Source organism: Cyclobacterium sp. L-R (assembly GCF_056859355.1).
The window spans coordinates 57,672-104,297 of the sequence record NZ_JBSXOH010000050.1 but is presented as its reverse complement, the minus strand read 5'-3'; the positions used below and the strand labels follow the sequence as shown (position 1 = coordinate 104,297).

Genomic DNA, 46,626 nt, shown 5'->3' with positions numbered 1-46,626 from the left:
CGTTGATAATAATCTCTTCTGGAAGGAAATTTAGGCCTTAATTAAAATTAATGCGTTTTCTCAAGATTCATAGCACCATATATTGGTAATCTTGCAAGTTTTATTGCGCAATAAGAGAAGGAGTTTATTGTAAAAACTATTCCTAGAAATTTTATTTAATTAGAAAAATTTACCCCTCAGTTAATAAAACCAAATATGCAACAGCCAATCAACTACACCCTGAAATCCCCTTAAAATCAGTCACTTCGTTGCTACTTTCAATTTCAATAGAGCGGTGCTATGTTAAAATATGCAAAGAGCCTGATTTTCTTGGGATTGCAACACTCCCCGTAAACACGGGACAGGCTTCACCCGTGACTATTGTCAGGACGGAGAAATTCTATTACATAATCTGGGTTAAATTTTGTCTAGGAATGGGGGCTTCTTACTTTTACAAACATTTCTTAACACTTTCCGATGCATTGGAAAGCTTTGTCATACAATTCCATTTTCTTCTTTATGGCTCAAATTAGCTTTCAGTTAGGACGCATGGGAAAACAATAATGACGAAATACCGATCTGAATTAGCTACTTAACCTTAGGATGTACCGATTTTTTTAGCATTCGGCTTAAACTAGAAAAAGACAGCCATATAGGCTGTCTTTTTCTTATTAAAACATTTTTTAATTTGGTATTTAGATGCCAAATTCTTTCTTTATGGCTGTTACCTGATCGAGTTTTTCCCAAGTAAACAATTCCACGTCCAAAGTAATGGAAGCTTTGTCTGGAGCAATGAAGGTTTTGGTTACAACTTCATTTTCTCTACCCATATGACCATAAGCAGCAGTCTCTTCATAGATAGGGTTTCTCAGTTTAAGCCTGTTTTCAATTGCAAAAGGTCGCATGTCAAATAATTGCTCTATTTTACGAGCTATTTCCCCATCCGACAAAGCAACATTGGCTGTGCCGTAAGTATTGACATACAATCCCATAGGTTTTGCAACGCCAATTGCGTAAGACACCTGTACCAATACTTCATCTGCAACACCTGCGGCGACCATGTTTTTGGCAATATGCCGTGTAGCATAGGCTGCAGACCTATCCACTTTGGAAGGATCTTTACCTGAGAAAGCACCGCCACCATGAGCCCCTTTGCCACCGTAGGTATCTACTATAATTTTTCGCCCAGTAAGGCCAGTGTCCCCATGAGGGCCACCAATCACAAATTTACCGGTAGGGTTGATATGGTACTGAATTTTGTCAGTGAAAAGCTTTTGTATGGCTTCCGGGAGTTGGGCTTTAACCCTTGGAATTAGAATTTTTATAATGTCATTCTGAATTTTTTCCAACATGGGTTTTTCCATGTCAAATTCATCATGTTGGGTTGATACTACAATGGAGTCAATTTTTTCGGGAGTATTGTCATCACTGTATTGTATAGTGACTTGTGCTTTTGAATCAGGTCGCAGGTATTTTATCTCATTGTTCTCTCTTCGCAAAGCCGCAAGTTCTTTCAATAGGCGGTGAGACAAATCAAGTCCTAGAGGAATAAAATTACTGGTTTCTTTGGTAGCATATCCAAACATCATCCCTTGGTCTCCTGCTCCTTGTTCTTCAGGATTGCCTCGGTCTACTCCTTGATTTATATCAGGAGACTGTTCATGTATGGCTGAAAGAACCCCGCATGAACTACCATCAAACATGTACTCACTTTTGGTGTAGCCCACCCTGTTGATAACATCCCGAGCAATTTTTTGAACATCCAAGTAGGTAGATGAATTGACCTCTCCAGCTAGAATTACTTGGCCTGTAGTAACTAGGGTTTCACAGGCCACTTTTGCATTGGGATCAAAAGCCAAAAAGTTATCAATAATTGCATCTGAAATTTGATCAGATATTTTATCTGGGTGACCTTCGGAGACAGATTCCGAAGTGAATAAATAGGACATACACTGCGTTTTTTGATTAAAGTGTAAATTTACATCTAAAGCCTAAAATTAAAAACTATATTTTCAAAACGCATGCTTTATTAAGTATAGTATCTATTAAAAAACCTTGGAGCGAAAAAAGACAGGCCCAATGAAAGGTACATTATTCCGGCAAGAAACTGCACCCAAAGAAAAACGTGCCCTACACCATAATTACCTATAGAGGGGTAATAATAGGTTAAAATGAAGAATATATAGCGTTCGCCATAAGAGAAAAGAATAAGCGAGGCCATCCAAAAATAGGGTAAAGACAAAAGGTTGACGTCTCTAAATTTACTTTGTTTTAATATGTCTTTAAAAAAGATCACACTGTAGGACAAAACCAAACCATGCCCAAGAAGATAGGTATAGGATTGTAGGGACTCATTTATGGGCTGTAAATATAAACTATTCAATAAACCAATAATTAAAAATCCGCTAATGGCGGGTAATACTGTTTTTTGGAGCTGACAACTAAAAGGCAGTTGGCTGAAAAGCAATAGCATAGCTGTAGGTCTGATATAGACATATAGCAAATTAAATAAGTATGAATCTTGGACTAAGTTTGCTTCTGATTTGGTCCAAATAAATACAGAAAGAAGTTCTGTAAATAGGATGAACAATACTAGGAAATTTATTTTTCTGTATTCTTTTGGGTGAAAGCCCAATAAAAGATACAGTGTGGCAAACAAAATCCCAAGTAAAAGCGCTATGGAATAGAATGACAATTGCATAAGACTACATTAGATGTCTGCAAGTTATCAAGAACTAAAATTTCCCACAATACCCTGAACAGGGTATTTTATTTGCATAAAAATGAAAAAAGAGTCATTCTGTTTAGGAATGACTCTTCTTAAATAAACAAATTATGGTTTTAACCCGGATTATGTAATAGAATGTCTATTGCATATTTCGGGTTTAATCTTATTTTACAGGAACTTCGCTTTCGCTGTCAATTTCTCTTTTCATTAAATCTACAACTACCGGAGTAGCAATATAGATAGAAGAATAGGTACCCACCAATACACCAATTAATAAGGCAAAGGAAAAGCCTCTTAATACTTCACCGCCAAATATAAGCAACACCAAAACAACGATCAGAGTAGTTGCGGAAGTAATAAGTGTTCTGGCCATGGTTTGATTGATAGCATCATTGAACATTTGTACCATTTTACTAGTACCTCGGTTAGAAATATTCTCTCTGATCCTATCAAATACGATAACGGTATCATTTATTGAATAACCAATTACTGTCAACACGGCAGCAATAAATACTTGATCAATTTCAAATGTGGCACCAAAAGCACTTGCTATTGCAAAGGCTGCGATAACAAAGAAGGTATCATGAATAAGGGCAATGATAGATGCCAATGAGAATTGCCATTTTCTAAATCTTAATAAGATGTAAAGGAAGATGGCCACAAGGGAGAAAAACATAGCTTCCAAAGAAGAGTTTTTGATGTCATCGGCCACTGTAGCACCAACTTTATTAGAGCCTGTAATAGAGAAATCATTTCCGGAAAGTTTGGTAGCGTCCTCCAGATAACTAAATCCTGTGACTGCAGCAATACCATTTCTTACTCTGTCTTCTACTTCCCTGTTGGCAGCGTCATTGTCTTCATTTACCAAATAAGAGGTGGTTACCTTTAATACATTGTTGGCACCATAGGTTTTAACTTCCACGGCTCCATCAAATTCACTGTCAAGACCTACTTTTAATTCTGAAGCAGGAACTGATTCGCTGAATTCAACAATGTAATAACGTCCACCTGTAAAATCAACTCCGAATTTGATGCCGGAAGTCAATGCAAGTATCATTCCGACAACAATTATACCGGTAGAGATTAAATAAGCAACTTTACGTTTGCCCAAGAAATCAATGTTCAAGTCACTGAATAAGTTTTTTGCAAATGGAGTAGCAAAAGAAATATTACTTTTATCACCTTTTTTACTCATCCAGTAAACGATCACTCTTGTGATAAATACGGAAGAGAAGAAAGAAGATGCAATACCTATCATAAGTACGATAGCAAATCCTTTAACAGGACCTTGACCCAATGCATACAAGATTGCTCCTGTAAGGAAAGTAGTAACGTTTGAATCGAGAATGGCACTGAAAGCCTTGTCATACCCACTGCTAATCGCTTGTAGAATACCCGATCCATTTTTAAGTTCCTCTTTAATCCTTTCGAAGATCAGAACGTTTGCATCAATGGACATACCAATCGTAAGTACGATACCAGCAATACCTGGTAGTGTAAGTGCAGCTCCTAGTTGAGCAAGAATACCTAAAATAAAGAAGATATTAAACAATAAAGCTGCAATGGCTACAAATCCACCTTTTGAGTAGTAGGCTATCATAAACAATACAACCAAAAGTAGACCGGCAATCATAGAGTTGATACCTTGACTTCTAGCTTCAACACCCAAAGTTGGACCAACGATGGCTTCCTCCACGATATTGGTAGGTGCAGGAAGTGTACCTGATTTTAAGATATTGGCCAAATCCTTGGCTTCTTCCATTGTGAAATTCCCTGTGATCTCGGATTGTCCGGAAGGAATTTCTCCTTGTACTGTAGGAGCTGTGTATACATAATTGTCCAATACAACAGCTATTCTTTTACCGATGTTTTCTGAAGTAAGTTTTCTCCAGTTTCTAGCACCTTCAGCATTCATTTGCATGCTTACTGCCGGCCTTGAAGCCTGATCTAGAGATTGTCTGGCATCTGTGATTACATCACCTTCTAAAGGAGCCTGATCTGTACCACGAGGGGCTTTGATAGCGTGTAACTCCAATAACTCAACTCCATCCTGCACCTGAGGCTTGACAGACCACATGAATTTTATATCTCTTGGAAGTAAAGATTTCACATCATCTCTTTTCAATACCCTGTTGATGGCAATGGTGTCTCTTAATTCATAGACTAAGCCGTAATTGGCTTTTAGTAATGCGAATAAAGGAGAAGCTTCAGTTCCTAATGAATCAGCATCTGTTCCGCCTTCAGCAAGTTGTTTTGCTAAATCACTTTCCAATCCTGTTGTATCAGCAGCTGCAGATGTTTCAGTAGAACCATTTGCTTGCTTTTGACTTCTTGCTTCTTCAACCAGGTAAGTATTCACCTGCTGTAAAGCATCACCAAACTCGTTTATTTCTGCTACTTGCCAAAACTGTAATTTGGCAACTCCCTGAAGGAGGTTTCTTACTCTCTCTGCATTGTCAACACCAGGAAGCTCAATTTGAATCCTACCCGTGTTTTGAATCCTTTGGATATTTGGCTGTGAAGTACCGAATCGGTCAATTCTGGTTCTAAGAATATTAAAAGACCTGTCGATAGCATTTTCTACTTCACTGTCAATGATACTTAGTATATCAGCATCAGATGTCTCCAAGGAGATTCTTCCTCTATTTGCAGCAGTAGCAAATATTGTATTCAATGACTTGTTACCGGCTTTTTCTTGCCAAGCTTGGTAAAAGATGTTTACAAATTTATCATTTACTGTTTTTGCACGTTCTCTAGCAACATCAACTGCTTCATTGAAAACAGCATCCTTGCTGCCTCCAGCTAGGCCTTTAACTATTTCTACTGGAGAAACTTCCAGTGTTACATGCATACCTCCCTGAAGATCTAGCCCTAATCCTAGTTCTGTATTTTTAACTTCTTGATAGGTAAATGGTAGACCTAAGAAATTATAAACCGGCTCTCTCCATATAGAATCCAAGTAGGTTTGTCTTTTGTCAAAATCGACATTACCCGACTCGTCGGTTGCATAGGTAGTGGCTTTCTCATGTACATTGTTTGATACCAATGTAAAAGACAAGTAATACAGGCATAGGGCTGTAATGACCACCGTAAAAAAAACGATTATCCCTTTGTTTTTCATGTTTGTTGATTGATTATTAAATGTTGTGTTTGATTTTATATAGAATTTCCATTTGAATCAAAGATTCAATGAAGCTATTAAAAAAAGTAGGAGTGTATTACTCAGGGTGCGTTGACAGAAATAATCTGTTCAAAAAGTATTTTGAATAATTGATTGTATTCAAGGTCAGTACCTAAATTGAAATTGGTTTGGGGTCGGTCGGCAATAACAATTTCATAGATAAAGTGGTAGGCATAATCTAAAGCATACATGACAAAAGGTACTACGGCATCTATACTCGTATGGATAAAAGTACGGGTGTCGTCAGATTGTCCATCTTCATTGTCCGAAGATAAATCCAATTGTACTGCCAAAGAATTTTCCTTGGAATCTATGCTTAACATTAATTCTGAACTGGAAACGAATACGCAAAAAAGCATTACTATAAGTAATGTGAGCCTTTGGCGCATTAATCCTTTATTTTTTCTGTTCAGTTTCATGGGTTGCAAATATAAAAAAGTTTTTCCAATTAAGGCATGGCTGTCCTTTTTAATTTTTATTAGTAAACCTTCTGTAAAACAGTTGTTTATGTCTATTCTTGCTGTGAAGTATGGAAAATAAGGGCATTGGTATGGACAGTAGAGGTAGAGGAAATGAATAATATCAAGTCTGTTCCTTACCTATTTTGAAACGCAAAAATGTTTTTATTACCTCTAAAGCCTTTTCAAAATCGCTGTTATTGGGCACGATCAGGTCTGCATCATGTTTAAATGGAGCAATGTACTTTTCGTAAGTAGGCATAACGTGCCTTTCATAGCGGTAAAGCACGTCGTCAAGATCATAACCACGCTCTACTTTGTCTCTTACTATTCTTCTTTTTAACTTAATGTGTTCCTTGGCATCTATATAAACCTTTAAGTCCAATAGATTGGCAAGTTCTGGGTAGTACAATACAAAAATTCCTTCAACCACCACTACAGGAGCAGGGGTGAAAGTTAACATTTTTGGTTTTTTGTTGGGGTTATTAAAGGTGTACTCTTGTCTGGCAATGGTCTGACCATCTTGTATCTTCCGAATATCTTCCGCATACTGTTCGAAGTCTATGGAATCCGGTGTGTCAAAATTATGTATACCGCGCTCATCCGTAGGCTGCTGATGCCTGGGTTTGTAATAGTTGTCCTGAGAAATCAAACATACCTGTCCAGGCTCAAAAGAATGTAAAAGCTTGTCTAGGAAGTGTGTTTTACCCGAAGCGCTTCCTCCAGTAATTCCTATGATAAATGGTTTGGTCATAAAATGATGATTACAGATTTCATGTGTAGTAAAGCAAGTCCTAAGCTCTTTCTTTTAAAAAGTTGGCCAGTAACCTGACGGCCTTCCCTCTATGGCTAATGGTGTTTTTTTCTTCCAAAGACAATTCAGCAAAGGTCTTGTCAAAACCCAAAGGCTTGAAAATAGGGTCGTAACCAAAACCACCTTCTCCGGACCTTACTTCCAATAGTTCTCCTTCTGCCTTGCCTTCAAAAGCCCACTCATCCTTCCCGATTATCAAAGCGATGATGGTTCTGAATGCAGCTTTTCGGTCCTTTTTCCCATCCATATTTTTCAAAAGTAAATCGACATTTCTGTCATCACTCCTTGGGTCTCCAGCATACCTGCCAGAATAAACACCCGGAGCACCGTCCAAAGCAGCTACTTCTAATCCTGTGTCATCGGCAAAACAATCCACACCGTAATGGGTTTTGACGTAACGGGCTTTCTGGAAAGCATTGTCTTCTAGCTTGTCGCCTGTTTCAGGTAATTCCTCCTTACATCCGATTTCCTCCAGGGAGACAATTTCAAATTCCTCGCCCAAAGCAGCCCTTACCTCTTTTAGTTTCTTTAAATTATTTGTCGCAAAACAGATTTTCATAACGTGAAATTACTTTAGCTTTTTCAAAATCCTTCTCTAAAACTTACTTTTTTGATTGAAAAGAAACAATTTGGCTTTAATCCTTATCTTTGGATTCATTTTTCATGGAACCAATCGTTCCTAAAATTTACAGGTTTTATTTATTTCTTTTTAGCTTTGAACCTCAAATAAGGGAGAGAACAACAATATCTTGGATTTTGACTCATGCCCTTCAAATGAAGAGTAGTAAGAAGCTTTCTGCTTTTTCAAATGACCATATTCACCCTGACTTAGGGTATCAAAATAATATTATATTATGTTTCCACTAAAAAACATTACCGTCTACTGCGGATCAAGTACTGGAATTCTACCAGATTACAGCAACCAGGCCAAGGCTTTGGCTAAAGAAATGATCAATAGAAAGCTGGGGCTGGTATATGGGGCAGGCAATGTAGGACTCATGGGCGTGATTGCCGATGAGATGTTAGCCTCAAAAAGCCAAGTCTATGGAATAATCCCTCAAAAACTAGTAGACATAGAAGTGGCGCATCAGGGCTGCACGGACTTGATTGTGGTAGAAACCATGCGGGACAGGAAATGGCTAATGGCCGAAAAGGGGGATGGCTTTATCGCCATGCCTGGGGGAATAGGAACATTGGAAGAGTTATTTGAAATCATGACCCTCAACCAATTGATGTACATACAGAAACCATTGGCGTTGTACAATGTGTCGGGTTATTACGACAAGTTATTGGACTTTTTAACTCATGTTGGTGACCAGGGCTTTTTAAAGCCGGACCAATTGAGCAATTTGATTGTTGCTGCTGATCCTGTGGAGTTACTGGATAAAATGGAAGCTTACCAACCTTCCGGCACTCCTGATTGGCTTCGTAAGAAAAAACAATAGCTAATGCAAATTGCGATTTAGGGGGTACTGTTGCAGGGAAAAGTAGCATTACCCCCTAAATTCTGTGGTACGAATTGTTTTTGTTAAGCATTCATGCCTCTACCTACAAAAAAAATATTCCACGTCAGTTTTTTTTAGCTTTGATTTCACAAGCCTCGCCATCTAGAATATCCTATGCGTCGCATTGGCATATTATTGTGGTGTGTTTTTCATTTCTTTTTTTACCCTCTCCCAATAAGCTTTCCTCATCCAATACCAGACTCGGTTATTTACTTTGTACCAAAATTTAAAAAATCGATTTGTTCGTTTCTTGTAGGTCTTTTGACATTTGGAAAATAGCCAGTCCCTGTCAAAGCCCTCCCATTCACCTGCTACACTGAAGAGGTTCATTTGGAGTACAGGAAAGACTTCATAGCGATCAATATCCATGATTTCCTCAAGGCTGTAAGGGGCCTTATGAAAAACCCTACAAATTTCTGCAAAGTCTTCGTCTTGTAGTTGCGTGTCCAGGTAAAATTTGGAAAGTGCTTCCCAAATTGGTTTTCTGTTCGCTATGTCCGTTTCGGTCTGATTCAAGGTTGATTTTCCAACTAGCTATCTAATGTGATAATAAGTTGTTCTTTATCCAAGTTAAGCTTTCGAGCAAAGGGGCAGTGAATAGATCTCAATATTAATGCATAGAACTAAAATAGGACCATGTTGTTAGGCCTGTCTTTGAAATAGGGTAAGATGGGTTGCTTCGCCCATTTCAGCTTCAGTACTGCTTGAATGAAAAATTTGCTTTAAACCACTGCTTTCAAATGATTTAATGTACTCATTATTTAAAAGCCATGGAGGTCCATTTTCAAAAGCTCTTTTACCTTGTTGTGTTTCAGTGATAACCAATAATTTGCCCTTATCTGCTACAAAGTCTGAAATATGCTTTATCAAAGTTTTTTCATACTTAGGTGGAAGGGCTTGAATAGTGTAGATTTCCAATACAAAATCAAATTTCCGGTTCCAGTCTGGAATTCCTTTTAACAAATCGGCTTGAATAAATTCAACCTTAGCATTTGGAAACCTGGTTTTACAAAGTTCAATAGCGCTGTTTGAAACATCAAATGCTGTTACCTTAAAGCCTTGTGATTCAAGTTCAATGGCATCGTCACCCATGCCACAACCAATTACCAAAGCTGTTTTTCCTTTATGTGTATTTGGGTTTTTCCTTATCCAACTTTTAAACACAGGATGGGGAGCCATATTTGCCCAAGGAATGCCTTCGCCATCTTCATTGGCTTCAGAATAAAGTTTCTCAAACCAATCGGTAGGTTTATTTTCTTCTACGCCTAATCTGTTTTTTGTTTTTTCGTCCATTTGGGAATTCAATTTAATATTATATAACTGTTAGGAAAAAAGATCGTATTTATACCTTTTTGAAGCTGTTGCAATCCCTTTGGTAACTATCATTAATATATGCGCTTTAAATGTGGGGAGATGTTGGCATTGTTGTAGTTACAGGTAGCTTAAGATTGGAACCGTGACCTATAGTAAGTATCAGTTTCAGTATTTTTTTATGGGCCTTGGAACCAAACTGGTCCCTGAGCCTGTCGAAGGGGCTAGATCATTCCTTTTGGTATGTATCATAATTACCTTTTGTATTCATTTTTAAGAATATTAAGCATGTTATTTAATTCTAAGGCGCTGTCTAGTTCATTTTTTGAGCTGAATTTTAGGTGGTTTTTATGATTGGCAAGCTCAATTAAGTGATAAACTTCATTGCTGTCATTTTCAAAGAGCAGATCAGGGATTTGAGTTACTACCATATGTGATTTACTCAGATAAATATTTTTAACAGTAAATGGGACTAACATATTATTATTGGTACGATTTAAAGGATCTTCAGCGTAAAAAATATGTGGATGCTCCCAACTATCGATTGACATTAGCCAAAAATTTGGAACAATTTTTTCAGGTCCATAAGTATCCCAGTTACATGCGGTAACTAGAACTACCGATAAGAATAAGTATGGTAAAGGTTTTATGGACATTGGGTAAGGGGCCAGGATGCTGATTGGGTAAACACTAGAAGTATTATAAGGGAGAATGCAAACCTATATACTGGGATGGAGTGCATGTTTCTGTCGGAAATTTTTAGCTCGGACTTCTCGTCTGCAAACAGTACTTTTTTACCCAATTGAAATGTTTAGGTGTTTTCCTAATCCTTTTTCAATCAGCTTGTTGTAAGTTGAAATTTGAATGTCACTTAGGCCTCTCTCTATTCTTGAAATATAGCTTTTTTTAGTTCCAGTTTTTTCTGCAAGTTGTTCTTTTGTCCTATTGGCCTGCTGTCTAGCTTCTTTTAGCATAAGGCCAAGTTGAAAAGCTAGTGAACCTGAGTCATATTGGTCTCTTGATTCAGTTTCTTTTTGTCCATATTTACTCACCAATAAATCTTCAAAGTCTGTTATATTCTTCATATCAGTTGTTTTTTTCTTTCCAAGAATAATTAGGTATGCTATCCATTTTTTTATTGCTGAAATCTTTACAAATTTTATAGTCCCGACAATTGAATGCCAAAGTTGAGTTCATTTAAAGTTGGCGCTTTCGGGCTTTAAACCAATCCAATAAAAGCTTATCCCAATTCAAATGTAGTTAACCCATAAACCTTGTCAATCCTCATATTTGGAGATTTGCCGTAATACATTCTTGCGCACTCAAATATATACTTTGCATCAAATGCTTCAATAAGGTTTAATGCCCCTTGATTTATGATAGGAATATCAATATACAGTGGTTTACCGATCACTGAATTTAAACAAGCTTTATAAAGCTCCTCTGCAATGAATTCAGAATCTGCAAATAAGGGGCATATTTTATATCCTGTATTCGCTTTCCTTACGATGGAAAATCCCTTAATTTGACCATCCTCAACATACTTAAATGTCTTATTTCCTGGTAGTTTTAGCCAGGGAATAATAAACTGTGGACGTGAAAATCCAAAACATTGTTTATCATAGGCTAAAATGGAGGATATATCCTCCTCGATTATTTGGGAAATATTTTTATCAATCTTGAATGCCATTCCTTCCTTTTCATAGCGAATATCCCTAAAGGCAATTTTAAAGCCGCCTTTTTGATAGAATGGTTGCAAAGCCAAAACGCCATCCATTCCTATTGAAGAACCCTTATTTAATCTTGACAACAAGGCATCTCGTCTTTGATACCATAGTTTCCTCCCAATTCCAAAGGACCTGTATGCTGGCTTAACAATGAAAAAGCCCATAAAGCCGAATTCCATATTGTATGAGACAATCGATCCGCCAGCAATCAGATCAGCATTGTGAAAATATCCATAAAAGCCTTCTGGATCTGTTGACCAATACGCATCAGCATCATTTGGACCAGGGTTCCATCCCTCTTCTTCAGCCCATTTCAATAAAGTCTTTAAGCCTTCAAAATCTAATTTCTTAAATTGTAATTGATCTATATTTACCACAAGCAATTTTTTATTTTACCCGTAACCCTATTCAAATAGGCTACATGCTAGTTTTTAATATTAATTCAGTAAGCATTTATCAAACGCCTATGTCCTCATTCCATAAATCCTTATTGGCTTCAATAAAGGATCTCATTATTTCTTTACAGGTAGGATCATTGATGACAACAACTTCAACACCTCTTTCTTTTAACAATTTTTCCTCTCCTACAAACGTCTCATTCTCGCCAATAACTACTTTAGGGATTCCATAGAGCAAAATAGTACCAGAACACATGGAACAAGGAGACAAGGTTGTGTATATGACACATTCGCTATAAACACTGGCAGATTGCCTCCCGGCATTCTCAAGCGCATCCATTTCGCCATGAAGGATTACACTGCTATTTTGTACTCGACGATTATGTCCGCGACCTATAATTTTCCTGTCATGAACAAGGACAGACCCAATAGGTATGCCTCCTTCAGCCAGACCTGTTTTAGCTTCTTTAATTGCTTCTAAAAGAAATTCATTCATTGTTTTCTAATTATGTTTAATGGCCCGAATATGAAGCGTACCGACCGAAAGGGAAGTCTGATTTCATATAATTTGTTAGTAGGTTTATTTTTAATTAAATGTAAACTTCACATGGCCAAACAAATTGGGCGAACCTGGAGTAGTCCATAAAACAGGAAAGCCCTCTTTCGGAATACTGATAATGGTACCCATGATGGTGCTACCATTAAGTATAGGTGGAGTTGATTTTAACTCTTTCAATCCTTCAAAATCTATATTGTAAGCACTGTCTTCTAAAATTTCATTGGCAAGATTTAACCTTCTATGGGTATGGCCAAAGCTACTATCGTTTAGGTCTTTATCGATCTCGTAAATGACAGGAGCGTTTTCTTGAAGGGTATGATTCGTATGCGCTATAAAATGCTGTTTCTTATTGTCAATAGCTTCAATATTATCTTCCCAAGTTTCTACTGCAATAGCAGTTTCTCTGTCGGCTATTAAGTAATTCATTGAGGTTCCAAAATCTACCTTTTTGAGATATTCAAGAGATTCAGTAATGTTCTTTGACTCCATTATTTTTCGTACATTAAATGAAACAGGAATTCCTTTATTAGATACAGGCATATCTATTATTGTATTTATTCCTACCGCAACACCATAACTGTTAACGCCATTTTGACCAATCTGACCAGCAAATGTTTGTTGGAGTAGGATTAAATCTGAATTTGGGTACTTAATTTTTAAGACAGTTACTGCACCTTCATGATAACTGGGAAGGTCATTATTATGTGTAAGAAAATTGGCTTGGTTTTCTCTGCCAAAAACACCAATTGTTGTGCAATGTCCTTCATTTGACTTAAAATGGTTACCAGCTTCTAAATAAGAATAAAACTCATCAAAACTTTGATAAGAAAAAAGTATATCAAAATCAACTTGAGCGCCATCAACAATTCCTTGAAATTCATTGAACAATTCAGGCAATTGGTCTTTGACCGATTGAATATATCCCTTACCAGTCGCAAAATCAGAAATGGCTTCTTTAGGAACTTTTATAGTTGTATTATCCTCTATCCAGTTTTCAAAATTCTTCAAAGATCTTTTGATGACAAAGGCAAGAGCTCTTCCATGTTGAAAGCCTCTTTCGTATGCAGTATTACCATTCAATTCTACATAGTAAATTCCTTGTCTGAACTCGACAGTAGGTATTTTTATTTCTTTTATTTGTGATGATGCTGAATAGCTAACACTTAGTAAAAGGACAAATAGAAAAGTATGTTTTTTCATATTTAGAATTTCGACCCATATCTGGGAATTTTGTCATTCTATTGTTATTGAAATTTGTAAAAATTCCTGTTTTACCAGAGGACTTGCGTATATATACACTATGTATCAGGCTCCTACGGTTTGTTTTTCTTTATCAAATTAAGGATTTCGAACAAGGAATCCAGTGAAACGACTCACTTTTTATAGGGAAAAGCTAAAATAAGATCTTGATGCTATGACTGTTCGGTTTAAATGGAAGATTAGGAATAAAAAAATGTGCTTGGTAGCATAAGATTGGAACCCTGTTCTATTGATAACTTCAGCTACGGTCTTATATTTCGATACTGATCCTGCCGAAGGGGGTATTCAGAAAAGCCCTTTACGATTGCTTCAATGCCGGGTATTTTGGCAAGCTATTAAATTAATCCTTTGATTCTCCAGACGGTTTACCTGTGCATTCCAAATGTCATAGGGGAGGAATTATGCCTACTGCTGAGGTATTTATGTTGGGTTGATACCTGTTGTCGAGATCCTTACTTAACTTTTTACGGCATGGGATAATCCAAAGAGAATTTGCTTGTAGGACGTGTCAGGAACTCATCCGTTACAGGGGAATAGGTCTGAACCTCAATGCTGTTTTTCTCAGGGTAGAAAGTCATGATACGTAAGAAACCACTTCCTGCCTTGATCTCAGGCTTGTCCCAATACCAGTAATCTGCCTGAACCTGATGTACAATATTTCCATGCTTGCCTTTGCTGCTCAGCAAATTCTCCATGGCATGACCGGAAAGAACCAAAAAGATATTCTTGTGTTGGCTGACAAATTTTTCCCACATCTCTTCCCCTGAGTTGCCTTTCACCAAATAGTTGTCCGCAACTGTTCGTTCTCCCTTTTTTCTGGTTAGATAACTGTGGGTGACGATGATGGTCCTGTATTCAGGATGCTGTGCAACGACATTATTCGCCCATGCAAGTATTTCGTCCCGAGGTTTAAACTCCAGACTAAGCACTAGAAACTTCATCTCGCCTTCTATTATGAAGAGGTAGTAGTTTTCGATCTTCCCTTCTTCATGGAAATGTAGCTTTTTATTACTGCCAAAAAGCGGGTTGTACAAAGGGTTGTTTGTGAAACGAGAAGGTTGGAAGTAGGTGCTAAGTAGGCTTTCACGTGTATGGCTCGTTTTATGGTCTTTGGCTGAGTATCCCATATCATGATTTCCCGGGGATAATATGTAGGGAACGGTATTGTCAAGGGTTTTGAAAGCGGTATCTGCTATCTTCCATTCTTCATCGTGCCCTGTCTGTGTGATATCCCCAACATGTGCGACTAAGGCAATATTCAGCTTCTTCCTGTTCTTTTTGACCCACTCCGTCTGCGAAAAGAAACTGGCACGCTGATCACCTATACCCGGCCAGTGTTTTTGCGTCTCCTTATGTCTAGTGTCCGCATAGCCTTGGGTGTCAGGTAGAACGATAATCGTAAAAGGTTTACTTTTGGCGCTTTTGCTAAGGGAGGCACATCCATTAATAAAACCAAAAATAACGATGAACCCTAGCGGTAAAAGCAAAAGCATCCCTCTGCCCCAATTAGTATATTTCATAAGTAGCTTGATTATTTCTTAGCCAACAAATTTGAAAAATTATACCAAATATAGTCCTGTTATTTTGTTAAATCTTGTAGTGTCAATTTTACAAGATGGCAGTATGATCTGGTCAGTTGGGTTTTAGTGCAAATTGCTTACTTTAAACGGTTGTCAACTGCCCCGTTAATTTTCGTATTGATAGTTTATCCTATGACATACAGTGTATTTGTGTAAATTAGTTGGGTGGTTAGATGCCTAATCTAGCGAATAAAAACGACATAGCTTATGTACCAATTGTATTGTAAATGATTTTTATTCAATGGTTTTACAGCATGGGGGTTGGTATTGGAACATCTAAATTATTCTGATGGGAAGAAAAGCTATGCTGAAGCAGGTCGTTAGTCTAACACTTACATAGCAGTACAATTTTTTAAACAAAACTTTGCGAAATTAGAGGAAATAGCCCACCATGTAAGATGCCCGCGGTCAAGGGTAATGGCATAGGGTTCAAATGGGATTGATTTTTTCCGCACATGGATTTTCTCTCTTGGTTGTTCATATAATTCAATTTTTTATCAGAACCTTATTGTAAATTGCATACTGAAATCATTTTATGTATAAAAAACAGTATTCAGAATTAACCTGAAATGAAAATCACAGCCGGGTTGACAGGGACACAAGGATTGCGTATTTGTCTGTTTGTATTATTGGCTTACATTTTTTTCTTTATCACTGCTTGTAAGCAAAGTCCTGAAGAAATAAATTCAGCCACTCCATTGGGGGAATTCGATCCGCAGGAAAGCACCTTTATCTGCTGGACACCCCAATTCCAAGAGATAACGCTCAAGCTTATTCAAGAAATCGCCAAAGTCGATCATGTCACGTTATTCTACAACCAAAGCAATCACCAACCTGAAAATCTAGAAAAAATTTTTAAGCAAGCAGCCATTAATTTAGAAAATGTCACAATGACTCCTTTTAAACTGGAAAAAGACAATATTTGGATCAGGGATTATGGACCAATACTTGTGCATAATGGGGAGGGTCAGGAGGAAATGGTTAATTTTCAATACCACCATGAAGAAAACCAGGAATACAACCTCTTCAACGAGCAGTATGCAACAAAAATGAGAATCCCTTTTATGAGGAGCAAGTTGTACAGCGCCGGAGGAGGTCGAGAGATCAATGGTAGGGGAACTATTATTTTGATAGAAGGACATGAAAAATACATTAATCCGGGTTTAAGTCTGGAAGAAATTGAAATTGAATACAAACAACATCTGAATCAAAAAAACGTCATTTGGCTTAAAAAGGGTATTCCGCAAGACGATCTGTTTGATCATGGACCAGTGATCGACAATATTTATGGCAATGGAGTTCATTGGCATTTGGATGAGTTCTGCCGCTTTGCTGATGCCCAAACCATCTTGTTGGCTCAGGTAGATCCGGCAGACCTCTCATTGGATCCATTCTATCAGGTGGTGCATGATAGGTTGGAAGAAAGCTATCAGATTCTAAAAAATGCAAGGGATCAGGATGGAAAACCTTTTAAGATCATCAGGGTACCCCAGGCACCTATTATATTTGATCAGGGAAATTATAACGGGGAGCCAATCTTTTATACGCCTGTTACCAGCTATTTAAATTTTGTCTTAACCAATAATTTGGTAGTGATACCTGCCTATTACAGTCCGGGTGATCCTGATTTTATCCGGCAAAAAGATGAAGAGGCTAAAAACGCTTTCCAAGAAGTATTTAAAAGCAGAAAAGTAGTGATGATCAATGCTACAGAACTTAATTATAGTGGTGGAGGGCTGCACTGTATTACCATGCATAAGCCCAAAGTGAAAAAGCCATCCAAGCTCAGGCTTAAAATCAATAATGCCCTTAAAAGACTGAAAGGATAAACCTCATTGTGAAATTTATCCAATGATTCAGTTCTTTTTACCTCATTGTCTTTTTTACATTCTACATAGAAAAGACAGCCCTGCTTTTTCGAAAATGTGCGATTCTTATTCAATTAAATTAGCGGTGAACTTACAATAAGGTGCCGAGGTCAAAAGAATAAATATTGCCCATTTCATCAGAGAAAAATATAAGTTTAGGTTCATCGGGTAAAAAACTAGCCTTACTAGAGGTGACATCTCCGTTTTTTCCTAGGATATTGGTTTTAAGTTGAATTAATTCTCTAAACTGCCAGTTGTCATTCTCCTTAATTATTTCATTAACAGAAATAAAATACAGATTGTCTTCTCGATTTCTCACAGCGTGTATTTCAAAAATCTTCCCCGATGCCACATGGTTAATGATAGGGCGGCTAGGGCTTCTTTGTTGGGTTAGGTTCTCGTAGGGAATGTTGGTCCAATAGCCCTTGCTATCCCTTTCTCGCAATACAAACTGAGGTTGATTCAAATTGTCCACACTGTTTTTGGTCACCAAAATCATTTCTCCATTTTCAAATACCGTAGCATTTAAATGATCGTCTGCATTATTGTCTCCCTGTTGAACGATTATAGGCTGTGACCATTGATTAAAGGTATCGCCATCATGGTGAATTTTCTCCATGATAGATTGCGTGTTTTGGTTAGACCAAATCACAGATACTTGTCCTTTTAACACAACTATTAATGAGATGTCATCGGCGTTAATGTCATCCGCAAGTGTAAAGGGATTGGACCAATCCTGACCGTTTAGCGAATGCCAAACCATGATATTTTCATTCACATCAGCACTAACCCAAAATTGATTTTTTGAATCCTGGGTAATGGTTGCCGTTTCTATAGAATTACATTGCTTTGGAATGGGAAGATTAACCTTCCATTGATGTTCATATTGCTTGGTAGCGGGAGCATAAGTTAATTTAACAACTGTCAAGGCACACTCGTCTACCAAGACCATATGCGTCTCATCGTCTTTGCTCAATACATCAGCCCTAGGTGGTAAACCCTTTAATGCTTGGTTAACCTTGGACTGACTGGTCCATCCTACAGCGTCTTTTTTCAATAGTTTAGGTCCGTCTTTATCACCAACTATTAACCATTGACCATGTTTATTGGTCCATGATTTTGATTGAGGTTTGTCTGCCGTGGCATTCCCATAATCAACCTTAAAAATAGGGTCTAAATAAAGCTCAGGGGTTTTTGTTTCTTGAGAATAGGACTGATGACTGGACAGCAAAAAACAAATAAGGGCCAAAAAAAAGGGCAAAGTACTTTTAGGTTTCATAAGGCTTGTAATTTGGCAATAAAATTAAACAATAAAATTTCAGAGCAGATTAAAAAATAGTTTCTATTTAACCCGGATTATGTAATAGGATTCGTTATGAGTGGTGTAATCACAATAAAATCAGGCTATTTGCCTGATTTTTTCCTTTAATCGCACCATGTGGACAGGTAGGTGAAAAATCTGCACCTGCCCATTTTTATCTCATTCTCCTTCTTTAAAGGTGTATTTTATATAACTTCCAATAACTGTTTTGTCCCGATACAATAACTTACCAATTTGCTCTTGATTCTGCAAAATGTGTCATTATCAAAAATAGCTTCAGCTTTAGTTAGGCCATTAGCACTTTGATAGATTTCATTTTGGCAATTCGTTTTTATTTCTTTTTAATATTCTGAAATATTATTTCGGCGAATTGGGCTGAGAGTAAATATTAATCTTTTTAACTTTTTATTGAAGAACCCTAATGGAGGGCAGAATACACTTCCACTTAGCAAAAAGCAATTCTTTTTTAAGAGAATTTTGAAGGGACTTTTATTCGACTAGCACATTGTTTTTTATTAATTTTGAAATCCATATATTAATTATACCTGCTCATATAATTTAATTTTACCATCGTTCAATATTTTTCGTACAGTTGCCCAAAAACTAAGTAAAGTGGATGTTGACCTATCTGAAAGATCAGAAAGTAGTAATAAGTTGTTTACAAATTCAATTATATTACTATTGTTGGGTTGATGATAGGCCATGTTCCATTCAGGAAAATATCTTTTGTCAACAGGATTTTCCCAAAGTAAAGTAACAGTGTTATGTCGTTTATCTGACTTTATTTTATTATAGACATTGAGAACGTCCTCTTTCTCTCCTTCAAGAATTTGGACGAAGCGATTGTTATGATAAATTAGGCAACCAGTAATATTTTTTTCTGAGTTCACTGCATTCGCTTTCTTCAGAATATTGTCTAATTCTTCAAAATTTAATCCTGGTTTTGATATTGAATGGTAATTTAACTGATACATGTACTATAGATTAATGCTTTACTATTGGTATGGGTAAGGAAAGTGACAGTTTTTCAACCTACTAAAGATTAATTTGGTATAAAAATCTATCAAAATAGTTGTTGTTTCCTTACTTTGTTTGTGCCCTGTATGGGCATTTGGCATCAAAGATAGCTAATATTTCAAAAGGTGTTACCCAAGGAATAGCAAGAAGGCCTATTAATTCGTGGGGTTGGAACTTCCCTTTACCTAATTGACTTTGCCTTGTGATTTTTAACAATAAATCGTTTTATTTTTTTTCTCCAATTGGTTGAACCCGATTTTGTTTTCTTAATTTGGGCAGAACGGTCTTGTATATTAATAGTTAGGGGTTGATGTGGGGAGGATTTTTTAGTGAGAAAATCACAGGAAACAAAATCACAACGACCTTGGGTTAAGCATAAAATTGGGTAATTATTTTTTGCGTCGTGCGTGCAAAACATGGGCAGCTACTTTCGAAGATAGCAAATTAATCCAGAGGTTGAAAATCTGTGTGAACCATTAAAAAGTTGCAATTCTTACCCTAATTTCTCACAGGTTTGGTTTGCCAAAAGGAGCTAGGTGAACTGGCAAAAAAACAGCTGGACAATAGTTTAAAGTCCGATGTCTATTATTACTATTACATTGTCACGGCTGAGAAGAAAAAGGTATTGCCTCAAAACACAATCTATAATTCATTGAAATAGGGTTGAGCAAATAAAAATATTTTCTTGCCATTTAGTGGAGACCAAGAATGCATGGCAGCCACGAGAATTCCAGTTGACCGGAATTGTGTGAGGGGGGGCTCCGCAAGCTTGAGGACAACCACTCGGTTGTGTGAATTAAATCGTTGAGGGTAAATAGCAGTTATTTTCCCTTCTCTCAATACAATCTAGGACTATTCTTTTCTATTTTGAAAAGGACTTACATTCTGTAAGTCTCTTCAAGTCCTTAACAATTTGGAGGGGGCTACTTATAAAATAGCCTATTCTTTTGAGTTCAACAATAAATCAGACAGGTAAATTGATATTCTATATGCTAGGTTTCAGTACATAAGTTAGTAAATAAATTGCCGACTCAAAGTCTTCTTGGGTTTTTGTTAGCTAGGATAATACTATATAAATGAAGTGTTCTACCTGAATTTAACCAATAAATTAAGTCAGTAGTGATTATTATTTAACCAAAATAGTTGTCTTAAAAATATTTGGAGATTTGCCACAAAAGATTTTGTAGGACGGCTAATAGACACCTAGGCGCTTAAACTTGGTCAATATTGAATCGTTAAACAGACCATTATAATATCAAATACCAAGTTTGGCTTTCACCAATGCTGTAACATCAATACTTTCTTCTGCAAATAGTAGACTCTGTTGGTCAAAAATGGCATTATAACCCTGTTCTTGGGCTACTAATTTAATCGCTTCATTTATTCGGTCATAAATAGGTTGTATGAGCTCATCGCGTTTATCCTGTAGGGTAGAAACCATTTCCTGCTCGAATTTTCCAATATTCTGTTGTTCTTTTTGGAGGAGTTCGGTTTGGTTTCGCTTTTCAACCGGAGTTATTTCACCTTTCGCAATTTTATCTTCTAAGTCGAGAACCTTAGCTTGAAAAATTTCCACCATAACCTGACTTTTTTCTTGAAGCTGTTTCTGAAACGCCTCCAAATTTCTTTCTGCTTGTTCCAAAGCCGGTGTTTCGGCCAAAATTTCTGAAGTATTTACATAGGCAAAAGATTGGGCATTGATAGATGTTGCTGTTAAGAGCCAAAATCCAATGACTGCAAAGGATAGTTTAAATTGAAACATAGGTCTTTTAAGTTTTTGAGTTTGGTTAAATATACAATTTTATTGGATTCAGATGTTACTTGTGGTTCTAAATTAGCTTGTCCGCCAAGAGGTGTTATAATTTTAGCAGCATGAATAAAATTGGTTCTTCAATCCAAGCTAATTTAATTGCACTTTCAATATCGATCAAAGCTTATTCTACTTCGTTCCAAACATCCTTATTGTGGTAAAACATGATTCTAATAATAATTTTGTAAACCTCATGTCACCTTTGAAGTAAATTCAAAATTATAAGGGGTTCTAAATGAATTTTCTGACTCATCAATTTCTGGGTAAAACAGATTTCCTGCTCATGAATTGTATTTGTTCCAAAAGGGAAGTTTTAGTGTTTATTTCATGTTAAACGTATACAATTCAGGTTTGGCAAAATCACCATCCATTTGTTGAGGAAGACGGTAAACATTGCCCTCCCTATCACAGAAATATAATCTTGATTCTGAAGGTTCGCGCCCGTGTCCGTCTGCCCAGAAAGCGTAGAAGTCGGGATTCACATCTACAGGACGCCTGGCATAACTATGATTGTATTTGCTATTCCAGGTTAACATTTTCAGTTTTGTCCAGGTTTTACCCTGGTCTTTGCTGTCCCACATTTCCATTTCCCCACCAGTATTGTAATCTTGTGGTCCCATTGCTGTGGGGGCGATTACTCTCCAGCTTCCATCCTCTTCTACATAGATGGAACCTCCGTCATAGTTATTTCCTGCTGGAGTGAAATATTGGATTTCCCACTGGTTCCCACTCCACCAGGCAGTATGCCACATTCTGGGGCCATGAACGGGTCCCGGTAAGGGACCATTACTTGTTTTGTACAGGATGATGGGTCTTCCTTGCTTATCGAAATTTAAATCGTCAATATAAACATTACGATCTTCTGCGTCATAATTGTGTATCAAAGCCTTATTGGATACCTCAGTAAGTGGCAAATCTATAGCGGAACCGTCGACAGTTTTCCAGGTTTTCCCAAAATCATCCGACTGAAGATAATACAGGTTGGTTCGGAAGTCTAAACCACCTCTTACTTTTCTGTCGGGGTGGTACATGAAGGTAGTACCGATTCGCTTTCCCTGATTGGCACTTGTTTGGTAGTGCCCACTCCCCAATAGGGACAAGTCTTTCCATTCAGACCAATTTATTCCGTCTTCACTCTTCATCCAGGAAATTACACGTCCACCAATTTGTTCATAATGTGTGAAAAGTCCAATAAAACCTTCTGTATCAGAGTAGTATATTTGCATGTAAGAAAAGTTGTTCAGGGGCACTTTTTTGCCATCCACAGTTTTGGTAGCCGGCATCAACTGAAATTTTGAAATGTCGTAGGGTTTTACACTCCTATGAATAAAAGCAGGCCGTTCGACTCCGTGAGCGGTCGAAAAAAGCCATATGTAACCCTCTTTGTCCACTTGTAGTACGGGGTTGTCATGGGCATCCTCGGTGGCTTTGTCGAGAACTATGGTTGGGCGAGGTACTTGTCCTGTTTTGTGATCAAAATAGGAGACCATGTGTAGCAGCGTTTTTCCACTATGGTCGGTTCCACCGTAGCAGAAAAAGGTTTTGCTAACTTCTTCCACATAAACTGAGAAAGGGTATTGCGTAGCACCATAAGTCCCCAGCCCCCCGCTATATTTATACTTGTACTGGTTGGTGACCTTTCCTGCCTGTCCGGCAGTATTGATATAATACCAAATTCCTTTGTACCCTTCAGCTTGCTTATTTATCAATCTGGCTTCACCATAAATATCGCTTTGAGCTTTTACCGAATTAAGCCCTAAAACCAACCAAAATGATATAAGGATTATCTTTTTAATGGCTTCCATAATTTATTATAGTCTATTTTGAGTTATTTGATATATATCTTCATTGAACGAATTCTAATAAGACAGGAAGCCAGCAGTTATTGTCGGGATTTACATATTAGAAGTACCGTTAATATTTAACACTTTAAGCTATGAAAAAAAAATGTAATTTTCATTGAAAAAGTCTGTTAAACCCGGATTATGCAATTGGATTTCCCGTGTTTAGGGGAAGGGTTGTAATCGCAAGAAAATCAGGCTACTTGGAAACTGAGTCATAGCATCGCTATGGTAAAGTCGAAAATCGCAACGAGGTGACTGATTTTTAAGTGATTTCATCATTTATAGGAAGGTCTATTGCATAATTCGGGTTAAAGGTGCTATTTAACGTTGCCCAACGGTTTGCCTAGGTCTTTTAGCGGTTTCGAAGCACTTTTCTGCCCGCAGTGCGAGAACCTGACTAGGCATCGAAAACCTTGCTGTCAACCGTTTCCCCACCATAAGCTGTATGCCTTGTTGAACGAATCCTTCTATAGCTGGAAGCCGGCAGTTATTGCCGTTTCTTCCTCTATTAGACCTATCGTTAATAGTCAACATTTTAGGCTATGAAAAAGAAAGCAACCTGCCATTGTTAAAGCCTGTTAAAATGTGCAAGGATTTGATTTACAGGTCAAAATGCTCCAGGACCTTCTCTGCCTCTTATTTCAAAGGGGTTCCTTCCAGGGCTACTCCATTTGTTGTTAATACCTGGAAATGATGCACCCTGTTCTCTCCTTCGTACTTCCATACCATTTCCTTTTCAGGGGTTAACTCAAAAAGTTTGATCCCCTCTTTCGCGCCATAGCTCGCAATCACCGTATTTCCATTGGGTAATCGTTGGGCACCACAAGGATCTTGAAAAGGGCTCCCTTCAAAATCTTCATTACTTACTTTCCAAACTACTTTTCCGGCAGCGTCCACCTCAACAGTTTTATTCCCATTCGTCAAATTGATCAAGGTATTACCGTTATCAAGACGAATCGCTGTAAAGGGCCAGTTTTTAGCCTCTCGCCCACCTAATTCGGGTAAATCTGTGTGGAAAGTCTGTAGTACCTCGCCTGAAGGGCTATATTCTTTAACCGCAAAGGCCAATAAATGGGGGACAAGATAGTTTCCGTTGGCTAATTTTCGGGCCATACGGGTTTGCATATGTGCATTGTCGGTTTCAGGTTGCAGAGGAACGGCTACAGCTACCTCTCCCGCTTGATTTACCTCCAATATTCGAGGCTTATCTCCTAATTCTGTAATGAGGGTATTGCCATTGTCTAGGCGAACAGCTGTACCCAATTCTTTGTTTACCGCTGACTTATCATATCGGAATACTACCTTTTTATCCTTGTCAAACTCAAGTACTTCATCAGACCAGCAAATCAATACATGTCCATTGTCCAAAACATAGCCATCTCTCGCACTTGGACGTTCAGCATCCCAAAGGACTTCTCCTGCCTCCCCCAAAATTCCGGTAAAGTCGGGGCCTGCTATAAAAACTGAATGGGTGATTTCTGGATCAATTGCTTGTTTTACAGGTTCAGAAGAGTTGTTTTTCGGAGAACTACAGGCAGAAACAAGTAGGCCTGATAGCAAAAGTAGGTAGTAGTGTAGTTTCATTTTTTTGGATTATAATACTCAAAAATAGGTCTACTAGCAAGTTAAGCGATTGGAGAGAGAAAACCAGAGCTACATAGCGCTTTTAATTCCCCTGGATTTCTCTAGATTTTAAATATTGATCTCACCCATTATTTCAAGAACAGTAAGATTAATTTGATTATGGCGCCTATAATGCTACTAAGCGGATTTCCTACACATGCTGGGTGTACTTGGTATAAGCTTCAGGTATTTGAGTCACCAAAATATTTCAGTGTGTGGAAACCTGTAGCAAAGCAGAAGGGTGGCCATTTTATGCAGGATAAAGTTATAGACTCCTAAAAAGAAATGATTCGTTCAGTCAAATAAGTGGGAGAAAAATCAGACTTCCCGCTGAGAATTGTTCTTGTAGCCAAACCGGAGAAAGCATAAACTGCCCTATTTTGGCCAATGGCCAACCGGTCTAACAAAATCCTAAAATTTACATTTCCCAAGGTTAAAAAATGCAAAAGAAGCAAATCATTCCCCATAGTAAACCAAGTTCCCAACACCGTGAACTGGTCCCTTGGCACGGTCCCTGGACCTGTTTATGGGCTGAAAGGCCGGCCGTCATTATGCCTGTTTATTGTAAAATGTTTGTATTACTAAAAATTACGCAATGAATTGTATCATCTTATTTCATTATCTTCAAGCTTTATTAGCTTAAGTAAATTAAATGATCCCTCCAAAGTTACCTGATAACGAAAAAAGAAGGCAGTTTGAAGTAAACAAATATCAATTATTAGACACTATTCCTGAAAGTAGTTATGATAATATCACAGCATTAATGGCTTACATTTGTGATGCTCCAATTTCGTTGATAACACTACTCGATAAGGACCGGAATTTTTTGAAATCACATTATGGACTTCCATTTAATGAATCACCTAGGGCAATTTCTTTTTGTGGACATGCAATAAATTCCCAAGATGCTATCACAATTGTTGAGGATTCGAGAAAAGATGAGAGATTTCATGATAACCCATTAGTTACCGAACACCAAGCAATTTTCTATGCAGGGGCACCATTGACAAATTCGGAAGGGTTTAAACTTGGAACTTTATGTGTCTATGACACAAAACCCCGAAAGTTAACAAAAAAACAGCAAAATGCATTAATTGCTATGGCTCAGCAAGTAACAAGTCTGTTTGAGCAGCGATATCAAAATTTTCTTCTAATAAAATATCAAAAGGAATTAAAGAAGCGGAATGAAGAATTAAGGAAGTTTGCCAAAACAGTTTCTCATGATTTAAAGTCTCCTTTATCAAATATTATTTCGCTGACTGATTTTCTGAATGAAGAAAATGAAGGGAAACTTAGTGAAGAATCACAGAATTACATAGAATATTTGAGATCCTCCTCCCAATCGTTAAAGAAATATGTGGATGGCTTGCTTAAGTATTACAAAAATGATGAATTACTAGAAAATAGATTTGAGCTAATTCCGGTAAATGAGATATTTAATGAGCTTCAACAAATTGCGGATTCAGAAAGAAAAGTGAAATTTATTTTAAAGGGCAATTCAAATGCCATTTTCACGAACAAGTCTGCCTTATTGCAGATTATGATAAATTTGGTTACCAATGCCATAAAATATAATCATACGGGGAATCCGGAACTTGAAATTAACTTTTCTGAAAACGAACAACAATATTACATCTATGTAAAAGATAATGGAGATGGGATACCTAAGGAGTTATTAAATAAGGTTTTTGATCTTTTTAAAATTGTTGGAATAGCAGATAAGGATGGGAAAATGGGATCAGGTATAGGCTTGGCTTCTGTAAAAAAGATTACAGAAAATCTAGGTGGAATAGTTAATGTTGATTCAACTATAGGTGTCGGAAGTACATTCTCAATTACGATTCCAAAATAATCCTTATCCATTTTTTCACTGCAGTTTAGGTTTTATTGGGCTTTCATTTATTTATTGCTTTTTTCAAAAATGGACTGAAAGCTCTCTTCAATTGCTGAAAGTTCTTCATCGGTGATATCGTCAAACTCGTTCTGTCTTTTATTCTTTGATAACCTACCTTTATTCTGATTTAGCAACTTGATTAATAAATCCACTTTGGTGTCTGGCAAAGACAAATAATTGTTTATGAATTTAGTCATCCGATCATATTTTTCTAAATAATCCAGTTCTTCTGGTATTATTTTCTCGATGGTTTCTTCTACGCATTCGTATAAAAATTCTACCTGTTTGGTTAGGTCGAAATAGCGATATAGATCAATTGTGTCATTGAGAATTCTAACATTGTGATCTGCTGTTGGTTCCCATTCTACTAACTCTATTCTTTGAGATGAGTATGACTCTAGAATTGACTGGTATTCGTCAATCCGGTTTAGTATGGCTGCTGATACGGGAAAAATCATCCCCCTTTTAGTATGCCCCATTCGAGTCAATATATGATGAATCAGGTATCTGTGTATGCGGCCATTGCCATCAGAGAAAGGGTGAATAAATACAAATCCAAATGCTATTGTTGCCGCTGCTAAAACCGGATCGTAACTTGAGTCTTGCAGCAATTTATTTGTGTCTAATAGCCCTTTCATCAAAGATGGTAAATCTTTAGACTTTGCTGATATATGGTCAGGTAGCGGGGAAAAAGTATCACGATCATGCTCTCCGATAAAGCCTTCTTGCGTTCTTAATCCCATGTTCTTTAGTTTTTTAGTTCCAATTACTACGTCTTGAAGCCTTTCTAATTCTTCTATTGTTAGCTCTTTTTTTCCTGATTGTCCAATTGCTTTGCCCCAGTTTCTTGCTCTAAGATTTGGGGGGTATTCTCCTTCGATGGCAAAGGAGGCTTTTGAGTCTTTTAATAACAGAAATGCAGCAGTTCTTCTAATGAGATCTTTATCCCTACCATCTAAGCCTTTTTCGATTGAACCAGATAAATCTTTAGCTATAAAGCTTTCGATTTTATCGGTTTTACTAATCATAGGACAAAACGCTGGTGTACCTGGTAAATTATTTTTTATTCGGTGTCTGGTCGAATTAATTGAAGAACTCGTGAACTGTAGTTTGGGATTGACTATTTCGACATATGTTCCTGTCTTTAGATCTGGTATATCAAGTACTTCATCCATTAGCCATTCATAGAGGAACCATACTCTCCTGCTATACTGACTGGTGGGCTCTTTCTTTATCATGTGGAGAACGGGCTCCTTACCTGTGTGCTCAAAAAACTTTTTTAGAATGTATAGATCAATTCCTTCGTACTTTATTGCAAAAGCTAAGTGACTGGTTAAATCATTATCAGGTTTGTGTCTGATTGTAAATACCTGCCATTGTTCGGTATTATACCGATGATGTTTTTCAGTAACAATAGCAAGTCTGTCAGGTAAAGGAACATTTACCCCATTTTCTTCTATAATAGTTGCTAATAATGCGTACCCAGCAAGTAATCCAGGCTCTGGAGTAGGTTTTCCATGAAATGCAGTTACTTGTTGTGAAAAATAATTACTCATTATACTTTTCTATGAAATACGATTATAAATATAGCATGAAAATCAATTACTTTTCATGAATTATAATTATTAATTCGTTTATTTCATGAAATACGATTACAATTGTATGAGTGAAAATTGGATTGAAGCCCAATGTACGGCTAAAGTGCACATTGCACTTTATTTGCCTTCTATATTGGAATTAAGCTAGTAAGGATTTTATCTTTTTAAAAGTATTGTTGGCTACATGGGTATGTATTTCAGTAGTTTTGGTGGAATTATGCCCCATTAAAACCTGAATGTGTCGCAAATCAGTACCCTGTTCTAATAAATGTGTAGCAAAACTATGGCGAAGGGTATGGACTGTCGCCCATGGATTAATTCCACTGGCTTTTACTGCTTTTCTGAATAAGCCTTTGGATACTTGTTGTGAAATATTGTCCGCCTTCTTTTCCTTAAGTAACATTACGAACGACCTAAGCTAAATATCCCTATCTGTTTTACCATCGGGGACTGGGATACAAATTAATCTAACATAATGGACCAATCACCGACTGCATAATAAGAGTATGAATTGAGAGGTTCACATATCCCGGTCGACCGGGATGAGAGGTTTAGGGGTGGGGTTCCCCTTTACCTACTCGACTGGCAATAGTTTTTTCATATTTTTCTAATATTCCTAAACATTCACTTTGCCATTCGGCAGCTGAACCGTCCAAATAGGTTTTAGATTCAATTAAATCTGCTCTAGCAGCTTCAATTCCGTTTAGAAAGCATAGAAGATAGTATTGAGCTAAACCTTCTTGAAAGTTCATTTCCTCTTTTGGGAAAATTCCCTTTTTATATTTTTCAGTAAGTAATTTCGTTCGTTTATATAATTTTTCAATTTCCACTTTTGAAAAAGTAGGAAATTCAAATATTGTTTTAGTTGTGATAGTATAAGTTCCGTTTGCTAGAAAACTGATTGAAATCTCCTCAAATGGATATAAATCGAAATTTTCTCCATAACCTAAAGGAACTAATTCTATAATCTTAAATTCTTTTTCAGTTATGATTATGTCAGCGAATTGAACAGCAGAAATAAAAATCTTTTTATTTTCATTGACTAGATGAATATTTATTTCTGAATAATAATCTCTTGCTCCATATTTATCTCTCCAAGCAGACCAGCATAAAACAAATTGGTCAAGAAATACAACATTTTCAGGATGATATTCGGGATGGCTAATAGATTTAAATTCTTGGACTCCATCTATAATTCCTTTTAAGTTATTGATTGAATATTCTTTAATAGAACTAACTGTTGATTTATTCGTTTCATTAACATAAAAGTTTTCATCAATAATTATTGAAGTACTTCCGTATCTATAAAAACTACTTCCCTTTTTTAATTTCCAAATATTTTTGATAAGACTAGACCTTTCTGTGTTTGGAAAAATTGTTAATAGACCAACCGTTTGGTAGTATTCCGTTTCAGGAAATTGGATGTTTTCATAAGAAACTATTGGTGAATTTTTTAAATTAGACCTTACAAGGTTTTGAATTACACTATCATCAAACGGACTTGTTCCAATTATAGAATTGTCATCATCTGAAATCCCAAAAATTATATACGATTCATTCTCTGGATTTGAATTACTTAATGCACAAATATGCTTTAGAAGTTTTGCTTTTTCAGAATCAGATGATAAACTAATGCTTCTCTTTTTATCAAAGAAAGTTCCTTCATCATTATGAGAAATGAGATTCTTTATTAATAGCCTTTTGTTTATCATTTCAAATTATTGCCAACGTTCCATGTATGGTGTCGTAGCATCCCGCAGGGTGCTATGCACTATACATATTGTGTGTGCCCAGCATGGGCATTTGGTATCGAAGATACCAAATTATTCCAGAGGGTGAAAGTCCCTCATTTGCGGGAGTCGTGTCCCGAAGCATTAGCAAGTCGCAATGCCTGCCCTGTTTTTTTCACAGGGGTGGTTTGTCGTGAGACATGCAGTGAAGCCCTGAATTCTCAGGATATACTATAAGCCAGACTGCGGTGCCTGTATCCCGGTCGACCGGGAAAACCATATACTGAGGCCATGAGGTCGGATGAGGTGTCACATCACGCTAAAGTCCAAACCCCCGTTAGGGAGGAAGCACCGAAATGGTAGATATGGCAGAGGACAAAGCGAGAGCTTTGGGCCAGGCTGTGGGGAGGCACAAGGATATTCACCTTACCGAGGGAGGTCTTGGAATAGATTCGGTTTCTATGAGCCAAGAAGTCAGCCGACGTCGTAGTAGCTGGAGAAACGAGCAGGGATTGCTTTAACCATACCCCTGATGGTCTCACTGGGTAGCGAAGGACTGAACATTGGATTACGTCCAAATTCGATGGGGAGCTCCATAATGGGGCAGCCCCATCTTAAGCGGACAGGGTTAACAGAATAACTATGATAGGAAAGGTACTCAACCGTAAGAACCTCTTCAAAGCCTACCGACAGGTAGTGCGGAACAAGGGTTCGGCAGGGGTGGACGGCATGAAGGTTACTGAACTGTTTTCCTATCTGGAAAACAACAGGGACAGGATTGCCACATCCATCCTGAACCACACGTATGTACCTAATCCTATCAAGGGGGTTGAAATCCCCAAGAGCAACGGAAAAATCAGATTATTGGGGATTCCCACGGTAATGGACAGGTGGCTCCAACAGGCGGTTAGCCAAGTGCTGATGACCAAGTACGAACTCACGTTCAAGGAATACAGCTATGGTTTCCGTCCGCAAAAGAACATCCACAAAGCAATAACACAAGCCCTGAAATACATCAATGATGGCTATCAGGACATCGTGGACATTGACTTGATCCCGGTCAACCGGGATGATGAAGTAGACCATTCCATCCTACTACAGTTCATCTATCTACGGGTAAAATGCCCGACAACTCACCGGCTTATTCGAAAATGGCTACGTGCACCCATCCAAATTGACGGAAAACTGCACAAACGTAGAAAAGGCGTACCACAGGGCTCCCCGCTCAGTCCCTTACTAAGCAACATCCTTTTGGATGTACTGGACAAGGAACTTGACAGGAGAAACCTGAAATACGTTCGGTATGCTGACGATTGTACGCCAAGAAAGAAGACTGATAGGAATCAGTCTTCTATGCTTTGACGATGATGGAGGTAGGCCCTCCGGTATCGGTTAACAGGAACTGGTATCAAACTACCGTATGCTGCATTGCTTAAGAGGCTTTGTAGTGAGTGATACGGAAAAGGTAGAGAAAAACTATCAAGTGACTTTACAGAAGATGACCGTAAGGAAACCATTGAAGACATGTCGAAAGCGTAGGAAAGATGTCAGAACCGGGAGGAAGTCGTTAACCCGGGATAAGTCCAGAAGAGACCTGTATCGCTGTCTGGTCGGCATCCGGCACAAAGATGGCATGAGCTGTAAAGAGGCGTCGTCAAGGAACTTGGGAACCTGTGCGGTGGTGTTAAGGGAGCGAGCCAATCAGCAGACCTGTTAGGCTCTGAGTACCAATACACCGTACAGGGGCAGACTGCCCCGTAGTAGTGAAGAAGCCTTAGTAATTGAGGTGGAGCAAAGGGGGCAGCTTATTCTAGCTGAAAGTTAGCCAACTGAAAATTAATTTTAGGATGAACTCAACTAAGACAGCAAAGCCGTTTGAAATTCCAAAGCGGCAAGTATGGAAGGCCTACCTGAAGGTAAAGAGAAACAGTGGATCAGCGGGCATTGATGGTATAAGTCTGGAAGACTTTGAGTTAAAAATAGGGAAGAATCTCTATAAATTATGGAACCGAATGAGTTCAGGCAGTTACCATCCGCAAGCTGTAAAGCTGGTTGAAATACCGAAAGCAGGCCAGAAAGGAGAAACCCGTCCATTAGGCATTCCAACCGTGTTGGATCGAATAGCCCAAATGGTAGCGGTAAACTATCTAGAACCGATTCTGGAACCAATCTTCCATGAAGATTCCTATGGCTATCGTCCTGGGAAATCTGCCCACGATGCGGTAGAACGAGCAAGACGAAGATGCTGGAGGAGAGACTGGGTATTGGATATGGATATCCGAAGATTTTTCGATACCATAGACCATGAATTATTGCTGAAGGCGTTAAAACGCCATACCCAAGAAAGATGGGTGCTGTTGTATATCGAAAGATGGCTAAAGGTACCCTATCAAAGATCAAACGGGAAGAGTCAGGCGAGGGATCAAGGAATTCCTCAAGGTTCAGTAATAGGTCCCATCCTTGCAAATCTTTTCATGCATTATACTTTTGATGAATGGATGAAAAGGAATTACCCGGATATCCAGTTTGAGCGGTACGCAGATGATAGTATCTGCCATTGCCGGAGCAAACAGGAAGCAGCACAATTACAGGAGGCCATTAGCGAAAGGCTGTCCCAATGCGGGCTGTCTCTAAATGAAAGAAAGACCAAGTTAGTCTACTGTCGAGATGATGACCGAAGAGGCCACCATGAGAACGAGCAGTTTGACTTTTTAGGATTTACATTTAGGGCACGCAGGTCGAAGAACAGATGGGGTAAACACTTTATCAACTTCAGCCCAGCTATCAGCAATAAGGCCAAGGTAAGAATTGGCAGAGAAATCAGGAGCTGGAATCTACAAAACCGGAGTGATAAAAGTATAGAAGATCTGGCCCATATGTTCAATGCAAAGTTGCAGGGCTATATCAACTACTATGGCCGGTTTTATAAATCAGCCCTGTACCCGCTATTCCAAAGCTTAAACCGCAGATTGTCGCACTGGGCAAGCAGGAAATTCAAAAAGTTGCGACGGCACAAGAGGCGATCGGAGCATTGGTTGGGTAAGGTTTGTTACCAAAACCCCAATCTGTTTGCCCATTGGCGCTTAGGTGTCCGTCCTCCGAACCCCGAAAATTTAGGGGTGGCTGGAATAAGAAGAGCCGTGTGATGGGAGACTATCACGCACGGATCTGTGAGAAGCTCAGGGGGAGGTTCCCTGGGCTTACTCGATTCAGCATCTACACCAAGTCAAAGACGGAGGCCAAAAAAGTGGGCAACGAGATTTATCTTTACTTAAGAGACAAGCTCAGACTGCCTATTAACAAGGACGCACGAGCACGTGAGTGCGAAGTGGGCGCACGGAGTGCTGTGGCATCCGAAGACCCTCCAACTTCGAGTTGTTGGGACATGCATTTGTTCCGACATATAAGAAAGGGGACAAAGGAAAATACCAACTGGTGGCGAAAAAGAACAGTTGGGAGTCGCTCAAACGTAAGCTCAAGCAGATCACCAAGAAAACCAAACCGTACAGCTTCGAGGAAAGGTTGAAAAAGTTGGCTGAGGTCTGGCGGGGATGGGTGAATAATTACCGCCTTGCCAGTATCCACGCCAAGCTGAAAGCCATTGATGAATGGCTTAGAAACCGACTTCGATATTGTATCTGGCATGATTGGAAAAAGCCGGAGCGAAAACGTAAAAACCTTATTCAACTTGGAGTTGACCAAGACCATGCTTACGCATGGAGCAGAACCAGAAAAGGGGGTTGGGCGGTAGCTCAGAGTCCGATTCTGATTACTACGATCACTTTGTCACGCCTAAGAAGAAAAGGTTACGAGTCTATGGTCTCCTATTACCTCAAATCCCAACCTACAATCCAGTGAACCGCCGTATACGAGACCCGTACGTACGGTGGTGTGAGAGGCGCACCGTGAGCTTATGGCTCACGGCCGTCTACTCGATTAGGCACTGGCTTTTTATTTCTTTCCACCGAAAAGTCTTGATAGAAAACCTTGCTTCACTCGTTTCTCAACAATCCAAATCGGTTCGTCATCCGGTCTTATGATTTTTGTATTCGGACCTGATTTTCCCCATGGAATCCTGTCTTTATTGGTTTATCAGTCAAGTCTGCTACTAAAAACATTTCAGGCAATTCAATTTGTCCGTTTTCAAAGTCATAGTCCTTTTCATTTTTTTCCATTATTCCGACTTTTTCGCTCCAAATGTCCATTACGGTCTTTTCGTGAATAATGTCTAAGTTGGATAGATTTCCTTTTTGTCCGAATTCGTCAACGTGTTTTATGAATTCCGATAAATTTTCAGAGTGTTTCACTAATACAGCAGGATCGTGACAGACATAGTAAACTGAATTCCATTTTCCTTTTGAGTCAATATCCAAAATCCAAAAATTCCCAAATCCATCTCCTGCGATTTGGATTGAGTTTGGGAACATTTCTTCAAATCCAAAATGACCGAATGCATCAAATCGGACTTCTTCAAGTCCATAGAATTCAAAACCTTTACTGAATCTCAGTAATTCTTCGATTTCGTTCGGCAAAAAATTATTAGGAAGTTGATTTTTTAGGTTTTCTATTTCGCTGTCTGTCATACCGTCCAACAATTCAACCCTATACAAATCTCCGTCTTCCGATTCGTATTGATTTGAAAGTATTGATTCTAATTGTTGTTTCGGTGTCATTTCTGTTCGTATTCTTTTAGCTTGTACCAACAATTGTATATAAACAAGTTTAGCAGGGAAGTTACGTATATATCTATTATGTACCCAGCTACTTTGCTCTGTTTCTCCCTGTCAAATTAAGGATTTCGGACAAGGAATCTAAGAGAGAAACTACATTTTTATTATAAACAGCTAAAATAAGACATGTAAACTCCATTTAAAATGAAAATACTGATCCTAAAACCATCTTAAAAAATTCAATAAAAGAGTCACCTTCTATAAGTATCCCACCATCTCCTCCAAGAACTTCTGATCCACTGCATCAAAAGCGTCTAACTGATCGGAATCAATATCCAGAACGCCGATGATCTCCTTTTCTTTGTATACGGGTACCACTATCTCTGATTGGGAGGCGGCACTGCAGGCAATGTGACCTGGAAAGGCATTGACATTAGGTACCAGCTGCGTTTCTCCGGTTTCCCAAGCTTTGCCACATACGCCTTTTCCTTTTTGGATACGGGTACAGGCTACGGGTCCCTGAAAAGGTCCCAAAACCAATTCACCCTTTTTGATTATATAAAAGCCCACCCAAAAGAAGCCAAAAGCCTCCTTTAGCACCGCAGTCATATTGGCCATATTGGCAACCAAATCTTCCTCTCCGGAAAGCAAGGCCTTAACTTGTGGCAGAAGGACTTTGTATATTTCCTCCTTGTTGGCATTTTTGGGTAGATTGATTTCCTCAGTCATGGTTCCTGTAAATTGCTAGTAAATCCTCTTTAAAAGTATATTGGGCTATGGGAATAGTTGTCATAACAGGGGCTGGGATGCCCAAGCCAAACTTGGCATTTCCGGTAAAAACCCTGGCCTCATCCCATAAGTCATTTGCTATAAAATCCCCCAAAACTGCTGCTCCACCTTCCACAATCAGACTCTGAATGTTTCTGGCATAAAGGTCTGCTACGATTTTTTTGGCATCGATGCGAACATCTATTTTGGCCCATTCGGTCTTTCCGACTGTTTTATTGAGTTGGTGATTGTAGATGATGGTGTCTTGCTTCCCATCAAACAAATGCAAACTTTCCTCCAATTTCAATTCTCTATCGACAACCAACCTCAATGGGTCTTTTCCATACCAATCTCTGGCATTCAGTTGGGGGTTGTCATAGCGGGCGGTATTGGTGCCCACCAAAATGGCATCCTCTTCTGTACGCCAGCGGTGTACCTGCTGTCTGCTAAGTGAATTGCTGATCCACTTGCTGTCAAAGTTGGTACGGGCTACAAAGCCATCCTTTGTCTGGGCCCACTTTAGAATAATATAGGGTCGCTTTTTCTCCATTTGGGTGAAAAACCGCACATTCTGCTTTCTAACCTCCTGATCCATCACTCCTGTAGTCACCGCTATTCCTGCCTGCTCTAACTTTTGAATTCCTTTTTTCTCCACTAGAGGATTGCTGTCTACTGCAGCGATGATGACTTCCTTTAATTGGTGCTTGACAATTAAGTCTGCGCAAGGTGGTGTTTTTCCAAAATGAGCGCAGGGTTCTAGGCTAACATAGAGGGTAGCCTCTTTTAAAAGGGATTTGTCTTTGACTGAAGCAATGGCGTTTACCTCTGCATGGGCTTGCCCGTATTTTTCGTGATAACCTTCACCTATAATCAATCCATCATGTACGATCACACAGCCCACCATGGGATTAGGGCTGACACTTCCCCTTCCTAATTCAGCCAGTTCAATGGCCCTTAACATGTAGATTTTATGCTGATCTTCGTTCATAAACTTGGCAATATTATCAGGGGGAGGTGGATTCTTGTAAGGTGATGGTGATTGGGTCTAGGGTCAATGTGCTGTCAGGGTAAGTCAAGAGAGTGAAAGTAGTGTCCTGATATCCTGTAGGAGCGGCTATTTTGAATGCGTATTCATCTTCTGGCAAGCCACTAAGCAAAAACCCACCATCATCAGCGGTGAGTGTGCTGAAGGTGTCTGTGGCTGAGATTGCCAGCACATGTGGGGCGATGCTAATGGGGTAGATTGTTCCAGTGATTTCTGATAAACCAGTCCCTACAAATACCCTAAGATGAGGGACAAAATCAAAGCCTCCACTTTGGTTAGCGACCACAGATTGGGCCAGGTCCAGATCCAGAATGATGTCATAGGAAAGACCACTTTGGGTGTTAATGTCCACATCCAATTCCAATAGTGCCTCGCTATCTGTGGAGATGCTCATATCCGTTCGGATGTCGTCCTTTATCAAGTAGGCTACATCTCCCAGAAGAAACCTAACTTTTGAAATATCTCCAGCTGGAATTTCTGTTCTTCCTATGAGAAGCTGGGTGTCATTGACCAGTGCACTTACCAAAACCATATTGCTGGCAGCCTGATAGGGGATACTCACCCAGTTGGCATTTTCCTCACTTCCGCGAATTCCCGCAGGCAGAATTTCTACCCCATTGACTTCTACCCATACTTCATCAAAATCTCCAGGAGAGTCTATAAGTAATAGGTTGATCAATGAGCGTGTTTCTGTCGCTTCTGTACAACCAATGCAAATAAGGCCAAGAAGCCAAAAACCAAAAAAGTTAATTGTATTTTTTATCATGAGTTGATCTGTTTTGCCATTTGGCCGGTCAGAATTTGCTGTCTAAGTCGATAAATGCCCTACTTATTTTTTCCATATCTTGCTGTCCTCAGTTATATACCAGTATTTGTCCTTGGAGGTTGCCGGGCAGGAGATTTTAAACCAAGACTTAGTAGCTTCTATGGCCACATCTGACAAGGGAGTATTGCTATTTAGCTCAGTCAATTGATCGGTATAATGACCATGGATAGCGAAAAACGCCTTTTCTGCATCGTATAGCTTTCTTAGTTCGTTTTTTATCTGCTCATCTGCATGCATGACAAAAGCTTGATTGCCATTTCCAACTTGGCTATCAGAAAATTGAACGTAACCCCATCTTTCCGGCAGGTGCATATTGATCAATCCCATGGGAGACCAAACCCAATTGTCTTCCGGGTAGGATTTACCGGTTTGTGGGTTGATTTTTTTCGTGTAGCCATTTGCTGTAGGTTCAATTTGCCATTGCACCCTTGAAAAGTTGATGCGCCATTGATCACCATTTTCAGGGGCTTTGTAAGAAGGTCCGGATTGTGAGAGGCTTTTCCAGGGTATGGCCATCTCTATGGACCAGTGGTCGTCCACATCGCTGGGGTCATTAATCGTTCCATCTAGATGGATGGCATATTCAAAATCGTTGATGTTCCATCCATTGATAGGTCTTCCCCCATTTTTATAAGGTTTGGTTAGCAAGAGATCCCATAGAGTTCCAAGTGCATTGACCTCTATTTCGTAATAATTATGGGTGTCTCCATCTGGATCTATAAATATTTCAATATCATTCTCATGGAATATTACTGATTCTCTTTCAGTGTAGGTAGCCCAAATATTTTTCTCCTTGAGTAGAATACCGATATATAAAAAATTTTCATCCCAAAGCATTTTCATTTGAGTCAATTGATTGGGCATTGGAAAATCAGTTCCCTGGATATCCATAAAAGGACTAGACCAATTGGCCGCGAGCCAGTTGGACTCTTCCAGCTTACCATCTATAATAGGCTTTTGACTGACTTTATAGGCCACATAGCCTTTGGCTTGGGGAATGTCTTGGGCATACACCGCGAGATTAATTATTGACAAGCCTATCAATAGTATAGATTTTCTGAACATATTACAGTCTAGGTATAGTCGCAAATATACAACAAGTAAAAGAATCAACAGGCAGCAAAGATAGCGAGTTATTCAAAGAAAGTTAAACACCTATTTATCCATGATATTGCCCGTTGACAGGAAGTAAAAGTGTCTTTGGCAAAATCTAACAGGATTTAACCGGAATTATTGTATTATTTGTTGTTGCTTTAAAGTGTAAATAATACATCACTTTAAAATTTGAATAAAGGTAAAACAGGTTTGGTATTGAATATGAGCAGAATAAAATTAAATAAAATTGGAATATATGCATTTTTTATTCCGTTAATTGTTGTTTTTTCATGTAATAGTGGCGATAAATCAGGTAAAAAAGCTGAAGCAGTCAAAGAATTCCCAGTCATTGAAGTGGTTGCATCAGACACTATTATGCATAGGGACTACGTAGCAGATATCAAAGCCATTCAGAATGTGGAGCTTAGGGCCAGGGTACAGGGCTTTCTTGAAAAAGTAAATGTGGATGAAGGGCAGGAAGTAAAAAAAGGCCAGATTCTTTTCAAAACCAACGAACAGGAATACAAAGCGGAATTGGCCAAAGCCAAAGCCAATTTTGAAAGTGCAAAAGCAGAAGCCAAAGTGATAGAGTTTGAAGTCGGCCGTTTGAAAATCATGGTGGACAACAACGTCATTTCGGAATCTGAGCTTAACTTAACCAAGGCGAAATACGATGCTGTTTTGGCGAAAATTGAGGAAGCCAAATCTGCCATGGACAATGCAGAAGTACAATTGTCCTATACCAATATCAGGGCTCCTTTTGATGGGATTATTGATAGAATACCTTTAAAAACGGGTAGTTTGGTAGAGCAAGGCAGTTTATTTACCACCGTTTCCAATATTAGCTCTGTCCATGTTTATTTCAATGTCTCTGAGAAAGAATACTTGGAATACATCAAGTCTAAAGGAGAGACTACTGAGAACAATGTTGTCAACCTTGTACTTGCAGATGGAGCGCCTTATGCTTATGAGGGCATTATCGAAACCATGCAAGGTGAATTCAATGCCAATACCGGTTCAATTGCATTTAGGGCTTTATTTCCCAATCCAACAAAGATCCTTAAGCACGGAGCAACAGGTAAAATCATCCTTACCAATAAGATAAGGAACGCAATTATTATACCTCAGAAAGCGGTCTTTGAAATTCAGGACAGGAGTTTTGTATACATAGTTAAAGAGGACAACACTGTAGAGATGCGCAGTATTATTCCTAGAGCAAGATTTTCTCATTATTATATTATAGAGTCTGGTTTGGAAGTAGGAGAACGTCTGGTGTATGAAGGGATACAGAATGTGAAAGATGGTATGACCATTCAGCCTAAAATAGTTGCTGATGAAACTGGTTCTACATTACCAGAAAATGACGATACCCTTGCAGAAGTAATGCCTACCAGTACAGAACAATAAGCTATGTTTGATTTATTTATTAAAAGACCAGTTTTATCACTGGTTATTTCCCTTTTCTTTGTATTACTGGGGCTTTTGTCTTTTTTCACCTTACCAGTTGAGCTTTTCCCCGACATTGCGCCTCCATCTGTTTCCATCCGTGCCAAGTACAGGGGAGCAAATGCTGAGGTTGCTGCCAAGACGGTGGCCACACCTCTTGAAAAAGTGATCAATGGTGTTCCAGGCATGACTTACATGACTTCTGTTAGTAGTAATAGAGGTACTGTAGTTATCAAGGTTTATTTTCAGGCAGGTGTAGATCCAGATCTTGCTGCTGTGGAGATTCAAAACCGGGTTTCGACAGTAGTCAATGACCTGCCAGAGATTGTGACCAAAGCCGGTGTAACGGTAGAAAAACAGGTCGAAGGGCTACTGATGTACATCAATATTGCCAGTGATGATCCCTCACTGGATGAAGCCTTTATTTATAACTACACCGACCTCAATGTATTGCAGGAATTGCAGCGGGTGGACGGTGTAGGATTGGCAGAGATAATGAGTACCAAAGATTACTCCATGAGGATTTGGCTCAAACCTGATCGTATGACAGCTTATAAAATAGCCACGGACGATGTGATTGAAGCCATAAACAATCAAAACGTGGAAGCTGCACCTGGCCAACTGGGAATTAGTTCTGGTAAAGACATGCAGGTACTTCAGTATGTACTTAAGTATACAGGAAAATTCTATGAACCCAAGCAATACGAAAACCTTGTCATTAGGGCCAATCCTGACGGCTCGATTTTACGATTAAAAGACATTGCCGATGTAGAATTCGGTAACCTGAATTATGGTAGAATCGCCAAAATGGATGGCAAGCCTGCTGCTTCGGTAATGGTAATTCAGAGACCAGGATCCAATGCCAGTGAGGTAATTGCCAATGTGAAGAAGAAAATCGAACAGATTAAGCAGGATAATTTTCCTTCTGGGATGGATTACAAAATCTCCTATGATGTGTCGAGGTTCCTTGACGCTTCTGTTAAAGAGGTATTGGTGACCTTAGTAGAGGCGTTTATCTTGGTATTTATAGTAGTGTTTATTTTCCTCCAGGATTTCCGATCTACATTGATTCCTACCCTGGCTGTTCCGGTAGCACTGATAGGGACCATGTTTTTTATGCAGTGGTTGGGCTTCTCTATCAATTTACTCACATTGTTTGCGCTCGTCCTTGCGATAGGAATTGTGGTGGATAATGCCATTGTGGTGGTAGAGGCAGTCCATGCCAAAATGGAAAAAGAAGGATTGGATCCAAGAGCAGCCACTTTTGCTGCAATGAAAGAGATCAGTGGGGCGATTATAGCCATTACAATGGTAATGTCTGCAGTATTTGTTCCGGTAGCATTTATGTCCGGCCCAGTGGGTGTGTTTTACCGACAGTTCTCATTGACACTTGCAGTAGCCATCTTTATTTCTGGTATCAATGCATTGACCTTAACCCCTGCTCTTTGTGCTATCTTGCTTAAAAATCATTACGGTGAAGAACAGAAGCAAACACTGTTGCAGCGGTTCTTTAACAAGTTCAACCAGTATTATAATTTCTTCGAAAACAAATACCTACAATACATCACCTATTTGGTGCCGAGAAAAGGTATCACTACTCTAATATTGTTGTTTTTCTTTGCTGCCACTTGGGGAGTAAGTAAGATTTTGCCTACTGGCTTTATACCTACAGAAGACCAAAGTATGGTCTATGTAAATGTCACTACTCCTGTAGGAGCGACCGTAGAAAGAACTGAAAAGGTATTGGATGAACTTGTCCAAAAATTAGAAGGGAATGAAGCGGTTGCTGGTGTTTCAAGTTTGGCGGGTTATTCATTGGGTAATGGACTCTCAGGAGCCTCTTATGGTATGGCCATGGTCAATTTGAAATCATGGGACGAAAGGAAGGATTTACCCATCCAAGGAACATTGGATGAGTTTGCTGCATTGGGTGATGAAATCTCCGATGCGAAAATTGATTTCTTCCTGCCACCAACTGTATCAGGCTTTGGTAACTCCAGTGGGTTCCAAATGAAGGTATTGGATCAGACAGGTACGGGTAACCTTAATCGGTTGTCTACAGTTACAAATGACCTGGTTCAAGAACTTATGGCGGCTCCAGAAATTGGCTATGCCTTTACAGATTTCGATCCTACCTTTCCTCAGTTTTTAATTAGAATAGACCAGGATCAGGCGGCTAAGAATGGGGTGACCATTGCCAAGGCTTTGGGGACCATGCAGGTTTTATTAGGAGGTCAGTTTGTTTCAGATTTTGTTCGTTTTGAACAGATGTATGATGTAATGTTACAGGCAGGGCCAGAATACAGGGCCAAGCCTGAAGATGTTTTGGCACTTCAAGTAAAAAACAATGTAGGCGAAATGGTGCCGATTTCGGCTTTCCTTACAATGGAAAAAGCCTACGGACCGGAACAATTGACACGATTCAATATGTACAATTCTTCTACCGTAAAGGGTTCTGCGGCACCTGGATATAGTAGTGGGGATGTTATTGCGGCAATTGAAAGGGTTACAGCGGAAAAACTTCCACAGGGTTATAACCATGACTGGTATGGAATGTCACGTGAAGAGGTTACCTCAGGTAACCAGGCCATAGTAATTTTCCTTATCTGTTTGTTATTTGTTTACCTGATTCTTTCAGCACAATATGAAAGTTTCCTCTTGCCATTACCTGTTATCTTTTCACTTCCGGTAGGGGTTTTTGGTGCATTTATCTCTCTTTATTTGCTAGGGCTTCAGAACAATATCTATGCGCAGGTAGCACTAATCATGCTTATAGGCCTATTGGGTAAAAATGCCATTTTGATTGTGGAATTTGCCATACAAAAAAGAGAAGCAGGTCATTCTGTGATTCAAGCTGCAGTGGAAGGATCTGTAACCAGACTTAGACCTATCCTTATGACCTCCTTTGCCTTTATCGCTGGACTTTTGCCTTTGGCCATGGCCACTGGTGCAGGTGCTTTGGGTAACCGGTCTATTGGTACAGCTGCTGCTGGAGGGATGTTTATTGGGACGATATTTGGTTTGATAATCATCCCGGGTTTGTATGTGATTTTCGCCCATTTTACCTTTAAAAAAGTGGAAGAAAACTCAGGTCCCACTTCAGAAAAGAAAGATAATTCTCAAGTATCTTTTTCAAATAATTGAACCAATACTACATGTTTTTAAAAAATAAAATAATCCTTCGTCTTTCAATGGGCCTCCTTGCGGCGGGAACTATGTTTGCCTGTAAAAGTATTGAGGCCCCGGTAATGCCGGAAATGGAACCTCTGCCTAGCACCTTTTTGGACATAGAGGATTCTGCCAGTATCGGCGATATTTCATGGGAAGCTTTCTTCAATGATCCCAATCTGGTGTATCTTATTGAGGAAGGACTTGAAAATAACCTGGACATTCTCACCGCAATGGAGAGAATAGAAATCGCAAGAGCTCAATACCGAATAACCAAAGGGCAAATGTATCCTACCTTAAACGGTATGGTTCGTTACCGATCCGGTGATATTCGCCCTAACCTATTTAGCGGTACCATCAATGGGGACAGAAATGTAGTCAATAGGACAGAAAACAATTTTATCGGATTTCAGAGTACTTGGGAAATTGATGTCTGGGGAAAAATTAAGAACCGTAAGGAAGCCGATTATGAAAAATTCCTGGCTACAGGAATGGGCAGGCACTTGGTAGTGACCAATATGGTGTCAGAAATTGCCAAAATCTACTATCAGTTGTTAGGGCTAGACATTCAGTTGGAAACAATCAACAGGAATATTGAGTACCAGGAAATGGCATTGGAGCTGATCAAAATCCAGAAAATGGCTGGTAGAGCAACGGAATTGGCTGTTCAGCAGTTTTCTGCCCAATTGCTATCTACCAAAAGCCTTTCCTATGAAAAGCAGCAAGAGATCATAGAAACGGAAAATAAACTCAATTTTATACTTGGAAGATTTCCACAACCAATTGAAAGGGCCTCTTCTTTATTAGAAATTAAACTTCCCTATGGCATGGAAGTAGGCTTGCCTTCTGAAATGCTGTTGCGTAGACCTGATATTCGTCAGGCTGAACATGAGCTTCGTGCAAGTAACTTCAATGTGTCTGCTGCAAGAAAAGAATTCTTACCGTCTTTTAGCCTTACTCCTTATGTGGGCCTAAACGATAAAAGTTTACCAGATGCCCTAAAAATGCCTGGTGGATTGACCATTGGTATCTTGGGTGGCTTGACTGCCCCAATTTTTGCGCAGAATCGCATCAGGGCTGGTTATGATCAAAGCATTGCCTCTAATAAAATAGCCTTGTACAATTATCAGAAAAGTATATTGGATGGTTATCAGGAAGTTTCAAGTAAACTCCAACGGGTGGGCAACCTCAGGGAAGTGTACAGCCTAAGGGATGAAGAAACCGCCGTATTGCTCAATGCTGTTTCTACTGCAAATGAATTGTTCCGTGGTGGTTACGCGACCTATCTTGAGGTAATTACTGCTCAGTCTAGGGTGCTGGAAGCGGAATTGGACAAAACCAATACAAGAATTGAGATGTTCCTTACCGTAGTAGATCTTTATCGCGCATTAGGAGGTGGCTGGAAATAGTCCGGCTATTTCTTTTTTACCTAAGCCTACACTTCGTATTTTTGAGGTGTTATGATGAATTGGGAAAAATTACTTTTACCTGAGGGTTTAAAACCTTCGGACACAGATCTACAAAGGAGTCAATTTGAAAGAGATTTTGATAGGATAATCTTTTCGGCTCCTTTTCGAAACCTACAGGACAAGACGCAGGTTTTTCCCTTACCGGAAAATGATTTTGTGCACACAAGATTAACCCACAGCCTTGAAGTTTCGAGTGTAGGTCGATCTTTGGGAAAGTCAGCAGGAAAATTCCTATTAGACAAATACCCGGAATTGGCGGCAAAAAAACTGCAACCTTTTGATATAGGAGGGATTGTGGCTACTGCAGCCTTGGCTCATGACATTGGGAATCCTCCTTTTGGACATGCTGGGGAGGAAGCCATTTCAGATTTTTTTAAGTTTCATGACATTGGTAAAATGTGGGAGCAGAAATGCTCAGCCAACGAATGGCAGGACCTCACTAATTTTGAGGGCAATGCACAAGGATTTCGAATGTTGGTAGATACCGGAAATGGGATGAATATTTCTCCGGCTACCTTGGCGGCCTTTACAAAATACCCAAGACCTGCATGGTGTCAGTCAACAGATAAGAAGCGAAGAAGTCAGAAGAAATTTGGCTTTTACACGAGCAATCTTTCCGATTATCAGCTTCTTGCTCAAAAAATGGGCATTCCCCAATTGGCAATAAACTGTTACATGAGGCATCCTCTGGCTTTTCTTGTGGAAGCAGCAGATGATATCTGTTACAGTATCATTGATTTGGAAGATGGTTGTACCCTAGGCTTGGTTTCTCTGGAAGAAACGATTTTACTAATGGCGGCTATTATCGGAGAACGATATGATCCTAAGAAACTTCAAAAATACAGTAGTCCAAAGCAGAAATTGGCCATCATGCGGGCCATGGCCATTAGTCAGTTGATAAAAGAAACCACTTTTGTTTTTGAACAATATGAAACAGAGATTTTGTCTGGTGAATTTGACCAGGCATTGACAGAAATTATTCCATCTGCTAAGCGTTTGGAAGCCATCACGGAGCTTTCAGTGAAAAAAATATACCGCTCTCAACCCGTATTGGAAAAAGAAGCAGCGGGCTACCAGGTTTTGGAAGGGCTATTGTCAACCTTTTCTGAAGCGCTTTTTAATTATCACTTCGATAAAGAAAGGTTTTCAGGCCACAACAAAAGTATATTAAGGCTTTTACCTGAAGAATATGAGCTACAAACAGACCATGAGGCTTATGTTCTAATGAGAGAATTACTGGATTTTATCTCAGGAATGACGGACAAACATGCACTTTCCCTCTACAGAAGAGTGAAAGGAATCACTATTCCTAACACATGAGTTTGTGAGAGAGAAATTCGAAATTAAATTCGCCCTCGTCAGTCCTGAAAGCACTAAATCCAAATGATTTTTTCGAGAACGTCCAACTTTTTTAAGAAGACCTGAACTCGACTTGTATGATGAGAATTCTTGAGTTGCAGGCAGAATGCGCAAAATTAAGCCAAAGGCATTTCACTCGTGAGAAATAGCATGGTATTACATACTTTTTTAAGAAGGAGTAAAACAGCTGTTTATCCTGCGTAAAGGCAGTAATAGAGCCAAACTATATGTAATTGAAAGGCTGAATTGTTGTCTAGGTTAGTGTGCAGTAGGCTAACTGCATAGTTTTTCGTCAATTGCCATACATATACCCTTGTTTTCTATTAACTTTACGCCTTCGTTTTGGGCAGCTTTCAATTGTCCAATATTATAAGACGCATCCAGACACAGATTATATTTTCTAATTACAGTGAAGAAATATCAGGAGTTTAAACAGGTAGATTATCCCAAAATTGGGGAAGATGTATTGGCTTTTTGGAAAAACAATGCCGTTTTTGAAAAATCCATTAGCAATAGGGAGGGAGCACCTGCCTATACCTTTTATGAAGGCCCACCTTCAGCCAATGGTACCCCGG

The 46,626-nt window shown here is 38.9% G+C and carries 40 protein-coding genes (1 of these 40 cut by a window edge); 13 read left to right on the top strand and 27 right to left on the bottom strand.

Annotation, left to right across the window (positions count from 1 at the left end; translation table 11 throughout):
• Positions 1–674: 674 nt before the first annotated feature.
• The 6 genes from metK to AC13EX_RS05960 form a co-directional block, all read right to left on the bottom strand.
• Positions 675–1,928 carry a methionine adenosyltransferase gene (metK, locus tag AC13EX_RS05985; protein WP_048641268.1) on the bottom strand — a complete coding sequence of 418 codons (1,254 nt, stop codon included), beginning with the start codon at positions 1,926–1,928 and terminating at the stop codon, positions 675–677.
• Positions 1,929–2,008: 80 nt separating this feature from the next.
• Positions 2,009–2,680: a hypothetical protein gene (locus tag AC13EX_RS05980; protein WP_048641267.1), complete on the bottom strand. Its 672-nt coding sequence runs from the start codon at positions 2,678–2,680 to the stop codon at positions 2,009–2,011.
• A 190-nt stretch (positions 2,681–2,870) separates the two neighbouring features.
• A complete protein-coding gene (gene secDF, locus AC13EX_RS05975) occupies positions 2,871–5,828 on the bottom strand; it encodes a protein translocase subunit SecDF (protein WP_048641266.1) in 2,958 nt (985 codons plus the stop codon).
• 101 nt (positions 5,829–5,929) lie between these two features.
• Positions 5,930–6,307, bottom strand: a complete 378-nt coding sequence (locus AC13EX_RS05970) for a hypothetical protein (protein ID WP_157470357.1) — start codon at positions 6,305–6,307, stop codon at positions 5,930–5,932.
• 163 nt (positions 6,308–6,470) lie between these two features.
• Complete coding sequence (gene udk / locus AC13EX_RS05965; RefSeq protein ID WP_048641264.1) at positions 6,471–7,100, bottom strand: uridine kinase; 630 nt, start codon at positions 7,098–7,100, stop codon at positions 6,471–6,473.
• A gap of 40 nt (positions 7,101–7,140) precedes the next feature.
• Positions 7,141–7,719 (bottom strand): non-canonical purine NTP diphosphatase, encoded by a 579-nt coding sequence (locus AC13EX_RS05960; protein WP_048641263.1) that lies wholly within the window; start codon positions 7,717–7,719, stop codon positions 7,141–7,143.
• A 295-nt stretch (positions 7,720–8,014) separates the two neighbouring features.
• Between AC13EX_RS05960 and AC13EX_RS05955 the strand changes: the two genes are divergently transcribed.
• On the top strand, positions 8,015–8,605 hold the full coding sequence (locus tag AC13EX_RS05955) for an LOG family protein (RefSeq protein WP_482891964.1): 591 nt from the start codon (positions 8,015–8,017) through the stop codon (positions 8,603–8,605).
• 192 nt (positions 8,606–8,797) lie between these two features.
• Here the strand turns inward: AC13EX_RS05955 and AC13EX_RS05950 are convergent, their stop codons facing one another.
• From AC13EX_RS05950 to AC13EX_RS05915, 8 genes are all read right to left on the bottom strand, one after another.
• A complete protein-coding gene (locus tag AC13EX_RS05950; protein WP_482891963.1) occupies positions 8,798–9,181 on the bottom strand; it encodes a DUF7079 family protein in 384 nt (127 codons plus the stop codon).
• A gap of 126 nt (positions 9,182–9,307) precedes the next feature.
• Positions 9,308–9,958, bottom strand: a complete 651-nt coding sequence (locus tag AC13EX_RS05945; protein WP_482891961.1) for a class I SAM-dependent methyltransferase — start codon at positions 9,956–9,958, stop codon at positions 9,308–9,310.
• 272 nt (positions 9,959–10,230) lie between these two features.
• Complete coding sequence (locus AC13EX_RS05940; RefSeq protein ID WP_048641258.1) at positions 10,231–10,632, bottom strand: hypothetical protein; 402 nt, start codon at positions 10,630–10,632, stop codon at positions 10,231–10,233.
• Between the two features lie 138 nt (positions 10,633–10,770).
• The gene (locus AC13EX_RS05935) at positions 10,771–11,061 is read right to left on the bottom strand and encodes a helix-turn-helix domain-containing protein (protein ID WP_048641257.1); all 291 of its coding nucleotides are present in this window, start codon (positions 11,059–11,061) and stop codon (positions 10,771–10,773) included.
• Positions 11,062–11,216: 155 nt separating this feature from the next.
• Positions 11,217–12,080 carry a GNAT family N-acetyltransferase gene (locus AC13EX_RS05930; RefSeq protein ID WP_482891960.1) on the bottom strand — a complete coding sequence of 288 codons (864 nt, stop codon included), beginning with the start codon at positions 12,078–12,080 and terminating at the stop codon, positions 11,217–11,219.
• Positions 12,081–12,159: 79 nt separating this feature from the next.
• Positions 12,160–12,597 (bottom strand): nucleoside deaminase, encoded by a 438-nt coding sequence (locus AC13EX_RS05925; protein ID WP_048641256.1) that lies wholly within the window; start codon positions 12,595–12,597, stop codon positions 12,160–12,162.
• A gap of 90 nt (positions 12,598–12,687) precedes the next feature.
• Positions 12,688–13,860 carry a C45 family autoproteolytic acyltransferase/hydrolase gene (locus tag AC13EX_RS05920; RefSeq protein ID WP_482891958.1) on the bottom strand — a complete coding sequence of 391 codons (1,173 nt, stop codon included), beginning with the start codon at positions 13,858–13,860 and terminating at the stop codon, positions 12,688–12,690.
• 524 nt (positions 13,861–14,384) lie between these two features.
• Positions 14,385–15,440: a metallophosphoesterase gene (locus tag AC13EX_RS05915; RefSeq protein WP_482891957.1), complete on the bottom strand. Its 1,056-nt coding sequence runs from the start codon at positions 15,438–15,440 to the stop codon at positions 14,385–14,387.
• 629 nt (positions 15,441–16,069) lie between these two features.
• Here AC13EX_RS05915 and AC13EX_RS05910 point away from each other — a divergent pair.
• The gene (locus tag AC13EX_RS05910; protein ID WP_482891956.1) at positions 16,070–17,329 is read left to right on the top strand and encodes an agmatine deiminase family protein; all 1,260 of its coding nucleotides are present in this window, start codon (positions 16,070–16,072) and stop codon (positions 17,327–17,329) included.
• Between the two features lie 130 nt (positions 17,330–17,459).
• On the opposite strand, the gene AC13EX_RS05905 is transcribed toward AC13EX_RS05910, so the two are convergent.
• From AC13EX_RS05905 to AC13EX_RS05885, 5 genes are all read right to left on the bottom strand, one after another.
• The gene (locus tag AC13EX_RS05905) at positions 17,460–18,647 is read right to left on the bottom strand and encodes a hypothetical protein (protein ID WP_482891954.1); all 1,188 of its coding nucleotides are present in this window, start codon (positions 18,645–18,647) and stop codon (positions 17,460–17,462) included.
• Positions 18,648–19,228: 581 nt separating this feature from the next.
• Positions 19,229–19,663: a BLUF domain-containing protein gene (locus AC13EX_RS05900; protein WP_048641251.1), complete on the bottom strand. Its 435-nt coding sequence runs from the start codon at positions 19,661–19,663 to the stop codon at positions 19,229–19,231.
• A 1,298-nt stretch (positions 19,664–20,961) separates the two neighbouring features.
• Positions 20,962–21,468 carry an OmpH/Skp family outer membrane protein gene (locus AC13EX_RS05895; RefSeq protein WP_048641250.1) on the bottom strand — a complete coding sequence of 169 codons (507 nt, stop codon included), beginning with the start codon at positions 21,466–21,468 and terminating at the stop codon, positions 20,962–20,964.
• A gap of 368 nt (positions 21,469–21,836) precedes the next feature.
• On the bottom strand, positions 21,837–23,321 hold the full coding sequence (locus AC13EX_RS05890; RefSeq protein ID WP_482891953.1) for a BNR-4 repeat-containing protein: 1,485 nt from the start codon (positions 23,319–23,321) through the stop codon (positions 21,837–21,839).
• A gap of 675 nt (positions 23,322–23,996) precedes the next feature.
• On the bottom strand, positions 23,997–24,944 hold the full coding sequence (locus tag AC13EX_RS05885; RefSeq protein ID WP_482891951.1) for a hypothetical protein: 948 nt from the start codon (positions 24,942–24,944) through the stop codon (positions 23,997–23,999).
• Between the two features lie 691 nt (positions 24,945–25,635).
• On the opposite strand from AC13EX_RS05885, the gene AC13EX_RS05880 reads away from it, so the two are divergent.
• The gene (locus AC13EX_RS05880) at positions 25,636–26,835 is read left to right on the top strand and encodes a sensor histidine kinase (RefSeq protein WP_482891950.1); all 1,200 of its coding nucleotides are present in this window, start codon (positions 25,636–25,638) and stop codon (positions 26,833–26,835) included.
• Between the two features lie 47 nt (positions 26,836–26,882).
• Here the strand turns inward: AC13EX_RS05880 and AC13EX_RS05875 are convergent, their stop codons facing one another.
• From AC13EX_RS05875 to AC13EX_RS05865, 3 genes are all read right to left on the bottom strand, one after another.
• Positions 26,883–28,433, bottom strand: a complete 1,551-nt coding sequence (locus tag AC13EX_RS05875; RefSeq protein ID WP_482891949.1) for a Fic family protein — start codon at positions 28,431–28,433, stop codon at positions 26,883–26,885.
• A gap of 181 nt (positions 28,434–28,614) precedes the next feature.
• Positions 28,615–28,878 carry a tyrosine-type recombinase/integrase gene (locus tag AC13EX_RS05870; protein ID WP_482891948.1) on the bottom strand — a complete coding sequence of 88 codons (264 nt, stop codon included), beginning with the start codon at positions 28,876–28,878 and terminating at the stop codon, positions 28,615–28,617.
• A gap of 148 nt (positions 28,879–29,026) precedes the next feature.
• The gene (locus AC13EX_RS05865) at positions 29,027–30,187 is read right to left on the bottom strand and encodes an ATP-binding protein (protein WP_482891947.1); all 1,161 of its coding nucleotides are present in this window, start codon (positions 30,185–30,187) and stop codon (positions 29,027–29,029) included.
• A 374-nt stretch (positions 30,188–30,561) separates the two neighbouring features.
• Between AC13EX_RS05865 and AC13EX_RS05860 the strand changes: the two genes are divergently transcribed.
• From AC13EX_RS05860 to AC13EX_RS05840, 5 genes are all read left to right on the top strand, one after another.
• Complete coding sequence (locus tag AC13EX_RS05860) at positions 30,562–30,726, top strand: hypothetical protein (RefSeq protein ID WP_482891946.1); 165 nt, start codon at positions 30,562–30,564, stop codon at positions 30,724–30,726.
• 121 nt (positions 30,727–30,847) lie between these two features.
• Positions 30,848–31,567, top strand: coding sequence for a reverse transcriptase domain-containing protein (locus AC13EX_RS05855; RefSeq protein ID WP_482891945.1), 720 nt, complete (start codon positions 30,848–30,850; stop codon positions 31,565–31,567).
• A gap of 58 nt (positions 31,568–31,625) precedes the next feature.
• Positions 31,626–31,922, top strand: coding sequence for a hypothetical protein (locus AC13EX_RS05850; RefSeq protein WP_482891944.1), 297 nt, complete (start codon positions 31,626–31,628; stop codon positions 31,920–31,922).
• 130 nt (positions 31,923–32,052) lie between these two features.
• Complete coding sequence (gene ltrA / locus AC13EX_RS05845) at positions 32,053–33,351, top strand: group II intron reverse transcriptase/maturase (RefSeq protein WP_482891943.1); 1,299 nt, start codon at positions 32,053–32,055, stop codon at positions 33,349–33,351.
• Positions 33,352–33,583: 232 nt separating this feature from the next.
• Positions 33,584–34,063 carry a group II intron maturase-specific domain-containing protein gene (locus AC13EX_RS05840; RefSeq protein WP_482891942.1) on the top strand — a complete coding sequence of 160 codons (480 nt, stop codon included), beginning with the start codon at positions 33,584–33,586 and terminating at the stop codon, positions 34,061–34,063.
• Between the two features lie 176 nt (positions 34,064–34,239).
• On the opposite strand, the gene AC13EX_RS05835 is transcribed toward AC13EX_RS05840, so the two are convergent.
• From AC13EX_RS05835 to AC13EX_RS05815, 5 genes are all read right to left on the bottom strand, one after another.
• Positions 34,240–34,878 (bottom strand): SMI1/KNR4 family protein, encoded by a 639-nt coding sequence (locus AC13EX_RS05835; protein WP_482891941.1) that lies wholly within the window; start codon positions 34,876–34,878, stop codon positions 34,240–34,242.
• 255 nt (positions 34,879–35,133) lie between these two features.
• Entirely contained in the window at positions 35,134–35,604 is a 471-nt protein-coding gene (locus AC13EX_RS05830) for a GAF domain-containing protein (protein WP_482891940.1), read from the bottom strand.
• Positions 35,597–36,631 carry a bifunctional diaminohydroxyphosphoribosylaminopyrimidine deaminase/5-amino-6-(5-phosphoribosylamino)uracil reductase RibD gene (ribD, locus tag AC13EX_RS05825; RefSeq protein WP_339711788.1) on the bottom strand — a complete coding sequence of 345 codons (1,035 nt, stop codon included), beginning with the start codon at positions 36,629–36,631 and terminating at the stop codon, positions 35,597–35,599. The genes AC13EX_RS05830 and ribD overlap by 8 nt, the downstream gene beginning before the upstream one ends.
• A 16-nt stretch (positions 36,632–36,647) precedes the next feature.
• Positions 36,648–37,454, bottom strand: a complete 807-nt coding sequence (locus AC13EX_RS05820; protein ID WP_482891939.1) for a DUF4382 domain-containing protein — start codon at positions 37,452–37,454, stop codon at positions 36,648–36,650.
• 63 nt (positions 37,455–37,517) lie between these two features.
• Positions 37,518–38,579 (bottom strand): carbohydrate-binding family 9-like protein, encoded by a 1,062-nt coding sequence (locus AC13EX_RS05815; RefSeq protein ID WP_482891938.1) that lies wholly within the window; start codon positions 38,577–38,579, stop codon positions 37,518–37,520.
• A gap of 252 nt (positions 38,580–38,831) precedes the next feature.
• Here AC13EX_RS05815 and AC13EX_RS05810 point away from each other — a divergent pair, with 252 nt between their 5' ends.
• The 5 genes from AC13EX_RS05810 to ileS all read left to right on the top strand — a co-directional run.
• Positions 38,832–40,016, top strand: coding sequence for an efflux RND transporter periplasmic adaptor subunit (locus AC13EX_RS05810; RefSeq protein ID WP_048641232.1), 1,185 nt, complete (start codon positions 38,832–38,834; stop codon positions 40,014–40,016).
• Positions 40,017–40,019: 3 nt separating this feature from the next.
• Positions 40,020–43,199 (top strand): efflux RND transporter permease subunit, encoded by a 3,180-nt coding sequence (locus tag AC13EX_RS05805; protein ID WP_339711796.1) that lies wholly within the window; start codon positions 40,020–40,022, stop codon positions 43,197–43,199.
• An 11-nt stretch (positions 43,200–43,210) separates the two neighbouring features.
• A complete protein-coding gene (locus AC13EX_RS05800) occupies positions 43,211–44,632 on the top strand; it encodes a TolC family protein (RefSeq protein ID WP_482891937.1) in 1,422 nt (473 codons plus the stop codon).
• Between the two features lie 51 nt (positions 44,633–44,683).
• Positions 44,684–46,012: a dGTP triphosphohydrolase gene (gene dgt, locus AC13EX_RS05795; RefSeq protein ID WP_482891936.1), complete on the top strand. Its 1,329-nt coding sequence runs from the start codon at positions 44,684–44,686 to the stop codon at positions 46,010–46,012.
• 448 nt (positions 46,013–46,460) lie between these two features.
• Positions 46,461–46,626 carry the beginning of an isoleucine--tRNA ligase gene (gene ileS / locus AC13EX_RS05790; RefSeq protein ID WP_482891935.1) on the top strand. Its footprint extends 3,209 nt past the window's final position, so 166 of the gene's 3,375 nt are visible here — the first part of the coding sequence; its start codon is at positions 46,461–46,463; its stop codon lies beyond the right edge, outside the window.

What these genes read in the sequence shown, in the direction of transcription:
- dgt (WP_482891936.1), top strand. Translation starts at nt 44,684, where the DNA reads ATGATGAATTGGGAAAAATTACTTTTACCTGAGGGTTTAAAACCTTCG.
- AC13EX_RS05865 (WP_482891947.1), bottom strand. Translation starts at nt 30,187, where the DNA reads ATGATAAACAAAAGGCTATTAATAAAGAATCTCATTTCTCATAATGAT.
- AC13EX_RS05935 (WP_048641257.1), bottom strand. Translation starts at nt 11,061, where the DNA reads ATGAAGAATATAACAGACTTTGAAGATTTATTGGTGAGTAAATATGGA.
- AC13EX_RS05855 (WP_482891945.1), top strand. Translation starts at nt 30,848, where the DNA reads ATGATAGGAAAGGTACTCAACCGTAAGAACCTCTTCAAAGCCTACCGA.
- secDF (WP_048641266.1), bottom strand. Translation starts at nt 5,828, where the DNA reads ATGAAAAACAAAGGGATAATCGTTTTTTTTACGGTGGTCATTACAGCC.
- AC13EX_RS05980 (WP_048641267.1), bottom strand. Translation starts at nt 2,680, where the DNA reads ATGCAATTGTCATTCTATTCCATAGCGCTTTTACTTGGGATTTTGTTT.
- AC13EX_RS05895 (WP_048641250.1), bottom strand. Translation starts at nt 21,468, where the DNA reads ATGTTTCAATTTAAACTATCCTTTGCAGTCATTGGATTTTGGCTCTTA.
- AC13EX_RS05920 (WP_482891958.1), bottom strand. Translation starts at nt 13,860, where the DNA reads ATGAAAAAACATACTTTTCTATTTGTCCTTTTACTAAGTGTTAGCTAT.
- AC13EX_RS05910 (WP_482891956.1), top strand. Translation starts at nt 16,070, where the DNA reads ATGAAAATCACAGCCGGGTTGACAGGGACACAAGGATTGCGTATTTGT.
- udk (WP_048641264.1), bottom strand. Translation starts at nt 7,100, where the DNA reads ATGACCAAACCATTTATCATAGGAATTACTGGAGGAAGCGCTTCGGGT.
- AC13EX_RS05860 (WP_482891946.1), top strand. Translation starts at nt 30,562, where the DNA reads ATGGTAGATATGGCAGAGGACAAAGCGAGAGCTTTGGGCCAGGCTGTG.
- ribD (WP_339711788.1), bottom strand. Translation starts at nt 36,631, where the DNA reads ATGAACGAAGATCAGCATAAAATCTACATGTTAAGGGCCATTGAACTG.
- AC13EX_RS05925 (WP_048641256.1), bottom strand. Translation starts at nt 12,597, where the DNA reads ATGAATGAATTTCTTTTAGAAGCAATTAAAGAAGCTAAAACAGGTCTG.
- AC13EX_RS05835 (WP_482891941.1), bottom strand. Translation starts at nt 34,878, where the DNA reads ATGACACCGAAACAACAATTAGAATCAATACTTTCAAATCAATACGAA.
- AC13EX_RS05890 (WP_482891953.1), bottom strand. Translation starts at nt 23,321, where the DNA reads ATGGAAGCCATTAAAAAGATAATCCTTATATCATTTTGGTTGGTTTTA.
- AC13EX_RS05885 (WP_482891951.1), bottom strand. Translation starts at nt 24,944, where the DNA reads ATGAAACTACACTACTACCTACTTTTGCTATCAGGCCTACTTGTTTCT.
- AC13EX_RS05870 (WP_482891948.1), bottom strand. Translation starts at nt 28,878, where the DNA reads ATGTTACTTAAGGAAAAGAAGGCGGACAATATTTCACAACAAGTATCC.
- AC13EX_RS05810 (WP_048641232.1), top strand. Translation starts at nt 38,832, where the DNA reads ATGAGCAGAATAAAATTAAATAAAATTGGAATATATGCATTTTTTATT.
- AC13EX_RS05915 (WP_482891957.1), bottom strand. Translation starts at nt 15,440, where the DNA reads ATGAAATATACTAATTGGGGCAGAGGGATGCTTTTGCTTTTACCGCTA.
- AC13EX_RS05905 (WP_482891954.1), bottom strand. Translation starts at nt 18,647, where the DNA reads ATGAAACCTAAAAGTACTTTGCCCTTTTTTTTGGCCCTTATTTGTTTT.
- ltrA (WP_482891943.1), top strand. Translation starts at nt 32,053, where the DNA reads ATGAACTCAACTAAGACAGCAAAGCCGTTTGAAATTCCAAAGCGGCAA.
- AC13EX_RS05830 (WP_482891940.1), bottom strand. Translation starts at nt 35,604, where the DNA reads ATGACTGAGGAAATCAATCTACCCAAAAATGCCAACAAGGAGGAAATA.
- AC13EX_RS05820 (WP_482891939.1), bottom strand. Translation starts at nt 37,454, where the DNA reads ATGATAAAAAATACAATTAACTTTTTTGGTTTTTGGCTTCTTGGCCTT.
- metK (WP_048641268.1), bottom strand. Translation starts at nt 1,928, where the DNA reads ATGTCCTATTTATTCACTTCGGAATCTGTCTCCGAAGGTCACCCAGAT.
- AC13EX_RS05955 (WP_482891964.1), top strand. Translation starts at nt 8,015, where the DNA reads ATGTTTCCACTAAAAAACATTACCGTCTACTGCGGATCAAGTACTGGA.
- AC13EX_RS05900 (WP_048641251.1), bottom strand. Translation starts at nt 19,663, where the DNA reads ATGTATCAGTTAAATTACCATTCAATATCAAAACCAGGATTAAATTTT.
- AC13EX_RS05800 (WP_482891937.1), top strand. Translation starts at nt 43,211, where the DNA reads ATGTTTTTAAAAAATAAAATAATCCTTCGTCTTTCAATGGGCCTCCTT.
- AC13EX_RS05850 (WP_482891944.1), top strand. Translation starts at nt 31,626, where the DNA reads ATGCTGCATTGCTTAAGAGGCTTTGTAGTGAGTGATACGGAAAAGGTA.
- AC13EX_RS05940 (WP_048641258.1), bottom strand. Translation starts at nt 10,632, where the DNA reads ATGTCCATAAAACCTTTACCATACTTATTCTTATCGGTAGTTCTAGTT.
- AC13EX_RS05815 (WP_482891938.1), bottom strand. Translation starts at nt 38,579, where the DNA reads ATGTTCAGAAAATCTATACTATTGATAGGCTTGTCAATAATTAATCTC.
- AC13EX_RS05945 (WP_482891961.1), bottom strand. Translation starts at nt 9,958, where the DNA reads ATGGACGAAAAAACAAAAAACAGATTAGGCGTAGAAGAAAATAAACCT.
- AC13EX_RS05960 (WP_048641263.1), bottom strand. Translation starts at nt 7,719, where the DNA reads ATGAAAATCTGTTTTGCGACAAATAATTTAAAGAAACTAAAAGAGGTA.
- AC13EX_RS05805 (WP_339711796.1), top strand. Translation starts at nt 40,020, where the DNA reads ATGTTTGATTTATTTATTAAAAGACCAGTTTTATCACTGGTTATTTCC.
- AC13EX_RS05880 (WP_482891950.1), top strand. Translation starts at nt 25,636, where the DNA reads ATGATCCCTCCAAAGTTACCTGATAACGAAAAAAGAAGGCAGTTTGAA.
- AC13EX_RS05970 (WP_157470357.1), bottom strand. Translation starts at nt 6,307, where the DNA reads ATGAAACTGAACAGAAAAAATAAAGGATTAATGCGCCAAAGGCTCACA.
- AC13EX_RS05875 (WP_482891949.1), bottom strand. Translation starts at nt 28,433, where the DNA reads ATGAGTAATTATTTTTCACAACAAGTAACTGCATTTCATGGAAAACCT.